At 68.5% G+C, this 57,671-nt stretch carries 47 protein-coding genes (2 of these 47 only partly in view); 24 read left to right on the top strand and 23 right to left on the bottom strand.

Translation table 11 applies throughout. The features are described from left to right. The 4 genes in view from KLK06_RS33280 to KLK06_RS33265 are tightly spaced (at most 31 nt apart) and all read left to right on the top strand, a layout consistent with a single transcriptional unit that may run on beyond the window. On the top strand, nucleotides 1–1,358 hold the 3' portion of the coding sequence (locus KLK06_RS33280) for an acyl-CoA carboxylase subunit beta (protein ID WP_214639019.1). It extends 46 nt beyond the left edge of the window; only the last 1,358 of its 1,404 coding nucleotides appear in the window; its start codon lies beyond the left edge, outside the window; it ends in the stop codon at nucleotides 1,356–1,358. Nucleotides 1,359–1,372: 14 nt separating this feature from the next. Continuing rightward, the gene (ccrA, locus tag KLK06_RS33275; RefSeq protein WP_214638900.1) at nucleotides 1,373–2,737 is read left to right on the top strand and encodes a crotonyl-CoA carboxylase/reductase; all 1,365 of its coding nucleotides are present in this window, start codon (nucleotides 1,373–1,375) and stop codon (nucleotides 2,735–2,737) included. A gap of 31 nt (nucleotides 2,738–2,768) precedes the next feature. Next, entirely contained in the window at nucleotides 2,769–3,794 is a 1,026-nt protein-coding gene (locus KLK06_RS33270; RefSeq protein ID WP_214638901.1) for a 3-oxoacyl-ACP synthase III family protein, read from the top strand. Next, the gene (locus KLK06_RS33265) at nucleotides 3,791–4,651 is read left to right on the top strand and encodes a 3-hydroxybutyryl-CoA dehydrogenase (RefSeq protein ID WP_214638902.1); all 861 of its coding nucleotides are present in this window, start codon (nucleotides 3,791–3,793) and stop codon (nucleotides 4,649–4,651) included. Before KLK06_RS33270 ends, KLK06_RS33265 begins: the two co-directional genes overlap by 4 nt. On the opposite strand, the gene KLK06_RS33260 is transcribed toward KLK06_RS33265, so the two are convergent. Beyond that, entirely contained in the window at nucleotides 4,648–5,427 is a 780-nt protein-coding gene (locus KLK06_RS33260) for a thioesterase II family protein (RefSeq protein ID WP_214638903.1), read from the bottom strand. The genes KLK06_RS33265 and KLK06_RS33260 overlap by 4 nt on opposite strands. A 449-nt stretch (nucleotides 5,428–5,876) precedes the next feature. Between KLK06_RS33260 and KLK06_RS33255 the strand changes: the two genes are divergently transcribed. Continuing rightward, the gene (locus KLK06_RS33255; protein WP_214638904.1) at nucleotides 5,877–8,627 is read left to right on the top strand and encodes a LuxR family transcriptional regulator; all 2,751 of its coding nucleotides are present in this window, start codon (nucleotides 5,877–5,879) and stop codon (nucleotides 8,625–8,627) included. 1 nt (nucleotide 8,628) lies between these two features. Here KLK06_RS33255 and KLK06_RS33250 read toward each other — a convergent pair whose 3' ends face one another. Beyond that, nucleotides 8,629–10,158 (bottom strand): MFS transporter, encoded by a 1,530-nt coding sequence (locus KLK06_RS33250; protein WP_214638905.1) that lies wholly within the window; start codon nucleotides 10,156–10,158, stop codon nucleotides 8,629–8,631. A 459-nt stretch (nucleotides 10,159–10,617) separates the two neighbouring features. Between KLK06_RS33250 and KLK06_RS33245 the strand changes: the two genes are divergently transcribed. After that, a complete protein-coding gene (locus tag KLK06_RS33245; RefSeq protein ID WP_214638906.1) occupies nucleotides 10,618–11,328 on the top strand; it encodes a TetR/AcrR family transcriptional regulator in 711 nt (236 codons plus the stop codon). Nucleotides 11,329–11,341: 13 nt separating this feature from the next. Here the strand turns inward: KLK06_RS33245 and KLK06_RS33240 are convergent, their stop codons facing one another. Together KLK06_RS33240 and rfbA are read right to left on the bottom strand one after the other, a co-directional pair. Further along, nucleotides 11,342–11,599 carry a DUF5988 family protein gene (locus KLK06_RS33240; protein WP_214638907.1) on the bottom strand — a complete coding sequence of 86 codons (258 nt, stop codon included), beginning with the start codon at nucleotides 11,597–11,599 and terminating at the stop codon, nucleotides 11,342–11,344. A 62-nt stretch (nucleotides 11,600–11,661) separates the two neighbouring features. Continuing rightward, nucleotides 11,662–12,564 (bottom strand): glucose-1-phosphate thymidylyltransferase RfbA, encoded by a 903-nt coding sequence (rfbA, locus tag KLK06_RS33235; RefSeq protein WP_214639020.1) that lies wholly within the window; start codon nucleotides 12,562–12,564, stop codon nucleotides 11,662–11,664. A gap of 249 nt (nucleotides 12,565–12,813) precedes the next feature. Here rfbA and rfbB point away from each other — a divergent pair, with 249 nt between their 5' ends. Further along, nucleotides 12,814–13,788, top strand: a complete 975-nt coding sequence (gene rfbB, locus KLK06_RS33230; protein ID WP_214638908.1) for a dTDP-glucose 4,6-dehydratase — start codon at nucleotides 12,814–12,816, stop codon at nucleotides 13,786–13,788. A 19-nt stretch (nucleotides 13,789–13,807) separates the two neighbouring features. Here the strand turns inward: rfbB and KLK06_RS33225 are convergent, their stop codons facing one another. From KLK06_RS33225 to KLK06_RS33200, 6 genes are all read right to left on the bottom strand, one after another. Next, entirely contained in the window at nucleotides 13,808–14,248 is a 441-nt protein-coding gene (locus KLK06_RS33225) for a hypothetical protein (protein ID WP_250906179.1), read from the bottom strand. A gap of 109 nt (nucleotides 14,249–14,357) precedes the next feature. After that, nucleotides 14,358–14,552: a ferredoxin gene (locus KLK06_RS33220; protein ID WP_214638909.1), complete on the bottom strand. Its 195-nt coding sequence runs from the start codon at nucleotides 14,550–14,552 to the stop codon at nucleotides 14,358–14,360. Between the two features lie 36 nt (nucleotides 14,553–14,588). Next, on the bottom strand, nucleotides 14,589–15,800 hold the full coding sequence (locus KLK06_RS33215; RefSeq protein ID WP_214638910.1) for a cytochrome P450: 1,212 nt from the start codon (nucleotides 15,798–15,800) through the stop codon (nucleotides 14,589–14,591). Nucleotides 15,801–15,814: 14 nt separating this feature from the next. After that, a complete protein-coding gene (locus tag KLK06_RS33210; RefSeq protein ID WP_214638911.1) occupies nucleotides 15,815–17,002 on the bottom strand; it encodes an NAD(P)/FAD-dependent oxidoreductase in 1,188 nt (395 codons plus the stop codon). 54 nt (nucleotides 17,003–17,056) lie between these two features. Next, nucleotides 17,057–17,701: a TetR/AcrR family transcriptional regulator gene (locus KLK06_RS33205; protein ID WP_214639022.1), complete on the bottom strand. Its 645-nt coding sequence runs from the start codon at nucleotides 17,699–17,701 to the stop codon at nucleotides 17,057–17,059. 2 nt (nucleotides 17,702–17,703) lie between these two features. After that, entirely contained in the window at nucleotides 17,704–18,924 is a 1,221-nt protein-coding gene (locus KLK06_RS33200) for a cytochrome P450 (RefSeq protein WP_374197157.1), read from the bottom strand. 122 nt (nucleotides 18,925–19,046) lie between these two features. On the opposite strand from KLK06_RS33200, the gene KLK06_RS33195 reads away from it, so the two are divergent. Further along, complete coding sequence (locus KLK06_RS33195) at nucleotides 19,047–20,498, top strand: MFS transporter (RefSeq protein ID WP_214638913.1); 1,452 nt, start codon at nucleotides 19,047–19,049, stop codon at nucleotides 20,496–20,498. A 1-nt stretch (nucleotide 20,499) separates the two neighbouring features. Here the strand turns inward: KLK06_RS33195 and KLK06_RS33190 are convergent, their stop codons facing one another. From KLK06_RS33190 to KLK06_RS33175, 4 genes are read right to left on the bottom strand one after another with little or no spacing between them, the layout of a single operon-like run. Then, nucleotides 20,500–21,264 (bottom strand): carbohydrate ABC transporter permease, encoded by a 765-nt coding sequence (locus KLK06_RS33190; protein ID WP_374197161.1) that lies wholly within the window; start codon nucleotides 21,262–21,264, stop codon nucleotides 20,500–20,502. Nucleotides 21,265–21,317: 53 nt separating this feature from the next. Next, the gene (locus KLK06_RS33185; protein ID WP_214638914.1) at nucleotides 21,318–22,280 is read right to left on the bottom strand and encodes a carbohydrate ABC transporter permease; all 963 of its coding nucleotides are present in this window, start codon (nucleotides 22,278–22,280) and stop codon (nucleotides 21,318–21,320) included. Beyond that, nucleotides 22,270–23,598 carry an ABC transporter substrate-binding protein gene (locus KLK06_RS33180; RefSeq protein ID WP_214639546.1) on the bottom strand — a complete coding sequence of 443 codons (1,329 nt, stop codon included), beginning with the start codon at nucleotides 23,596–23,598 and terminating at the stop codon, nucleotides 22,270–22,272. The genes KLK06_RS33185 and KLK06_RS33180 overlap by 11 nt, the downstream gene beginning before the upstream one ends. A gap of 55 nt (nucleotides 23,599–23,653) precedes the next feature. Then, entirely contained in the window at nucleotides 23,654–24,922 is a 1,269-nt protein-coding gene (locus tag KLK06_RS33175) for an ROK family transcriptional regulator (RefSeq protein WP_214638915.1), read from the bottom strand. 87 nt (nucleotides 24,923–25,009) lie between these two features. Between KLK06_RS33175 and KLK06_RS33170 the strand changes: the two genes are divergently transcribed. The 5 genes from KLK06_RS33170 to KLK06_RS33150 all read left to right on the top strand — a co-directional run bounded on the left by KLK06_RS33170 (nucleotide 25,010) and on the right by KLK06_RS33150 (nucleotide 31,372). Beyond that, the gene (locus KLK06_RS33170; protein ID WP_214638916.1) at nucleotides 25,010–27,166 is read left to right on the top strand and encodes an alpha-N-acetylglucosaminidase; all 2,157 of its coding nucleotides are present in this window, start codon (nucleotides 25,010–25,012) and stop codon (nucleotides 27,164–27,166) included. An 8-nt stretch (nucleotides 27,167–27,174) separates the two neighbouring features. Then, complete coding sequence (locus KLK06_RS33165; RefSeq protein WP_214638917.1) at nucleotides 27,175–28,071, top strand: N-acetylmuramic acid 6-phosphate etherase; 897 nt, start codon at nucleotides 27,175–27,177, stop codon at nucleotides 28,069–28,071. Continuing rightward, the gene (locus tag KLK06_RS33160) at nucleotides 28,072–29,067 is read left to right on the top strand and encodes an N-acetylglucosamine kinase (RefSeq protein WP_214638918.1); all 996 of its coding nucleotides are present in this window, start codon (nucleotides 28,072–28,074) and stop codon (nucleotides 29,065–29,067) included. A gap of 72 nt (nucleotides 29,068–29,139) precedes the next feature. Then, on the top strand, nucleotides 29,140–29,517 hold the full coding sequence (locus KLK06_RS33155; RefSeq protein WP_214638919.1) for a hypothetical protein: 378 nt from the start codon (nucleotides 29,140–29,142) through the stop codon (nucleotides 29,515–29,517). After that, complete coding sequence (locus KLK06_RS33150; protein ID WP_214638920.1) at nucleotides 29,510–31,372, top strand: ABC transporter ATP-binding protein; 1,863 nt, start codon at nucleotides 29,510–29,512, stop codon at nucleotides 31,370–31,372. Before KLK06_RS33155 ends, KLK06_RS33150 begins: the two co-directional genes overlap by 8 nt. Before the next feature lie 217 nt (nucleotides 31,373–31,589). Here the strand turns inward: KLK06_RS33150 and KLK06_RS33145 are convergent, their stop codons facing one another. The 4 genes from KLK06_RS33145 to KLK06_RS33130 form a co-directional block, all read right to left on the bottom strand. Continuing rightward, nucleotides 31,590–32,126: a GtrA family protein gene (locus tag KLK06_RS33145; RefSeq protein ID WP_250906254.1), complete on the bottom strand. Its 537-nt coding sequence runs from the start codon at nucleotides 32,124–32,126 to the stop codon at nucleotides 31,590–31,592. Between the two features lie 425 nt (nucleotides 32,127–32,551). Next, the gene (locus tag KLK06_RS33140) at nucleotides 32,552–34,126 is read right to left on the bottom strand and encodes a hydantoinase B/oxoprolinase family protein (RefSeq protein WP_214638921.1); all 1,575 of its coding nucleotides are present in this window, start codon (nucleotides 34,124–34,126) and stop codon (nucleotides 32,552–32,554) included. Then, on the bottom strand, nucleotides 34,123–36,147 hold the full coding sequence (locus KLK06_RS33135; protein ID WP_214638922.1) for a hydantoinase/oxoprolinase family protein: 2,025 nt from the start codon (nucleotides 36,145–36,147) through the stop codon (nucleotides 34,123–34,125). Before KLK06_RS33135 ends, KLK06_RS33140 begins: the two co-directional genes overlap by 4 nt. Nucleotides 36,148–36,230: 83 nt before the next feature. Next, nucleotides 36,231–36,572 carry an antibiotic biosynthesis monooxygenase gene (locus KLK06_RS33130; RefSeq protein WP_250906181.1) on the bottom strand — a complete coding sequence of 114 codons (342 nt, stop codon included), beginning with the start codon at nucleotides 36,570–36,572 and terminating at the stop codon, nucleotides 36,231–36,233. Between the two features lie 42 nt (nucleotides 36,573–36,614). Between KLK06_RS33130 and KLK06_RS33125 the strand changes: the two genes are divergently transcribed. Beyond that, the gene (locus tag KLK06_RS33125; protein ID WP_214638923.1) at nucleotides 36,615–37,037 is read left to right on the top strand and encodes a MarR family winged helix-turn-helix transcriptional regulator; all 423 of its coding nucleotides are present in this window, start codon (nucleotides 36,615–36,617) and stop codon (nucleotides 37,035–37,037) included. Between the two features lie 557 nt (nucleotides 37,038–37,594). On the opposite strand, the gene KLK06_RS33120 is transcribed toward KLK06_RS33125, so the two are convergent. Beyond that, nucleotides 37,595–38,635 carry a LacI family DNA-binding transcriptional regulator gene (locus KLK06_RS33120; protein ID WP_214638924.1) on the bottom strand — a complete coding sequence of 347 codons (1,041 nt, stop codon included), beginning with the start codon at nucleotides 38,633–38,635 and terminating at the stop codon, nucleotides 37,595–37,597. Nucleotides 38,636–38,759: 124 nt separating this feature from the next. Between KLK06_RS33120 and KLK06_RS33115 the strand changes: the two genes are divergently transcribed. The 7 genes from KLK06_RS33115 to KLK06_RS33085 all read left to right on the top strand — a co-directional run bounded on the left by KLK06_RS33115 (nucleotide 38,760) and on the right by KLK06_RS33085 (nucleotide 48,628). After that, nucleotides 38,760–40,091, top strand: a complete 1,332-nt coding sequence (locus tag KLK06_RS33115; RefSeq protein ID WP_214638925.1) for an ABC transporter substrate-binding protein — start codon at nucleotides 38,760–38,762, stop codon at nucleotides 40,089–40,091. Further along, a complete protein-coding gene (locus KLK06_RS33110; protein WP_214638926.1) occupies nucleotides 40,091–41,002 on the top strand; it encodes a carbohydrate ABC transporter permease in 912 nt (303 codons plus the stop codon). Before KLK06_RS33115 ends, KLK06_RS33110 begins: the two co-directional genes overlap by 1 nt. Beyond that, nucleotides 40,999–41,808 (top strand): carbohydrate ABC transporter permease, encoded by an 810-nt coding sequence (locus KLK06_RS33105; protein ID WP_214638927.1) that lies wholly within the window; start codon nucleotides 40,999–41,001, stop codon nucleotides 41,806–41,808. Before KLK06_RS33110 ends, KLK06_RS33105 begins: the two co-directional genes overlap by 4 nt. Before the next feature lie 3 nt (nucleotides 41,809–41,811). Continuing rightward, nucleotides 41,812–43,935, top strand: a complete 2,124-nt coding sequence (locus KLK06_RS33100; RefSeq protein WP_214638928.1) for a family 43 glycosylhydrolase — start codon at nucleotides 41,812–41,814, stop codon at nucleotides 43,933–43,935. 3 nt (nucleotides 43,936–43,938) lie between these two features. Further along, nucleotides 43,939–45,414 carry an alpha-N-arabinofuranosidase gene (locus KLK06_RS33095; RefSeq protein WP_214638929.1) on the top strand — a complete coding sequence of 492 codons (1,476 nt, stop codon included), beginning with the start codon at nucleotides 43,939–43,941 and terminating at the stop codon, nucleotides 45,412–45,414. A 259-nt stretch (nucleotides 45,415–45,673) separates the two neighbouring features. Next, a complete protein-coding gene (locus tag KLK06_RS33090; protein WP_214638930.1) occupies nucleotides 45,674–47,575 on the top strand; it encodes a sialidase family protein in 1,902 nt (633 codons plus the stop codon). 366 nt (nucleotides 47,576–47,941) lie between these two features. Next, on the top strand, nucleotides 47,942–48,628 hold the full coding sequence (locus KLK06_RS33085; RefSeq protein ID WP_214638931.1) for a FadR/GntR family transcriptional regulator: 687 nt from the start codon (nucleotides 47,942–47,944) through the stop codon (nucleotides 48,626–48,628). Nucleotides 48,629–49,298: 670 nt separating this feature from the next. On the opposite strand, the gene KLK06_RS33080 is transcribed toward KLK06_RS33085, so the two are convergent. Next, nucleotides 49,299–49,787: a hypothetical protein gene (locus tag KLK06_RS33080; RefSeq protein ID WP_308168504.1), complete on the bottom strand. Its 489-nt coding sequence runs from the start codon at nucleotides 49,785–49,787 to the stop codon at nucleotides 49,299–49,301. Nucleotides 49,788–50,125: 338 nt separating this feature from the next. On the opposite strand from KLK06_RS33080, the gene KLK06_RS33075 reads away from it, so the two are divergent. Next, entirely contained in the window at nucleotides 50,126–50,368 is a 243-nt protein-coding gene (locus tag KLK06_RS33075) for a hypothetical protein (protein WP_214638933.1), read from the top strand. A gap of 224 nt (nucleotides 50,369–50,592) precedes the next feature. On the opposite strand, the gene KLK06_RS33070 is transcribed toward KLK06_RS33075, so the two are convergent. The 3 genes from KLK06_RS33070 to KLK06_RS33060 all read right to left on the bottom strand — a co-directional run bounded on the left by KLK06_RS33070 (nucleotide 50,593) and on the right by KLK06_RS33060 (nucleotide 53,179). Further along, entirely contained in the window at nucleotides 50,593–51,192 is a 600-nt protein-coding gene (locus tag KLK06_RS33070; protein ID WP_214638934.1) for a hypothetical protein, read from the bottom strand. 182 nt (nucleotides 51,193–51,374) lie between these two features. Beyond that, nucleotides 51,375–51,833 (bottom strand): hypothetical protein, encoded by a 459-nt coding sequence (locus KLK06_RS33065; RefSeq protein ID WP_214638935.1) that lies wholly within the window; start codon nucleotides 51,831–51,833, stop codon nucleotides 51,375–51,377. A gap of 296 nt (nucleotides 51,834–52,129) precedes the next feature. Next, nucleotides 52,130–53,179 carry an SH3-like domain-containing protein gene (locus tag KLK06_RS33060; protein WP_214638936.1) on the bottom strand — a complete coding sequence of 350 codons (1,050 nt, stop codon included), beginning with the start codon at nucleotides 53,177–53,179 and terminating at the stop codon, nucleotides 52,130–52,132. 165 nt (nucleotides 53,180–53,344) lie between these two features. On the opposite strand from KLK06_RS33060, the gene KLK06_RS33055 reads away from it, so the two are divergent. Together KLK06_RS33055 and KLK06_RS62565 are read left to right on the top strand one after the other, a co-directional pair. After that, the gene (locus KLK06_RS33055; protein ID WP_214638937.1) at nucleotides 53,345–54,274 is read left to right on the top strand and encodes a hypothetical protein; all 930 of its coding nucleotides are present in this window, start codon (nucleotides 53,345–53,347) and stop codon (nucleotides 54,272–54,274) included. A 747-nt stretch (nucleotides 54,275–55,021) separates the two neighbouring features. Then, nucleotides 55,022–57,671: the 5' portion of a WD40 repeat domain-containing protein gene (locus tag KLK06_RS62565; RefSeq protein ID WP_214638938.1), read on the top strand. 1,088 nt of this gene lie beyond the right edge of the window; the window shows 2,650 of its 3,738 coding nt (coding positions 1–2,650); it begins with the start codon at nucleotides 55,022–55,024; its stop codon lies beyond the right edge, outside the window.

Here is a 57,671-nt window from a genome sequence, read left to right as displayed (position 1 = left end):
GGCTGGCCCGGCTGCTCGACGCCGACTCGGTGACGCCACTGCATGACCCCGACGCCAGCGGCGTGTCCGCGGTCATGGGCCGCATCGCGGGCCACCAGGTGGTCACCTACTGCACCGACCCGGCCATCATGGGCGGCGCGCTCGGCTCCTCGGGCTGCGAGAAGATCGTGGCCGCCATCGACATGGCGGTGCGCGAAGGCTGCCCGGTGATCGGCCTGTGGCATTCCGGCGGCGCCCGGCTGGCGGACGGCGTCGAGTCGATGGACGGCGTCGGACGGATGTTCGCCGCGATGACCCGCGCCTCCGGGCGGGTGCCGCAGATCTCGGTCATCCTCGGCCCCGCCGCGGGAGCCGCCGCCTACGGTCCGGCGCTCACCGACGTGGTGATCATGGCCAAGGCCGGCCGGATGTTCGTGACCGGCCCCGACGTCGTGCGGTCCGTCACCGGTGAGCAGATCGACATGGAGTCGCTGGGCGGAGCCGAGACGCACAGCCGCAAGTCGGGCGTGGCGCACATCGTGGTCGACTCCGAGAGCGACGCCTACGAGTCCGCCCGGCGGGTGACCCTGCTGCTGGCCCACCGCTCCCGCGTCGACCCCCGCGCCGCGCTGGGCGGAAAGGACCTGCGATCGCTGCTGCCGGAGCGGGCGCGGCGGGCCTACGACGTGCGCCCGCTGTTACGCGAGATCCTCGACGACGGCACTCCCTTCGTGGAGCTGCAGCCGCGCTGGGCCGCCAACATCGTCGTCGGCCTCGGCCGCCTGGGCGGCGGGAGCGTCGGCGTGATCGCCAACAACCCGCTGCGCATGGGCGGCTGCCTCGACTCGCTGAGCGCCGAGAAGGCCTCGCGATTCGTCCGCATGTGTAATGCGTTCGGCATTCCGTTGATCGTGATCGTCGACGTTCCCGGTTACCTGCCCGGCGTCACCCAGGAATGGGGTGGCGTGGTCCGGCGGGGCGCCAAGTTGCTGCACGCCTTCGCCGAGGCGGCGGTCCCCCGCGTCACGCTGGTCACGCGCCAGTCGTACGGCGGGGCGTACATCGCCATGAACTCCCGCTCGCTCGGCGCGTCCGCGGTGTTCGCCTGGCCGGAGGCGAGGATCGCGGTGATGAGCGCGGAGGCGGCGGTGGGCATCCTGCACCGGAAGCGGCTCGCCGCCGCGCACGACGACGAGCGCGCGGAACTTCGGCGGCAACTCGTCGCCGAGCACACCCGCGTGGCAGGAGGCGTCGCCCGCGCCGTAGACCTGGGCGTCGTCGACGAAGTGATCGACCCCGCGCAGACCCGGCCCAAGCTCGCCATGGCGCTCGCCGCGGCGTCGGCGACCCGTGGCCGTCACGGGAACATCCCGCTTTAAGACTAAGGAGTGACATGGATCCCATGGCCGACGCCTTGCTGGGCGGAGCCACACCCGGCGAGCTGACGAAGATCCCGCTGCCCAAGGAGTATCCGGCCTCCTACCTCCGGGTGGAGGACACCGAGATGTTCACCGGCATGGACGACAAGGACGTCCGCAAATCGCTGCGCGTCGGCATGGTGCCCATGCCCGAACTCGCGCCGGACGAGGTCGTGGTGGCGGTCATGGCCAGCTCGATCAACTACAACACCGTCTGGTCGGCGACGTTCGAGCCGTTGCCCACGTTCGGCTTCCTCAAGCGGTTCGGCCGGACGAGCGCGTTCGCGGCGCGTCACGACCAGCCGTTCCACGTGCTGGGCTCCGACGGGGCAGGGGTCATCGTCGCGGTCGGCGCGGGCGTGCGACGCTGGCGCGTCGGCGATCACGTCGTGATCAGCCCGATCCAGGCCGACGACCAGGAGCCGGCCACGCACGCCGACGGCATGCTCGGCGCCGAGCAGCGGGTCTGGGGCTTCGAGACCAACTTCGGCGGCCTGGCGCACTACACCCTGGCCCGGGCCAGCCAGTTGGCGGCCAAGCCGGCCCACCTGACCTGGGAGGAGGCCGCCTGCGTCACGCTGTGCGCGGGAACGGTCTACCGCATGCTGGTCAGCCCCCGAGGTGCCCGCATGAAGCAGGGCGACGTCGTCCTCATCTGGGGCGCGGCCGGCGGTCTCGGCGCGTACGCCGTGCAGATGGTCAAGAACGGCGGCGGCATACCCGTCGGAGTCGTCGGCTCGGAGTCGAAGGCCGAGGTCCTGAGAAGTCTCGGCTGCGACGTCGTCATCAACCGCAACGAGATAGGCATGACCGACGACGTCGAGATGACGCCCGAGCAGACGATCACGCTGGGAAAGCGGCTGGGCAAGGCCATCCGCTCGGCGGTCGGGGAGGATCCGCACATCGTCATGGACTACGTGGGCAAGGCGACGTTCGGCATCTCGGTGTTCGTGGTCCGTCGCGGCGGCGCGGTCGTCACCTGCGGCTCCAGCACCGGCTACCAGCACTACTACGACAACCGGTACCTCTGGATGCACCTCAAGCGCATCATCGGCAGCCACGGGGCGAACCTGGAGGAGGTGCGGGAGTGCGTGCGGCTGTTCGACCTCGGGCAGGTGGTGCCGACCCTGTCCACCGTCTACCCGCTGGAGGAGGTCGCGGAAGCCACCCGGCTGGTGCAGACCAACGGCCACATCGGCAAGGTCGGCGTGCTCTGCATGGCGCCGGAGCCCGGAATGGGCGTCACCGATCCCGCGCGGCGCGCCGAGGTCGGCGCGGACCGCCTCAACCCGCTGCGCCACCTGGTGGACGCCACCCCCACCTCCTCGACGCCGGCATAGGCGTGGCTTCCAGGAAAAGGCGGATCTGACAGTGGCTCAGACAGCGGCCGCACACTCGACCGGGATCCTGGCGACCGGTTCGTATCTCCCCGCGGAAGAGATCGCCAACGAGGACCTGGCGAGCCAGGCGGGCGTCGACGCGGAGTGGATCCTCCGCAAGACGCAGATCGAGTCCCGCCGTCGCGCCGCGCCGCACGAGGCGACCTCGGACCTGGCCGTACAGGCCTGCCTGGACGCGTTGAAGCGGAGCGACATCGACATCGGCCGGATCGGCTACATCATCGTGGCGACCTCCACCGGCGACTCCCCCCAGCCGCCCACGTCCTATCTCGTGCAGGACGCGCTGGGCGCGCACTCCGCCGCCTGTTTCGACATCAACGTCGTCTGCAGCGGATTCGTGTACGGCCTCGCCATCGCCGACGGTCTCATCGCGCGCCGCCCGGACACCTACGCCCTGGTCGTCGGCGCCGATCTGTACTCCAGGCAGCTCGACTTCTCCGACCGCCGCACCTCCGTCCTGTTCGGGGACGGATCCGGCGTCGCCATCGTCGGCGCGGTGCCCGAGCCGTCGGGGTTCATCGACTTCGAGCTGTCGAGCCACGGCGCCGCCCACCGGCTCATCGGCATCAAGGCGGGCGGCAGCCGGCACCCGGCATCCCACCAGACCGTCGCGGACGGCGAGCACTACTTCAGAATGGACGGCCGCGGCGTCACGGAGTTCGTGCTGGAGCACGTGCCGCCCGCGATGAAAAGCCTGGTGGACCGCACCGGGTTCGGGCTGGACGAGATCGATGCGTTCTTCCCCCATCAGGCGAACGGTCGCCTGATGACGGAGCTGGTCGAGCGCTGCGGCCTCACCGGCACGCACACCCCACGCATAGTCGAGCGGTACGGCAACATGGGCAGCGCCTCGGTGGCCGTGGCGCTCGACGTGGCCAATCGGTCAGGCATCCTCAAACAGGACGATCTCGTCTTGCTCGCCGGATTCGGCGGCGGCATGTCGGTCGGCGCCTGCCTGCTCCGCTGGACGGCCAGAGCGCCACAGGAGGCGAGATGACCCAGTTCGACAGGATCGGCATCGTGGGCTGCGGGGTGATGGGCTCCGGCCTCGCCGACGTGTGCGCCCGCGCGGGCCTCGACGTGCGGATCGCGGTCTCCACAGAGGCGTCCGTGCCCCCGGGACGGCGTCGCCTGCTCAAGTCACTCGACCGCGGCCTGCGCAAAGGGACGATCACCGAGGAGGAGCGGGACGCGGCGATGGCACGCGTCGTCTTCACCGCCAACCTCAACGATCTCGGCGATCGGCAGCTCGTCTTCGAGGCCGTCCCCGAGCAGGAGTCGACCAAGCTCGACCTGTTCGGCGCGCTGGACAAGATCGTGGAACTCCCCGACGCCATCCTGGCGTCCAACACCTCGTCCATTCCGATCATCAGGCTCGCGCGCGCGACCGGCCGGCCCGGCCAGGTCATCGGTGTGCATTTCTTCAACCCCGTGCCCGTGCTCTCGCTGGTGGAGCTGACCGGGTCGCTGCTGACGACGGATCAGACGAAGGTCCGGACCGAGTCGTTCGTCACCGCGACGCTCGGCAAGCAGGTGATCCAGTCAGCCGACCGCGCGGGGTTCGTGGTGAACGCCCTGCTGATCCCCTATCTCCTGGCGGCCATGAGAATGGTGGAGTCCGGGTTCGCCTCCGCGGAGGTCGTCGACCGCGGCATGGTGCTGGGCTGCTCCCATCCCATGGGCCCGCTGAGCCTGGCCGATCTGATCGGGCTCGACACGGTGGCCTCCATCGCCGACGCGTTGTACGACGAGTTCAAGGAGCCGAGCTACTCACCGCCACCGGTCCTGCTGCGCATGGTGGAGGGCGGGCTGCTGGGCAGGAAGTCCGGCCGCGGGTTCTACGACTATTCCTAGACCCGCTGATCGAAGGCTCGCAGCGCCCCGCGCATCCGGTCGACGACGAGGGCGATGACCTCCCTCGCGTGATCCACGAGATAGAAGTGATCGCCGGGGAAGGTACGCAGCTCGAATCCCGCCGCGGTGTGGTCGCGCCATGCCCGGGCCTCATCGACACTGACCTTGGGATCCTCCTCGCCTCTGAGAGCGAAGATGGGACAGGACAGTCTCGGCCCGGGCAGGTAGCGATAGGTGTCCAGCGCCCGGTAGTCGCTCCTCAGCGCGGGCAGTATCGCGCGGACGAACTCGTCGTCGCCCAGCACCTGCGCGTGGGTGCCGCCTAACGTGCGCACCTCGCCCAGCAGCCATTCGTCCGACCGCCGCTGAGGACCGGCGGGGCGGAGCACCGATGGCGCGGGCCGCCCCGACGCGAACAGCCCCAGCAGCAGGGCCGTGTCACTCCGGTCAAGCCTGCGGGCCACCTCGAAGGCGACGGTCGCGCCCATGCTGTGCCCGAACAGCGCCACGGGCAGACCGGTCCACGGCCGCAACGTCTCCACGACGCGATCGGCCAGTTCTCCGATGCTCTCGACGCCGGGCTCACCGCGCCTGTCCTGCCTGCCGGGGAGCTGGACCGCCAGGACCTCCACCGACGGCGGCGTCATCCCCGAGACCGGGAAATAGAAGCTGGCCGCGCCGCCGGCGTGCGGCAGGCAGACGAGTACGGACGACGCCTCGGGCGAAGGATGATAACGCCGGATCCAGGCCTCATCAGTGTTTACCGCGTCACTCACGGCAATCCCTTTCTCGATCGTTTCGGACCGGGTTAAACCAAGAAAAGCTGTGGACTATATCCGCGGGAACTCGCTGATTCACCTTGGCCGAACCGGCGTGTGAAATCCCTTACCCACCGCCAACAGCCGTGCACATTCCACCCTGCTATCTTTACGATGAACAGGAGAATAACTCATTCAGTCCGGACGCGCAGGCTAGGCCACACCCCTAGGTTTTGCCCGTCGGGTAAGGGGCGCCAAGGGGGGTTTCGTTTCCGCAGGCGCATCCGTGACGAAGTGATGAAATAGCGGACCCCGACGTGATGAAATCCGCGAAACTCCCGAGTTTTGTCCGAATGTATTGACAGGCGGCGTGGCGGCGGTACGAGAATGATAAGAAAGGGTTCGTGCCAGGGCCTGAGACGAGCACGACCCCTCATACTGGCGTAAGGGGGCGAACGAGAAAGACGATGACCCTCATCGAGCGTGACCACGAAATCACAGATCTGGACGATCTGCTAAGGGACTGCATTCACGGCAAAGGCCGGGTCATGGTGATCACGGGACCCACCGGGGTCGGCAAGACCGAACTGGCCTACACCTTCAGCCAGCGCGCGGCCGCGGCCGGCATCACCTGGCTGAGCGCCACCTGCTCACGGACCGACCGCACACTTCCGCTCGGGATGGCCAGTCAGAGCTTCCACAGCGCGGCCTTGCCGATCGAGCACGCCTCGGAGGCGGCCCGGCTGATCGAGGAGGCCGCCTTCAGCGCGAAGTCGATCGGCGAGTCGCCGCACAATCCCGATTGGCTGCACACCGTACAGGGGCTGTGGTCGATAGTCCTGGAGCTCTCCACCAGCTCGCCGGTGCTCATCACCGTCGACGACGTCGAATATTCGGACGCATTGTCATGGCAGCTCCTGCTTAATTTCGTACAACGGCTCAACAATGCCAATGTATTCGTCGTGGTGACGGCGACCGAGAATCCACAGGGGATGGATCCGCTTATTGAGATAGACCTGATGCGCCATCCGCACTGCCGGCACATGAGACTGGGCACGCTTTCCCGGGAGGGCGTCACCAAGATGCTCTGCAAGTCCATGGACCAGGAGACGGCGGAGAAACTCGGCCCGGATTTCCACAAGGCCGGCGGTGGCAATCCGCTGCTCGTCGAGGCGCTGGTCGAGGACTACCTGCACGAGTCGGGCGAATCGCATTCGCTGGTCATTGGAGATGCCTTCTCCCGGTCGGTGCGCGCCCTCCTGCATCGCACCGACCCGACCTCGCTGCGCACCGCCCGCGGCCTCGCCGTACTCGGCGATCTCGCTTTTCCGAACCTGCTGGCCGAATTGCTGGAACTTCCGCCGGCGACCGTTCAGCAGACTCTCAACTATCTCGCCGCCGTCGGTATCGTCGATGGAGCGAGCTTCTGCCATCCGGAGACCCGGTCGGCCGTTCTCGACGACCTCGACCCCGAGCAGCGCAAGGACATGCACCGGCGCGCCGCCCAGCTCCTCCACACGGAGGGAGCGGCCAGCACCGCGGTCGCCGAGCACCTCATCCACGCCGCCGACGGCCTGGAGCCCTGGGCGATGATGGAGCTGCGCGAAGCCGCCGACCAGACGCTGCTCAACGACGAGCACGAGTTCGCCATCCAATGCCTGAGACTGGCGATCGACCTGTGTCACGACGACGCGCGGCGGGCGGCCCTGCGGGCCTCGCTCGCGCGGACTGAGTGGCTGGTCAATCCCGCGGCCACCGCCCAGCACCTCGACCCGCTCATGGCGATGGCGCGAGAGGGCCACCTCGGGTTCGAAGACGTCCGCATGCTGCTGAGGTTCTTCCTGTGGCACGGGCGGCTCGAGGAGGCCGCAGAGGCGCTGCGGCGGCTGAACGCCATGGCCGCCGAATCCGGCGAGAAGGAGACCCTCTTCCGGCTCGGCGTCGCTCATCAGTGGCTGGCTTCGGCCTTTCCCCCGCTTCTGCTCGATGCGGCGGACACCTCTATTGACACCGCCAAACCGGCAGCCGGCGTATGGCAGCTGCAAGGAGCCGCCCTTTTGTCCGGTTTTCTGAGAACGGAGGAGGACGAGCATAAGATTGCGACCGCCGAACGCGTCCTCCAGTCCGCCACGCTGGACGATGCGAATCTTGAAGCCGTGGAATCCTCCATTTTCACCCTGCTCTACTCCGATCAGGCGGATCGAGCGGCCCCACTCTGTGATGTCCTGCTCGAAGAAGCCGTCCAGCGACGCTCCCCCACCTGGCGGGCCGTGCTGGCCGGCCTCCGAGCGCACATCGCCATTCGCCAGGGGGATCTAGCGATTGCCCATAAATATGCCTCTATCGCACTGAATGTATTACCGAGTCGGAGTATGGGGATTCATATCGGCTTGCCGTTGGCCGCCTTGATCCGCACCAACACCGAAATGGGGAAGTTCGATGTCGCGACCCAACTGCTCAGACATCCCATCCCCGCGGCGATCTATCAGAGCCGGTTCGGGTTGCACTATCTCCAGGCACGGGCCTATTTCCACCTGGCGACGGGCCTTTCGCACGCGGCTCTCAACGACTTCCTGAGCTGCGGGAGGCTCATGCGCGCCTGGAACCTCGACACACCCGTGCTGGCGCCCTGGCGCCAGGGCGCGGCCGCCGCGCTCATGCAGATGGGCCAGCCGAACCAGGCGCGAGCCCTCCTCGAGGAACCGTACGACCTGCCCGGCGCCGACTCGCTCAGAGCGAAGGGGGCCACACTCCGACTGCTGGCCGGCACCGGCGACCTCAAGAAGCGGCCGGCTCTGCTCAGGGAGGCCGTCGACATGCTCCAGAGCGCCGGAGACCGGCTGGAGATGGCCTACGCGCTCGTCGACCTGACCCATGCCTTCAACGAGATCGGCGAGCTCCACAAGGCCCGGATGATCGGCTACTGGGCCGACCGGGTGGCCGACGAGTGCCAGGCGGAACCGCTGCGCTGGGCGGTACGGCAGGACGATCCGGCCGAGCAGGAGACGGAGGACACCGAGAGCATGGGCCTGCTGAGCGACGCCGAGCAGCGCGTGGCCTCCCTCGCGGCGCTGGGCTACACCAACCGGGAGATCTCCCGGAAGATCTACATCACGGTCAGCACCGTCGAGCAGCATCTGACCCGGATCTACCGCAAGCTCAACGTCCGTGGCCGAAGGGACCTGCCCGCGCAGTTCTCCTATGTGGAACTACGCTGACTCAGCTCGCCTGATCGGCGTTCTCCTCGATGGTCACGTGCCGGAGCTGGATCGCGGCCATGACGGCCGTGGCCACCAGGACGACCGCACCCGAGATCGCGGCCACCCGCATGCCCTCGGTGAAGGCCGTACGCGCTGTATGGAGCAGGGCCGCCCGCGCCTGTTCCGGAAGCTGGGCGGCCACCTCGACCGCCCCGCCGAGCGTTTCGCGCGCCGTCTGGGCGGCCTCAGGGGGCAGCCCGGCCGGAACGTCGAACGACCAGCGGTAGATCGCCAGCCCGAGGCTGCCCAGGACCGCGACGCCGAGGGCGGCGCCGAACTCGGTACCGGCCTCAAGCACCGCCGACGCCGAGCCGGCCCGCTCCTCCGGCGCCACCGTGACGACCAGATCGGAGGCCACCGCCTGAACGGCGCCGAGTCCGGCGCCCAGCAGCCCCAGGCCGATCACCAGTATCTGGATGCCCGGTTCCCCTTCGAGCTGTGAGAGCACCGCGAACCCCGCACCCGCGAGCAGCATGCCGCCGCCGATGACGAACCCGGGGCGCGCCCATCGCACCACCACCACAGCCAGCATCGATCCGACGAGGGCCATGCCCGCGGCGGGCAACGTCAGTATCCCCGCGACGAACGGGCGCAGCCCCAGCACCAGTTGCAGGTATTGCGCGATGAAGTAGAACAGCCCCATGAGGGCGAAGATGGCGAGCGTGCTGGTGATCAGCGAGATGCCGAACCCCTTGTCCGCGAACAGGCGCAGATCGAGCATCGGGTCGGTCAGCGTGCGCTGCCTCCAGACGAACGAGGCGCCGGCGGCCAGGCCCACGACGACGCCGAGCACGGCGGTCGAGCTCAGGCCCTGTTCGGCGATGTCCTTCACTCCGTAGACGATCGGGAGCACGGCTACCAGCGTCAGTGCGGCGCTCACCATGTCGAGCCGGCCGGCCTGCGGATCGCGATATTCCGGCAGCAGGATCGGCCCGAGCACCAACAGCAGGAGCATGATCGGCACGTTGATCAGGAACACCGAGCCCCACCAGAATCTCTCCAGCATCCACCCGCCCACGATCGGGCCGAGCACGCTGCCCCCGGAGAAGCCGGCGGCCCAGATCGCGATGGCCAGCCGGCGCTGCCGAGGCTGGTGGAACATGTTGCGGATCAACGCCAGGGTGGACGGCATGAGGGTCGCGGCCGCCGCCCCTTGCAGGGCACGCAGGACGATGAGCATCTCGGCGCTGGGCGCGTAGGCGGCCGCGGCGGACGTGATCCCGAAGACGGCGGCGCCGATGAGCAACAGGCGCCGGCGGCCGATCCTGTCGCCGAGCGTGCCCATGACGATCAGCAGCCCCGCCAGCCAGAAGGCGTAGATGTCGACGATCCAGAGCTGCTCGGCCCCGCTCGGCTGGAGATCCGCGCTGAGGAACGGCAGCGCGAAGTAGAGGACCGTGACGGTGATGGAGATCAGCAGGACGGGCAGGACAAGAACTGACAGTCCTATCCACTCTCGTCGTCCGGCGATCTTTGACTCCGTTTCCATCCCACACTCCTCAGATACCGTGTATGAGTGCATACGACGTACTCATCTCCGCCTCCGGCCGGACTTAGGACACGAACCGGGCAATAAATTCCGGCAAAGCGGCATTGGCGGATATATATCACGCCTTTTCGGCGGAGCCTCCGCGCGTTCCATCACGCTTAGCGGTCAATTTCATCACGAACTCATGTGATAGAATTTCACCAGATATCAAGATGCGCGTGACAAAATCTGTGAGGCCAGATGCTCACCTGCGCAGAATGCGGCAGCCCGCTGTGTGCCGCACCTCGGGGGCGACGACCGCGATATTGTTCGCGGTCGTGCCAGGCTCGGGCATATAGAGCGCGTGTGGCCGCGCGCGCACGGCCCTGTTCCGAAGCGCCTCTCCCCGAGCCCGTCAGAGAAGACAACCGGCCACCCAAGCCCGAACCCGCTCCGCGAGCACCTCGCGAAGGGCTCACGTTGGAACGGATCGTGGGCACCGGCATCGAGATCGCCGATACCGAGGGTCTGGAGACGCTGTCCATGCGCCGGGTGGCGACCGAGCTCGGCGTGGGCACGATGTCCCTGTACCGATACGTGACGAGCAAGGACGCGCTGATCGAATTGATGGTCGATCGCGTACACGGCGAGGACAAGAATCTGACGCCCGCCCCGGCCGACTGGCGGTCCCGGCTCGAACTGTCCGCGCTGCGGGAGTGGCGGCTCTATTCCCGGCATCCGTGGGTGCTGCAGGTCATCGCGACCCCGCAGCCGCCGCTCGGGCCGAACGTTCTGGCCGACCTCGAACGGGCCATGGACGCCCTGGACGGTCTCGGTCTCGATCCGGTGATGATGCACTGGGTGACCATCGCGGTAAGCGCTCAGGTACAAGGGGCCGCCCTGCTTCGTGTCAGCGAATGGGAGGCCGAACGGCGGACCGGAGTCACCACGCGGCAGTGGCGCGCGGCCAAGATGCCGATGCTGTCGGAGATTCTCGAATCCGGCCACTTCCCCATGCTGTCGAGCCTGGTGGAGAGGCAGGAGGAAGTGGCCCACATCGACGAATGGCTCTGGTTCAGCATTCGCCGCCTGCTCGACGGGGTCGCCGTCTTCATCGAGGAGGGGGACGTTGAGGAGAGGGAGAAGGCCGGCCGGGCTGGACAGGAGCCGGATCTGCGAAAGGCGCTGTGAGACACGGCCATACTCATTCGGCCACTTTGGTGCGGGTGGTCCACCGGAAGATCGGCGGGTCGGCGGAATCCACGGATACGCTGACCCGCTCGAAATGCTCGTATCCACCATTGCGCGGAATCTTTATCTTTCCCGCTGAGACCACGTCGTGCATGACGTGGAGGGTTCGCGGAACATCGGCGGGGCCACCCTCGAGCGCGACCTCCACGGGTTCGCGCCGGGAGCGAGGCGGCACGGCGGACGAGGAGCCGTTGAAGGAGGGAACGGTCATGTCGGGTACCTCCGATGATCGTGGCCGGCGGCCGGCCGTCGACGATCTCTGATGGACGATCTCTAGGAGAATGCGCCGGCCGGTTGCGGCGCGTGGCCGAATTCGGCGGCGAGGGCGCAGACGTACCGGCCATAGCTGGACGGGAGCAACTCCTCGCCGAGGCGGTGACAGGCCTCGGCGTCGATGTAGTTCATCCGCAGCGCGATCTCCTCGATGCAGGCGATGCGTACGCCCTGCCGCCCCTCCAGCATGTGCACGTACTGGCTGGCCTGCAGAATGGAGTCGGGCGTGCCCGCGTCGAGCCAGGCGAACCCTCGCCCGAGTTCGACGAATTTCGCCTTGCCCCGGTCGAGATAGACCCGGTTGACGTCGGTGATCTCGAGTTCCCCACGGGCGGACGGCTGGACATTCTTCGCGATGTCGATCACGTCGTTGTCGTAGAGATAAAGGCCGACGACGGCGCAGTTGGAGCGCGGATGCGCGGGTTTCTCCTCGATGGAGACGAGCCTGCCGAGCGAGTCCATCTCGGCGATGGCGTAGCGCTCGGGATCGCTGACCGGATGGCCGAACAACACGCAGCCGTCCACGTCGGCGGTGTTCTCCTGGAGGATGTCGTAGAACGAATATCCGTGGAAGATGTTGTCGCCGAGCACCAGCGCCACCGAATCGTCGCCGATATGGTCGGCGCCGAGTATGAAGGCGTCGGCCAGTCCGACGGGCTCGTCCTGGCGGGCGTAGGTGATGTCGAGTCCGAGGTGTGAGCCGTCGCGCAGCAGGCGCGCCAGATTCGGCAGGTCCTCCGGGGTGGAGATCACCAGGATCTCTCTGATATTCGCGAGCATGAGCACCGACAAGGGATAATAGATCATCGGCTTGTCGTTCACGGGCAGCAACTGTTTCGAGACCGCGAGGGTAATGGGGTACAGCCGCGTGCCGTGCCCGCCGGCCAGAATTATGCCTTTCACGAAATACCCTTCCTCAGGGGAAAACCGGGTAGCCAGAATCGATATTCGTTCCCTGAGCATCACACCGGATCACATCAGAATGGACTCCAAGACAACCCTCATTTGCCCCCTACCCCGCCCCCGGTGCCCCCCTATGTCGGCCGCTAAACGGTTGCGCACGGTTTACCGGCGATATGGTTTCCATGGCGAAAGGCAGATCGTGAAGCGACGCACGGCGACTCCGCTCGGGATCAGGTAGGAGATCTTGCGATGAGGATTCTGGTCACGGGGGGCGCCGGATTCATCGGCTCCCACTACGTGCGCACCCTGCTCGAAACCGACGGCGACACACGGATCACCGTCCTCGACAAACTCACCTACGCGGGCAACCCCGCGAATCTGGACCAGGTGCGCACGAGCGACAGATTCGCCTTCGTCCAAGGCGACATATGCGACGAGCGACTGGTCGACCCGCTCGTCGCCGAACACGACCAGGTGGTCCACTTCGCCGCCGAATCCCATGTCGACCGGTCCATCATGGGTGCGACCGAGTTCGTGCGGACCAATGTGGCCGGCACCCAGACCCTGCTCGACGCGGCGGTCCGCAGCGGGCTGGGGACCTTCGTGCACGTCTCCACCGACGAGGTCTACGGCTCGATCCCGGAGGGCTCCTCGCTGGAGTCCGATCCGCTACGGCCCAGCTCCCCCTACTCAGCCTCGAAGGCGGCCTCCGACCTGCTCGCCCTCGCCTATCACCGCACCCACGAGCTCGACGTACGCGTCACCCGCTGCTCCAACAACTACGGCCACCATCACTTTCCGGAGAAGATCATCCCCCTGTTCGTCACCAACCTCCTCGACGGCCGGCCGGTTCCCCTGTACGGCGACGGCGGCAACAGCCGCGATTGGCTGCATATCGACGACCACGTGCGAGGCATCGAACTGGTCCGCGCCGGCGGCCGTCCCGGTGAGATCTACAACATCGGCGGCGGCACCGAACTCACCAACCGGGAGCTCACCGACCTGCTCCTCAAGGCATGTGCCGCCGGCTGGGACCAGGTCTCGTACGTCGAGGACCGCAAGGGCCACGATCTGCGCTACTCGGTCGACTGCACCAAGATCCGCACCGAGCTGGGCTACCGGCCCCGCAAGGATTTCGAGACCGGTTTGGCCGAGACCGTCGCCTGGTACCGCGACAACCGCGCCTGGTGGCAGCCGCTCAAGGCCGAGAGCCTGACCCCGTAGTCCGGATGCTCGCGCGCGGTCAGTGGTCGCGGTGCGGCCAGGGAGAGGCGGCCACCACGATCCCGTACAGCAGGTGGTCGCCGAGCAGCCACAGGCGTTCGGTGAGACGGGCCCTGTCCTTGTGCGGCAGGCCGAGCATGGGCGCGATGGCGGCCTGGAAGACCGCCCAGAACAACAGGCCGTAGGCGGGCCCGGCCCACCGCCGGCGGCGTACGGACTCGGGCAGCGCCCCGAAGATCGCGCCGCCCGCCGCCCCGTACGACCAGTGCATGAGCTCGACGACCGCGGGGCGCCGATCGGGCGGGACGCGGCGGAACAGCCGGGGCGTGGTGCGTTCCAGCACGGCCTCCGGCGGCACCTTCTCCACCAGGCCGAGCGCGGTGGAGAACTGCCTGAGACCGGACATCGCCATGGCACCGATCGCGCCTCGAGCCCCGGCGCGCAGGATTGGCTGGTTCATGACGAGTCGGCCCCCGTTCTTCACAGGGTCGTCTACCGAACGGCGAACCGGATAAACCTGCTGGTCAGGGGAGGCCACCTCGGTCGGTCGAGGTGGCCTCAGGTGGACGTCAGTCCTCGATGTGGATGGCCAGCGCCGGGCAGACCACCGCGGCGTGCCGGACGTCGGCGGCCTGCTCGGCCGGCGGGTCGGGGTTCAGCAGCACCACGATGCCGTCCTCGTCGCGCTGGTCGAACACGTCCGCGGCGGCGACCACACACTGTCCGGAAGCGACACACTTGTCCTGGTCGATGGTCACCTTCATGAGATCCTCTTGCCTGTCGTCGTAGTGGGGGGAAAGTCACCAGGTCACGGGGAGCGAGTAGACCCCGTACACGGACCCGTCGTGCTTGAACGGGATCTCTTCCAGATCCGCGGCCAGTCGCAGGGTGGGGATGCGCTTGTAGAGCGTGCTGTAGACGACCTGCAGTTCCATCCGGGCCAGCGGCTGGCCCAGGCACTGGTGGACGCCGAAGCCGAACGCCACGTGGTGGCGGGCATCGCGCTGGATGTCCAGCCGGTCGGGGTCGGGGAAGGCGTCGGGGTCGCGGTTGCCGATGTCGTTGGCCATGATCAGCCCGTCGCCGGCGCGGATGATCTGCCCGTCGAGCTCGATGTCCTCCAGCGCCAGCCGGCGCCGCCCGTTGTGCGTGATGTGCAGGTAGCGCAGCAGCTCCTCGACCGCCGAGGAGACCAGCTTCGGATCCTCGGTGTCACGCAGGAGGGCCAGTTGGCCGGGGTTCTCCAGCAGGGCGAGCGTGCCAAGCGCGATCATGTTCGCGGTGGTCTCGTGCCCGGCGATCAGCAGCAGCACCCCGATCCCGGCCGCGTCCCGCTGGGACAGCTCCCCGGTCTTGATCCGCTCGGTCAGCCCGGACAGCAGGTCGTCACCGGGGTTGGCGAGCTTCTCGTCCAGCAGGTTGTGCAGGTAGCCGCCCAGATGGCCGAGGGCGGCCGCCCGCTGCTCGGTGCTCGCCTCCCGGTTGATGATGGTCTTGCTGTTCTCCTGGAAGAAGTCGTGGTCGGCGTACGGCACACCGAGCAGCTCGCAGATCACCAGCGAGGGCACCGGCAAGGCGAACGCCGTCACCAGGTCGACCGGCTTCGGGCCGGCCAGCAGATCGTCGATCAGGTCGTCCACGATCTTCTGTACGGCCGGCCGCATCGCCTCCACCCGCTTGATGGTGAACGGCGCCGTCACCATCCGCCGCAGCCGCGCATGCTCGGGATCGTCCATCAGGATGAAGCTGATGGGCGACGAGCCGTTGAGAGGGGCCGGGCTCGGGTAACCGGGCCGGGTGATGTCGGAGCTGACCCGCGGGTCGGCCAGCAGTGCCCGCTGCTCGGCATAACGGGTCACCACCCACGGGGTGCTGCCGTCCCACAGGCGGACCTTGGAGAGCGGGCCCTCCGCCTGCTTGGCCTGCAGAGCCGGCGGCGGATCGAAGGGGCAACCCTTCGCCCTGGCCATCGGATACTCCGGAATCTCAGCCGGATTCAAGGTACTTGTCATGAATTCCTCCAAAGTCAGGGAGCCGGTACGAGGTCGGAGAGCGCGTCGACGACGTCCTGCCGGCGCAGGCGGGTCTGTTTGGGCATGTTCCAGCCCAGTACGCCGGTGACTCTGCCGTCGCGGCGGTAGAGCGCGACGAAGCGGCGGGCCGCCTGGTCGCCGTCCACCACGGTCACCTCGGCGTCGACGGGCAGCACTCCATGTACCTGGATCTTGGCGTCGAACTGGTCGGTCCAGAAGTAGGGCACGGGACAGTAGGGCTGGTCATCGCCGAGGACGTTCGCCGCGACGATGCCGGCCTGTTCGGAGGCGTTGGTCCGGTTCTCCAGCCGCAGCAGCGCGCCGAGTTTGTCGTGGTGCCACCGGGCCACGTCGCCGACCGCGTAGATTCCCTCGGCGGCGCGGCAGCGGGAGTCGCACACCAGCCCGTTGTCCAGCCGCAGGCCGCTGCCGGTGAGCCATTCGGTCGCCGGGTCGGCCCCGATCGCCACTACGACCACGTCGGCGGGCAGCACTTCGCCGGTGTCCAGGCGCACACCCGTGACCCGCCCCTGGTGGCCGGTCAGCCCGCTGACCCCGGCGCCGAGGCGCAGGCGGACCCCGCGCTCGGTGTGCAGGTCGGCGAGCATCCCCGCGACCGAAGGCCCGATCTGGCCGGCCAGTGGGGCCGGCCGGGGACCGGCCATCGTGACCTCAAGGCCCATGCCGTGCGCCGTGGCGGCGATCTCGGCGCCGAGCACGCCCTCCCCCACGACCACGAGCCGCGAGGAGGCCAGCAGATCCGCCCGCAGCGCCACCGCGTCGTCGAGCGTACGCAGCACGTGGACCCCGGCCAGCTCCGCCTGCCCGGCGAACGTCCGGGGCCGCAGTCCGGTGGCCACCACGACGGCGTCGGCCCGCAGGGCACGCCCGGACGCGGTGTGGACGGTGCGTCCGGCCGCGTCCAGGCCGACGGCCGGGTCGGCGAGGATGAACTCGGCGTCCAAGGTGGACAGAGCCGTCTGCGGCCGTAGCTGAACCCGTTCGGGGTCCCAGGCGCCGGAGAGGACCTGTTTGGACAGCGGTGGCCGATCGTAGGGCAGGTGCGGCTCGGCACCGAGGACGGTCAGGCCGCCCTGGTACCCCTTGCGCCGCAACGCCTCCGCGGTGGCCAGCCCGGCGGCGGAGGCGCCGACCACCAGGACGCTGGAGGGAGCGTTCACGCGGTCTCGCCCGGCGTGAGTGCGCGGTTGACCTTCATCGAGACTTCCTCCTCTTCACGGCGTGACCGGTGCCAGCCACAGCCCGACGATGGCGTCGATCAACCCGGTCGCGGCGTCGTGCCAGCTCGATCGGGGTGTGGGGGTGCCCTCGGCCAGGGCGCGCTCGCGCTCGGCGCACACGTGCACCATGAGCTGACGGGCCATGTCATGGCGCTCGACCCGCACGGCGACCGGCAGCTCGGGCAGGCACCGGTTGAGCCCGTCGAGGATCTGGAGCAGCGCGCGCGAGCTGAGAGCCTCCTCGATCATGATCTCGCGGAAGGCGGGGTCGGTCATCACCTGGGCGCCGAACCGGGCGAACCAGGTGGGGTTGCCCAGGGCGGCCAGGTGCTCGGCGCTCGGGCGTACCAGGCAGGCCACCCAGTCCCGTACGTCCGAGCTGTCGCCGATCTCGGCCAGCATCCGCGTACGCACCCGCTCGATCCGCTCGGCGTGTTTGCGCACGATGGCGCGGACGAGATCGGTCTTCGTGCCGAAGTGATAGCCGACCGCGGTGTTGTTCCCCTGCCCCGCGGCCTCGCTGACCTGACGGTTGGACACCGCCATCACCCCGTGCTCGGCGAACAGCCGCTCCGCCGCCGTCAGGATCGACTCCCGGGTCGCGCCGGCCCGATCGGCCCGGACGGTCCGGCCGGCCACGCTCACCACCGCACCGGGACTTCGCTCAACCCGCCGACGGCGAGTCCTTCGACCCGCCGCAGGTCCGCCACCGGGACGGCGAGTTCCAGGGAGGGGAGCCGGCGCAGCAGCACCTCGAGCACCGCCTGCAACTCGGTGCGGGCCAGCGCCTGTCCCAGACACGAGTGCGCCCCGGCGCCGAAGGCCAGGTGGAGGTTCGGGCTGCGGCCGAGGTCCATGTCGTCGGCGCCCTCGAACGCGTTCTCGTCGCGGTTGGCCGCGGCCATGCTGCACACCACGGTCGTCCCGCCCGGCAGCACGGTCCCGGCGACCTCCATGTCCTCACCGAGGTAGCGCGGCATGCCGAACCCCGCGTTGGCGTCGAACCGCAGCGCCTCTTCCACCGCCGTGCGCACGAGCGACCGGTCCGCCAGCACTCGCTCCCAGCGGCTCCGGTCGGCCAGCAGCATCGCCACCATCTTGCCGATCATGTTCGCCGTGGTCTCGTGCCCGGCGACCAGCAGACCCATGCCGGTGGCCACCAGGGTCGCGTCGGACAGCCGCCCGCCGTCGGCGTCGGTGTTCGTGATGAGCTCGCTGAGCAGGTCCTCGCCCGGTTCGGCGCGCTTGGCGATGATGTGGGCGGCCATGTACTGGACGAACTCGGCCTGCGCCGTGTCGATCTGCGCCTGCGTGTAGCGGGTCAAGTTGAGCAGCGTGTCAGACCAGTACGCGAACTGGTCGCGGTCCGAGTCCGGCACCCCGAGCAGATCGCAGATCACCCACACCGGCAGCGGGAAGCCCAGGCTCGCCTTGAGATCCGCCGGCTGACCCCGCTCGAGCATGTCGTCGATGAGCCGCTCGGCCATCGCCTCCATCCCCGGCCGCAGCGCGGCCATGCGCTTGACGGTGAACCACTTGCTGATCATCCGCCGCCAGCGCTGGTGCGCCTCACCGGACTGCGGTATCGCCGTCGCCATCTCGCTGTTGAAGACGCCACCCGACTCGCTGTCGGAGATCCGGGCCGCGTCGTCCATGTGCGTCGGCCGGGTGAACCGCGGGTCGGACAGCACCCGCTTGACGTCCTCGTAGCGCGTCACCAGCGACGCCTCGTCGCCGCTGGGCAGCGTCACCCGCGCCACGGGGCACTTCTGCTGGAGCCGCGCCCATTCCGCCGGCGGCTCCAGCGCCGCGTCACTGGGAATCGGGTAGATCAGGACTTGCTCGCCGTCACCTTGGCTCACCACGACCTCCTCCGAACCGACGGTCAGTTCGTGGTCAGTAAACCCGTACTGTTAGATTAAGTCAAGCGACTGATTTAAGTCCTGTCGAGTCGTCCCCAACTCTTCTGACGGAGGCTTCACCCATGCCCGCTGTCCCCGCTCACGCCCGGGCATCCGGCCCGCCGCAGGCGAACACCGTCGTGGTGGTGCTCGCCCTCGCCGGGATCGTGGTCTCGCTGATGCAGACCCTGGTGATCCCGCTGATCCCCCAGCTCCCGAGGCTCTTGAGCGCCCCGGCCGCTGACACAACCTGGGCGATCACCGCCACGCTGCTCGCCGGCGCCGTCGCGACGCCGACGGTGGGACGGCTGGGCGACATGTACGGCAAGCGACGCATGCTGCTGATCAGCCTGGTCCTGCTGGTGACCGGCTCGGTCGTCTGCGCTCTCGCCGGCACGTTGACGCCCATGGTCGTCGGACGGACGCTGCAGGGCCTGGCCGCCGGTGTCATTCCGCTCGGCATCAGCATCATGCGCGACGAACTACCCGCCGAGCGCCTCGGCTCGGCGACCGCGCTGATGAGCGCCTCGCTGGGCGTGGGCGGCGCGCTCGGCCTGCCCGCGGCCGCCTTCCTGGCCGAACGCACCGACTGGCACGTGCTGTTCTGGACGGCGGCGGCCCTCGGCGCCCTCGCCACCGTGCTCGTGCTGACTCTCGTGCCGGAGTCCAGCGTGCGTACCGGAGGCCGCTTCGACCTGGTGGGCGCGGCGGGACTGTCGATCGCGCTGGTGTGCCTGCTGCTGGCGATCTCCCAGGGCGCCGGCTGGGGCTGGACCAGCGCCCTGACCATCGGCCTGTTCGGCGCGGCGGTCGTCGCGCTGGCGCTGTGGGGCTGGTGGGAGCTCCGGAACAGGCAGCCGCTGGTGGACCTGCGCACCACCGCGCGCCGTCAGGTGCTGCTCACCAACCTCGCCTCCGCCGTGTTCGGCTTCGCGATGTTCGCGATGTCCCTGGTGCTCCCGCAACTCCTGCAGATCCCGAAGGCCACCGGCTACGGGCTGGGAGAGTCGATGCTGACCGTGGGCCTGGTGATGGGCCCCTCCGGCCTGGTGATGATGGCCATGGCCCCGCTGTCCGCGCGGATCTCGAAGGCCAGGGGCCCCAAGGTGACCTTGATGTGCGGTGCGCTCGTGGTCGCCGCCGGCTATGGCCTGAGCATCGCGCTGATGTCCGCCATCTGGCACCTGGTGCTCGTCTCCGCGGTGATCGGGGCCGGGATCGGACTCGCGTACGGCGCCATGCCCGCGCTCGTCATGGCGGCCGTGCCCGTGTCGGAGACGGCCGCCGCCAACAGCCTCAACACGCTGATGCGGGCCATCGGCACCTCGATCTCCAGCGCGGTCTCCGGCGTGGTCCTGGCCCAGATGACCATCACGCTCGGCTCGGTCACCCTCCCGTCCCAGAACGGCTTCCGCCTGGTCATGGCCATCGGCGCGGGCGCCGCGCTCGTCGCTCTCGCCTTCGCGGCCTTCCTGCCCGGCCGGCGCCCGGCTTCCGCCACACCGACCACGCACCCCGCCGCCGCGCGGGTCTGATCTAGCCCTTGATCGCGCCCTGGGTGATGCCGTTGACGAAGCTGCGCTGGAAGATGAGGTAGACGACCACGATCGGGGTGATGACGATCAGGCCGGCCGCCGACAGCAACGGGATGTCGGTCGAGTACTGGCCGACGAAGAGTCCCAGACCGCCCGGGGCGGTGCGCCGCTCCGGGTCCTGCATCATGACCAGCACCAGCAGGAACTGGTTCCACGACCACATGAAGTACAGGACCGACAGGGTGGTGATCGCCGGCCACGAGATCGGCAGCAGCACCCGCGCCAGCACGACGATGTCCCGGGCGCCGTCGATGCGCGCCGCCTCGACGAGCTCGTCGGGGATGTTGGAGAAGTGCGAGCGCATCCAGTACACGCCGAACGGCATGAACAGCGCCACCTCGGCGAGGATGATGCCGAGGTAGGAGTTGGTGAGGCCGACCTCACGCAGGTTGAAGTAGAGCGCCACGACGATGAGCTCGATCGGCAGCGTGAGTCCCAGCACGAAGCCGGCCGTCACCGTCTTGTGGCCCCAGACCTTCAGGACCGTCAGCCCGTATCCGGCCAGCGTGGCCAGCACCAGCGCGAGCGGCACCACGCACACCGAGATCAGCACGCTCGACCGCATGAGGGCGGTGAAGTTGCCGCGCTCCCAGGCCAGCGCCAGGGTCTGCCACGACCAGTGCTCAGGGATGCTCAGCCCGTTGAGCTGCGCGCCCGGCGGATGCAGGGCGGCCAGGATGATGCCGGCGAACGGCAGCAGTACCATGACCGCCAACAGGACAAGTACGCCATACCGGATGCTGACCCCGCCGCGCATGCTCAACTCTCATCCCTGGTGAAGTATCGGATGGCGCTGACCACGGCGATCACCAGCACGGTCAGCACGACCGCCAGCGCGCTCGCGCCGCCGATGTCGCCCTCGTTGAAGGCCAGCCGGTAGACCAGCAGGGCGGGCACGTTGGTCTGACCCGCCGGGCCGCCGTTCGTCGTGGTGAAGACGAGGTCGAAGCTGGCCAGCGCGGCGATCGTGGTGATGACGCCGGCGATCGTGATCTCCTTGCGCACCCCGGGCAGGGTGACGTGGAGGAACTGCCGCCACGAGTTCGCGCCGTCGAGCGTCGCCGCTTCGTACAGAGACGGGTCGATCTTCTGCGCGCCGGCCAGGAAGAGCATCATGCACAGCCCGCTCATCGCCCAGGTCCCGATGAACCCGAGCGCGACCAGCGCCAGTTGGTAGTCGCCCAGCCAGGCCCGGGTGATCCCGCCCAGCCCCACCAGGTCCAGGAGCTGGTTGACGACGCCGGTGTCGCTGTAGAGCCAGCGCCAGGTGATGCCGACGGCCACCAGCGGCAGCACCTGGGGAAGGAAGAAGACGATCCGGAAGAACGTCATCCCGCGCCGCACCTTGCCCATCAGCAGGGCCGTCATGAACAGCCCGACGCAGATGGGGATGAACGAAAAGAAGACGATCAGCACGAGGCTATGCAGAATGGCCTCGTACAGCGCCGAATCCCGAAAAATCTTGATGTAGTTGTCCAGGCCCGCCGAGGTCGCCGGCAGGATGCCGTCCCAGTTCAGGAAGGACAGGCGCAACGTGTTCAGCGCCGGCCAGATGGCGAAACCCAGATACACGGCGAGCGCGGGAAACACGTAGAGCCAGCCGCGGGCCCGTCCGCCGCGCCAGTGGGGGCGGCGGACGCGCCTGCTGCCGGCCGCCCGCTCCCCGCCGCGGGCCGAGGTGGCCCGCGGCGGGGAGATGGACGTGGTCAGATCACGAGCCATGGTGTCCGTCCCACGACTCCTGCAAGGAGCGCAGGAAGTCGTCAGCGGTCATCTTCTTGCTGATGAGGCCCTGGACACCAGGGGTCAGCTTGTCGATCATGCCGGGGGAGGCGTAGTCGGGGAACGGGACGATCCCGTTGTTCTGCGCCACCGGCGTGAAGGCCTTGGCGATGTCGCCGCGCAGGCCCGTCGCGCCCAGCTCGGCCTTGGTGTCGACCGGCATGAACCCGCCGTCGAACTCGATCTTCGCCGCCTCCGGCGAGCTCAGGAAGTCCAGGAACGCCGCGGCGACGTTCGGGTACTTCGACTTGGCCGAGATGGCGTACGCCACGCTCGCCCCCGAGGCGACGTTCAACGGCGTGGTCGACTCCGAGGGCATGAGGAAGAAGCCGACGTTCTCCTTCATTTCGGTCTCCAGCGTCGTGGCTGCCCAGTTGCCGGTCACCAGGAACGCGCTCTTGCCCTTGGAGAAGTTCGCCAGCGCGTCGGCGTCGGCCGTGGCGTTCGCCGACTCGGGGAAGTATCCCTTGTCCGCCCAGTCCATCAGCATCTTGGTGGCCTTCTGCGCGCCCGGGTTCTCGATCGTCCCGCCCGGCTCGCCGTACACCCAGGACCGGTAGGCCTTCACGTCACCGGTGACGTTGAGCAGCGCGTTCCACAGGTGGAACCCGCCCACCTGGAGCGCGCCGAGGCTCAGCGGGGTCTGCCCGGCGCCCTTCACCTTCGCCAGCGCGGCCTCGAACTCGCCGAGCGTCTTCGGCACGTCCTTGACACCCGCCTTGGAGAGGATCTCCTTGTTGTAGTAGACGCCCACCACCGACAGCGCGCCGGGCGCGGCGTACAGGCCGCCGGTCCCGAACCGCTTGGCCGCCTTGTCCGAGCTGAGCACCTCCAGGCTGGCCGGCGGGAACTTGCCGTCCCAGCCGTACGCCTTGGACCACGGGCCCAGGTCCAGGATCAGCCCGGCCGGCACCAGGGAGTTCATCGCGCCGGGGTTGTACTGCGCGATGTCCGGCGCCGAGTCGGACGACATCGACAGCTTGATCGACTTGACGTAGTCGTTGAACGGCGTCATCTGCGGCTTGATGGTGACGTTCGGATGGAGCTTGGTGAAGGCGTCCACCAGCGTCTTGGTGGGCGGATCATTGCTGTAGGCCAGGGTCAGCGTGACCGGGTCGCTGGGGACGGTCGTCGATACGTCGACCTTCTTCGCGGTGGCCGGAGCGGTCGTGCCGCCGGTGCCCGCGCAGGCCGTCAGGGTGAGTGTCGCCGCGGTGCCGAGCGCCACGAGCGCCTGCCACCGACCTGGTGTTGTCATGTGCATGACCTTTCGCCTATCTCTGATATCCGCGTCGCCGATATCCGGGGGGTCTTCAACGAGTCTCCTGACGGCCGCTGCGCACCAGGTCGAACCTGGTGCGCTCGAGCTCGTCCAGCGAGTGGCGCAGGGCCCCATGGACGACGGCGTCGTCCTGGAGCGTCGAGACCTCCAGGGCCGGTTGGTCCAGAGGCTGTTCGGACAGGTGCCGCCGGACCGCGGCGAGCAGCGTCTCGCCGCATCTGGCCAGGGGCCCGCCGATGACCACGAGCCGTGGATCGAGGATCGCCCGGATCGCCGCGACGCCTTTGGCGAAGCGGCGGGCGACCACGTCGATCACGTCCAGGGCGGACGGTGTGCCGTCGACGACGGCGTCCAGCACGGCGTCGAACGCCCGCTCCCCCGCGGCCTCGATCCGGGCCCGGAAGGCGTCGTCGCCGTCGCGTTCGGCCGCCACCCTGGCCAGGCGGACGATCTCCTCGCCGCCCACCCAGTCCTCGAACGGGCCGAGGCCGTGCGGATGGCGGGGCTCGGGCGGGGTGGCCGCGAACAGGTCCAGGAAGCCGACGTCGCCGGCGTCGTTGGAGGCGCCTCGATAGAGCTCGCCGTTCAGCACGATCCCGGCGCCGACGCGTTCGCCCCAGTGGACCATCACCAGTGAGTCCTCGCGCCGCTCCGCGCCTCGCCAGCGCTCGCCCTGGGTGGCCAGCTTGACGTCGTTGTCCAGGTAGATCGGGCAGCCGAGTGCGTCCTTCATCCGGCGCGCGAGGATGTCGCCGGTCAGGCCGGGCATGCTCGGGATGAGCCTGATGATCCCGGTCGCCGGGTCGACGATGCCGGGGGTGCCCACCGAGGCGAACCAGAGGTCGCCGGTCGTGATGCCCGCCGAGTCGAGCGTGCGCGCCACCGTGGACAGGAGTGTCTCCACCACCTGCTCGCCGCTCGAAACCACCTGCTCGCCGCTCGAACCGCCGCCGAGCTGCACCGCGTCGGTCGCGATGACCGTACCGGCGAGGTCCGACACCGCCATCCGCAGGTCCTGCGGGCTGATCGAGAGGCCGAGCACGTAGCCGGCCTCCGCCCGGAACCGTACGAGCTGCGCGGGCCGTCCCGCCCTGCTGGAGTCGCGATCAAGCGAGCCGAACTCGACGAGACCCTCCGCGACCAGCGCGTTGAGCGAGCGCGTGACCGCCTGCCGCGACAGCCCTACCGCCTTGGCCAGCGCGGACACGCTCATGCTGGTCTCGGTCCGCAGCCGCCGCAGGATGGCGCCGGCGTTGACCTCCCGCATGAACTGCGTGCCAACCGCGACCACCTGCTCCATGACTCTCCCCTGGTGTCGACTTGCCGGTACGGTAGCATAATAATTATGGACCGTACGGAACTAATTCGTCGAGGGGCGTGACCTGCGATGTCATCCGGTGATCCCGAGCAGGCACCACCGTGGGCGGACACCGTCCGCGGCCTGGCTCATCGTGTTCTCGGACCGGTGGCCGAGTCGATCCGGTTCGTCACGCGCGACGGCGCGGGGCGCGGCTACGAGTACGAGGCGAGGGACGGCGCGCTCACCGTCGCCGCGACGGATGGTGTGAGCGCGTCCGTCGCTCTCCATCACTATCTGCGGGAACGCTGCGGTCTGTCCGTGGGCTGGGACACCGTGCTGCCGCTGAGGCTGACGTCCCTTACGGACAGCCCGCCCCGGCGGGGCGCGGCCCGGGTCCAGGACGGCTACTACTTCAATTTCTGCACGTTCAGTTACACGATGCCCTACTGGGACTGGGCCGACTGGGAGCGCGAGATCGACTGGATGGCCCTGCACGGCATCACCATGCCGCTCGCCATCACCGGCCACGAGGCCGTGCTGCACGCCGCCTACTCCCTGCTCGATCTCGACGACCAGACCATCCGCGGCTTTCTGGGCGGCCCAGGCTACCTGCCGTTCCAGTTCATGGGCTGCCTGGACGGCTTCGCCGGTCCGCTCTCCGCGTCCTGGATCGAGCGCCATCGCGAGCTCGGGGCGCGCGTCCTCGACCGCGAGCGCGCCTTCGGCATGACGCCCATCCTTCCGGCCTTCACCGGGCACGTCCCGCCCGAGATCGCCGGGTCGGCGCGAGCGAGCCGCCGCGACTGGCAGGGCTTCGAGACCTGGGTCCTCGACCCGGCCGACCCGCTCTACGAGCGGCTGAGCGCCGAGATCACCCGTACGCAGATCAAGTTCTTCGGCACCGATCACCGGTACGCCGCCGATCCGTTCATCGAGATGATCCCGGTCGACGCCGACCCGGCCTTCCCCGGAGCCGTGGCGGCGGCGACGCTGGCCGGTCTGCGGGCCGCCGATCCGGACGCGGTCTGGGTCATGCAGGCCTGGCCGTTCTCCTACCAGCGGGACTTCTGGACCGACGACCGCGTCACCGCCTTTCTCGACGCGATTCCGGATGACCGGATGCTCATCGCGGACCTGTGGGCGGAGTACGACCCGCTGTGGCAGCGCTTCGAGCAGTTCGCCGGCAAGCCCTGGCTCTGGTGCGCGCTGCTCAACTTCGGCGGCCGCACCGATCCGGTCGCCGACCTGCGCGGAGTCCCGGCCTCGGTCGACACCGCCCTGGCGGCGCCGAACCCGCCCGCCGGCCTCGGCCTGTCGATGGAGGCCACCCGCAACAACCCCGTCTTCTTCGAGCTGGTGGCCGACCAGATCTGGAACCAGGTCACCGACCTCGACGCCTGGCTCGACGCCTTCGTGACCCAGCGCTATGGCAGGGGCACGGCCGCACTGCGGACCGCCTGGCACGGGCTCCTGAACTCCGTCTACGACCCCCGAGGCCGGCGGATCTACCCCGCGCAGTTCAACGGCATCCTCACCGCCAAGCCCTCCTACACGGGGATGGAGCGGGCACGCGCCGACGTCACCCAGGCCCTCTGGTACGAGCCGGCCGTGCTGGCGGAGGCCTGGGAACGGCTGATCGAGGTGGCCGAGCACGACCGCGACCTGGCGGACGGCCCGCTGGGGCACGATCTCGCCGAGGTGGGGATCGCGTTCATGGCCAGGGTCGCCGACCGCTACTACCTCGACGCCGTGGAGCAGTCGGTGTCGCGCGGTACGCCTGACCTGCCGGAGATCGCCCGGTTCCTGCGCGTCTTCGAAGACCTCGACCGGATGCTGGCCACCCGGCCCGAGTACACCTTCCAGCACTGGGAGTCCAAGGCCCTGTCGTGGGCCGCCGACCCGGCCGACCGAGACGTCCTGCTGGACAACGCCCGCCGCATCATCACGGTGTGGGGCTCCACGGACAGTCCCCTGCTCGACGACTACGCGGGACGCCATTGGAGCGGGCTCGTCGGCGGCTACTACCGCGATCGCTGGGAGTTGTGGGCGCGCGGCCTCGACCGCGCGCTCGCCACGCCCGGCGCCGCCCCCGAGGCGGATCTCCAGGAACAGCTCCGTGAACGGGCCGAGACCTTCCTGCGGGAAGGGCCGGCGCCCGCGCCGGCGGACCTGGGCGACCTCGCCACCGAGTCACGCCGGCTGTTCACCGCCTACGCGGCCCAGACTTCAGAAAACGATCGATGAGGAGAACGATGCCCCAGGTGGTACCGCCGACCGAGCGCCGGAATCCACGCACCGCCGACATCGACACCCTGGAGTCCCGTGAGGTGCTCCGGCTGCTCCAGGAGGAGGACGCCCGGGCGGTCGAGGCCGTCGGCGCGGCCATCGACCCGCTCGCCCGGGCGGTGGACGAAGCACATCTCCGCCTGAGCCGGGGCGGAACGGTGCACTACTTCGGCGCCGGCGCGTCGGGGCGGCTGGCGGTGCTGGACGCCACCGAGATCACCCCGACCTTCGGGGTGGCGCGTGAGCTGTTCACCGCCCACTTCGCCGGTGGGCCCGCCGCCGTCGCCGACTCGTCCGTCGATCGCGAGGACTCCGAGGCGCTGGGCGCCGCCGACGCCGCGATCCTCGACGAGACCAGCGTGGCGATCGGGATCACGGCGTCCGGGTCGACTCCGTACGTGGCCGGCGCGCTCCGCGTGGCCCGGTCCGCCGGCGCTCTCACGGTGCTGGTCACCTGCGACCCGGACGCCCCGCTCCGCGAGCTGGCCGAGATCACCGTCGTCGCCGCCACCGGGCCGGAGGCGCTGACCGGCTCCACCCGGCTCAAGGCGGGCACGGCGACGAAGGTGATCCTCAACTCGTTCTCGACGGCTCTCATGATCAAGGCCGGCCGGACGTACGGGAACCTCATGGTCGGGCTGGTCGCCACCAACGGCAAGCTCGGCGAGCGCGCGGTGCGGCTGCTCGTCGAGGCGACAGGCGAGGACGAGGCGAGCTGCCGCGCGGTCCTGACCGACGCGGGCGGGAACATCCCGCAGGCTCTCGTACGGCTGCTCACCGGCTGCTCCCCCGAACAGGCGCGGACCGCGCTGGAACAGCACCCGGGCGTCCGGGCGGCCGTCGCCGCACTGGGCGGGCGCTAGATGAGCTTCGCGGGCGTCGACGTCGGCGGTGGCGGGATCAGGGTACGGATCGAGGCCGGCGGGTCGAGCGCGGCCGGGGACGACGCGTCTCCGGTACCGCGTGAGGAGGGCAGGGTCGACCTCGATCGGCTCGCGATACGGATCACCCGGGTCATCGAGGAGGCCGTACGCGACCTGGAGATCGACCGGTTCGCCGGCATGGCGATCGGCACGACCGGGCTGCCCGGCCTGGTCCGGGACCCGAGCACGCTCTGGCACGCGCTGCGCGATCGGTTCGGCCTGGGCGCGCTCGTGGTCACCGGCGACATGGTGACCACGCACGTCGGCGCGCTCGGCTTCCAGCCCGGAGTCGTCGTCGCCGCGGGCACGGGCGTCATCACCCTCGGCACCGACCTGGCCGGCGTCTGGAACCAGTCCGACGGGTGGGGATACCTGCTCGGCGACCACGGCGGCGGCGCCTGGATCGGAATGCGGGGCCTGCACGCGGCGCTGCGCGCGCATGACGGCCGGGTCGGCGGATCGGCCGCTCTTCTCAAGCACCTGACGGCCCGCTTCGGGCACCCCTCGGAGCTGGTGGCGCTGGTCTACGCCTCGGGGTCGGCGGCCCACCACTTCGCCTCGTTCGCGCCGTACGTCGGCGAGGCGGCACGCGACGGGGACCCGGTGGCCCGGCAGATCTGGACCGAGGCCGGCCGGCAGCTCGGCCAGACCGCGGTGGCCGCCGCGTCCGGACTCGAACCGGTCTTCTCCTGGGGCGGCCGCCTCTTCGACGCCGCGGACCTGCTGATGGAGCCCTTCCAGAACACGGTCCGGACCCTGCTCCCCGACGCTCGCTTCAGGCCACCGCGAGGGACCTCGGCCGATGGCGCGCTCGCCCTGGCCCGAGCCGCCGCCGACGGATCGGTACGGCCGCACCACCCCTACGTCTACGTCTTCACCGAGGCGGAGACGGGCAGCCCTCAGCCGATCGGTGGATCGGCTCAGCCGTCCGGCTGATCGGGCGGTTCAGCCGTCGAGTCATGAGAACGGCCGATGCGCGGGCGGGCGGGGCGTTGCGACGCTGAAGGCATGCGCCATCCCACGAACTCCCCGCCTTCGCGCGCGACAGCCGATGAGGACCTGAACCATCCGCGCAGCCTGACGGCGTTCCGCGGCATGAAGGTCCTCGTCGGCTGCTATTTCGTCCTCAGCGTGCTCACCCTCGTGGCCGCCTACCTGCTGCGCGACGACCCCGGGATGGTGAACGACACGGTCTGGGTCCGCGGCGTGATCGTCACCGTCACCTCGTCGCTGATGTTCGCCTTCGTGGTCGGCACGGCCCGCAGCCGTCGCCGCCGGCGGAGGAACCACCACCCCACTAGGAGTCCTGCTACTGCGCCGATTCCCCCAGGCCGCCTCGCGCACGGAAACTGTCAGTGTCCGAGCGCACACTGTGCGTATGTCTGATGAGCCTCTCGAACTCGGCGAGATCTCCGTCGCCGACTGGCATGCCCACACCGACAAGATGGCGGAGGTCAGCTTCCTGACCATCGCCCGCCGACTGCCCTCGCTCGTGCGCCAGGCGATGCGCATGGCGTGGGGAGCCAGCCCGCGCGACGCCCTGGCCACCATCTCGCTCAACCTGCTCGGCGGGGTGTTCACCGCGTTCGGGCTGCTGGCCACCACCGGCGTGCTCGCCGCCCTGTTCAGCCAGGGGCCCACACCCGACCGCGTGACGGCCGCGCTGCCCAGCCTCGCCCTGGTCGCCACCGCCGCCGCGCTGCGCACCGCCATGCAGGCAGGCGCCGGCTGGGCGCAATCCCGCCTCACCCCCCAGATCTCCCGGCTCACCGAGGAGCGGCTCTACGGCCTGACCAGCCGCGTCGACCTGGTCGCCTACGACGACCCCGACTTCCACGACTCCCTCGAACGCGCCAACATGCGGGGCGTGGCGGTGGCCGACTCGGTGGTGACCTCGGCCATCGACGTGGTGACCGCCGCGGTCGGCATCACGGCCGTGGCCGGCGTCCTCGGCGTACTCCACCCGGTGCTGCTGCCGCTGCTCCTGCTGGCCGTGCTGCCCGACGCCTGGGCCGCGATCCGTAGCGCGCGGATGCGCTACATGACGATGCACGCGCTCATCCCGGCCCGCCGCCGTAAGTGGATCATCGCCGAGCTGCTGGCCGATCGCGAGTCCGCCGCGGAGGTCCGCTCGTTCACGATGCGCGGCTTCCTGCTGCGCATGTACGACGCGGTGGCCAAGGCCGAGCAGGACGTCCTGCTGCGGCTGGCAAGACGGGAGACGGTGGCGCGGCTCGTGGGCGAGTCCTTCGGCGGCCTGGGCACCGGCCTGGTCTATGTCGCGCTCGGCATCCTGCTGGCCATCGCCGCGATCCCGCTCGCCGTGGCGGGCACCGCCGTCCTGGCGATCAGATCCGCCCAGCAGTCCCTGAGCAACCTGATGTACGCCACCAACCGCCTCTACGAGCAGGGCCTCTACTTCACCGACTTCCTGGAGTTCTGTGCCGACGCCGAACGCCGCCTCCCCGGCCCCCGCCCGCTCACGGCCCCCGAAGCCTTCCAACGCATCATCGCCGACGCCGTGACCTTCACCTACCCGGGCGCCGACGAGCCCGCCCTCTGCGACGTGTCCATCGAGATCAAACGCGGGGAGATCGTCGCCTTCGTCGGCGAGAACGGCTCGGGCAAGACCACCCTCGCCAAGATCCTGGCCGGCCTGTACGAGCCCGACAGCGGCACCGTCTCCTGGGACGAGACCAACCTCAAAGAGGTCAGCCCCGATGACCTCCGCCTGCGCACCGCGGTCATCGCGCAGGACCACACCCGCTGGCCGCTCACCGCCCGCTACAACATCACCATGGGCACCGACAAAGGCGATGCCGCCCTGCACTCGGCCGCCGAGGTGGCCGGTGCCGACGAGGTCGTCGCCGACCTCCCGCTCGGCTACCGCACCCTGCTCGACCGGCGCTTCAAGGACGGCCACGAGCTGTCGGGCGGCCAGTGGCAGCGCATCGCGGTCGCCCGTGGCTTCCACCGCGACGCGGCCCTGCTCATCTGCGACGAACCCACGGCCGCCCTCGACGCCCGCGCCGAACACGCCCTGTTCGAACGCATCCGCGGCCACTCCGACGGACGCACGGTCCTGCTGATCACCCACCGGCTGGCCAGCGTCCGCTACGCCGACCGCATCTACGTCCTGGAGCACGGCAAGGTGACAGAGCAGGGCAACCACGCCACCCTCATGTCCTTGGACGGCCTGTACGCCGACCTCTACACCCTCCAAGCCAGCGCATACCAATAGCCGCCTCCCCTACCGCCGGGCTCGGTCGATACCCCGGGCCCGCGCGGCTGATCATGAGCTTTGATAACGTTCCGCGATGTCGGACTTACGGGACTTTTGCGAGCCGTGGAGTGGGACATGCCGTAGATCCGTACGCTCCGGATACGGCAGGACAGGGCGAGGCGCTTGGCGAACGGCCGGAGGCGTCAGCAAGCCAGAGTGGGCGGATTCGCTGCCATCAAGCCGCCTCGTCCGCGGGATCGGGAGTGGGAGCCAGCCGCACACGGCCGGACTGGGCCTTCTCATCGGGAAAGACCCACTTCCGGAGCGCCCAGAAGCGGAAGACCATGGCGATCAGCGTGCCGATGATCTGCGCGCTCACGAAATCGGCGATCTCCTGGGCCACCAGGCTCACGTCCGGGATCTCCAGGCGGAATGCGTACCGGGAGATCCATAGCGGCGCGGAGCTGAGCACCAGACCGACGCCACTGACCAGGAAGAACAGCGCCGCCTCGTGACGGCGCTCGCGGCCGCCCCTGGTCCGGAACGACCATTCGCGATTCAACACGTAGGACACGATCGTCGCCACGAGCACCGCGATGACCTTCGCGGTCACCGGCTTCGGTTCCAAAATGGTCAGCTTCAGCCCATAGAACACCGTGTTGTCCACTAAGAACGTTGTTCCACCCACCACCGCGAACTTCAGCAGTTCACGGTGCTTCAGCGCAAGCGCGTGCAGCGGTTCCGGTAATCTCGCGAGTACTGCGTTTGCCATTCGGAGCACCCCCGATCTTCTCACCAGCCACACACACTCATGGCCAGATGGTGAGGCTGCTGAGGGACCGTGACGCTACGTATCCAGAACCCGAAAACCCGGTGCGCATCAATCCCGGATTTCGGGTGTTTCCGCAGCAGTGAATGCTCACGCAAGCGCGAACCCTGCATCCCCTACCGCCGGGCTCGGTCGATACCCCGGGCCCGCGCGGCTTCCGGCGCCCTTGCCGTAGGCGAGGCGATGCGGACTGCCGCGAAAACACCCTCTGATCTGCTCATACACTGACGGCCAGTGCGTGGTGCACAGGCAGCACCGCGCGTCGATGCGCGGTGCACAGCCGAACAGGAAGGGGGCGGTCCTATGGTGCGCGGCACTGAGCCGCCCACGCCTGATCAAGCGGCCGTCCCGCGCCCCGGAGACCGGACTCAACCAGGCATGCCGTACCCGCCGCCACCCCCGGACTCGCACCGCAGCACGTCACCGGCCCGCACCGGCAGGGCGTTGACCTTCAGTACCTCCCGCTCGCCCGCCGTACCCGGGTTCAACGTCACCCGTGGCGGCACACCCGCGTGGCCACCGGCCAGCCCCCACGCCGGAGTGACCGAGCGTTCGAACCACAACGACAGCGAGGTCGGGCCGAGGAACTCGTACTCGCGCACCACCCCGTCGCCGCCACGCCAGCGACCGGCGCCGCCGGAGCCGGGGCGGAGCTCATACCGGTGCACCCGCACCGGGAAGAGCGTCTCCAGCACCTCGATCGGCATGTCACGCAGGTCGCCGTTGACGCTGTTGATCAGCGCGCTCTCGCCGTCGCCACCGTCCCAGGCACCCCACCCACCGACGGTGGCCTCCTGGGAGACGTACAGCTTGCCGGTACGCGGGTCGGTGCCGGAGAACTGCACGATCATCGAGTCGCCGTACGAGGCGGCGGCCGCCTTGCCCGGCAGCACCCCGGCCAGGGCCTTGACCACCAGATCGATCAGCAGCCCCAGATGGGAGTAGTAGTACTGGCAGGCGGCCGGGGACCGGGCGGCCAGCATCGACCCCGGCCGGGTGATCACCCGCAGCGGACGGAAGGAGCCGCCGTTCAGCGGCACCTCGCCGGAGACCAGCAGCTTGAAGGCCACGCGGGCGGCCGCCACCGCCTGCGCAGCGCCGCAGTTGACCGGCCCCTCCGCCTGATCAGCACAGTCGCTCAGATCAACCGACATATCCGACCCGGCGACGGTCACCGTGACGTTCACCGGCAGCGGCACATCCAGCGAAATGCCGTCGTTGTCGAGGAATCCTCCGGCGCTGTAGACGCCGTCGGGAATGGCGGTGATGGCCTCCCGCTCCAGCCGCTCGGTCTGCACGAAGATCTCATCCCGCGCCGCCATGACCGTCTCCAGCCCCCAGCGCAACACGATCTCGGCCAGCCGCCGCTGCCCGGTCATCGCGCACGCCACCTGCGCCCGCATGTCGCCCAGCGTGGCGTGCGGGAAACGCGTGTTACGCGCGATCACCTCGTGCAGGTCACGGCACGGCCGGCCACCGGCGTAGATCTTCACCGGACCCAGCCTGAGCCCCTCCTGGAAGATGGAGGTGGAGTCCATCGACCCGCCCGGATCCTTCGACCCCACATCCAGCCAGTGCGCCCGCGACGCCGCGAAACCCGCCAACGCGCCGTCAACGAAGATCGGCCCGTACACCGTGACGTCGTTGAGATGGGTGCCGCCGATATAGGAGTCGTTGAGCACCCACACGTCTCCTTCCTGCCACACCTGCCTGCCGTACAGCGCCTCCGTCTCGCGCGTGCACACCTCCAGGTTGCCCAGGAAGATCGGCAACCCCGACGACTGGCCCAGCACGTTGTGGTCGCGGTCCAGCAACGCCACCGCGCAGTCCTTGGCCTCGTAGATCACCGGCGTGTACGACGAGCGGATCAACGTCGCGTTCATGTCCTCGGCCGCCTGCAGCAACGCGCAGCGAATGATCTCTGTCGTGACCGGGTCGATCATGGCGCCACCTTGATGATGAGGAATCCGAACTCGTCCACCGAAGCCACGCAGCCTGGCGGGATGACCGTGGTGGCCGTCTCCTCCACCACGATCGCCGGGCCCGCCAGCTCGCCGGCCAGCGCCGACCGGCGTACCACCGGCGTCCCGTGCGTCACCCCGTCGAAAACGACCTGCCGCGTCACCGCCGCCCGCTCCTCCACCTCTGGCGACGCGGCCGCCAGGCGGGGAAAGGTGCCCAGCCCCGTCGAGCGCAGCATCACGACCTCCACCGGCGCCTCCGGCGTGGCATGCCCGTAGCGGGCGGTGTGCGCCTGGGCGAACCGCGCGGCGACGCGCGGCAGAAAGTCCGGCGCCGCGGACTCGTCGGCGCCTTCCAGTGGGATGGTGAGGGTGTAGTCCTGACCTTCGTACCGCATGTCCACGGCGTGCTCCACGCGCCGCCGTGCCGTCGGGACCCCCTGGGCCGCCAGTTCCGCCAGCGCGGAGGCCTCCAGCGCGGCGAGCGCCGTCGCCATCGCCGGTCCGTCCAGCGACTCCTGGCCGCGGAAATGCGGCTCGGTCAGATCCCGCCGCACGTCGGCCTCCAGCATGCCCCAGGCGGAGAACGCGCCGGGGAAGCGTGGCACGACCACCTCGCCGATGCCCAGCTCCCGCGCGATGAACACCGCGTGCATCGCGCCCGCTCCGCCGAAGGCCAGCAGCGCGAACTCGCGCGGCTCGATCCCGTGGTCCACGGTGATCGTCCGGATCGCCTGCGCCATCTTGGCATTGGCCACCTGGCAGATGCCCTCGGCCAGCCGCACCGGCTCCATCCCCAGTTGCCCGGCCAGCGCGGCCACGGCCCGGTGCGCCGCCTCCACGTCCAGGCTCATCAGCCCGCCGGCGAACCACTCCGGATCCACCCGCCCCAGCACCACGTTGGCGTCGGTCACCGTCGGCTGGGTACCGCCGCGCCCGTAGCAGGCCGGGCCGGGCACCGCGCCGGCTGACTGCGGGCCTACCCGCAGCGCCCCCGCCTCGGCATAGGCCAGCGATCCGCCGCCCGCGCCGATCGTGTGCAGGTTCACCAGCGGCATCAGCACCGGGAAACCCTCGATCGAGGCCTCGCTGGTGATGTCGGGCCGGCCGTCCATCACCAGGGAGACGTCGAACGAGGTGCCGCCCATGTCCACGCAGATCGCATTGCGGCGACCACCCAGCAGCCGGGCCAGCGCCACCCCGCCCATCGTGCCACCGACCGGCCCAGACAGCAGCGTCTGCAACGGCCGGCGCATCGCGTGCGAAGCGTTGACCAGCCCACCGGAAGACTGCATGACGTGCACCGGCACGCCAAGTCCCCGCTCGGCGAACCGTCGTTCGATGCCGGCCAGATACCGGCGCACCGCCGGACCGGTGTAGGCCTCCAGCACCGCGCTGGAGGTCCGCTCGTACTCCCGCCATTCCCGGGCCGCCTCGTGGCTGAGCACTACCAGCACCCGTTCACCCAGCTCCTCGCGGAGGATCTCCGCCGCGCGCACCTCGTGCTCGGGGTTGGCGTAGGAGAACAGCAGGCACACCGCCACCGCGTCGAAGCCCTCGGCCAACGCCCGCCGCGCGGCCCCCCGTACCGCCTGCTCGTCCAGCGCGGTCAGCTCACCGCCCCGCCAGTCCAGCCGGCCGCCGACCTCCACGATGTGCTCGCGCGGCACCAGCGGCACCGGCTTGCGATACCGCAGGTCGAACATGCGCGTGCGGTTGCCACGCGCGATGTGGTAGGCGTGCCCGGCTCCCTGGCCGGCCAGCAGCAGCACCTTGGCGCCCTTGCGTTCCAGCAGCGCGTTCAGCCCTTGTGTGGTGCCGTGTACGAAAAAGGAGATCTCAGTGAGGTCGGCCACCACCGATCCCAGCGCGGCGAACACCCCCTCAGCCAGATCCCCGGGCGTGCTGGGCGCCTTCGACGCGACTACCGCGCCGGTCCGCTCGTCGTAGCAGACCACATCCGTGAAGGTGCCGCCAATGTCCATCGCGACCCGATACGTCATGGCGACCACGGTAGGCCTGGCAGCCCTCAGGAGGCTGTGCACCCCACAGCCTCCAGCCTCACATGAGGCCAACCGCCCGTCCCTTACTGGTGGTGCACCGACTCGACGGTGTACAGGTGCGGGTCGTAGTGGTCGGCGATCGCGGCCGCCTGCCTCATGTGCACCTGGGCCTCCGGGTCGGCCAGCATGGCCTCGAAGTCCGCCGCGCTCCCCCACTGGGCGTAGTTGAGCACCCTGGTGCCGTCGGTGCTGGCGTGGATGTTCGCGGCGACGAATCCCGGCCGATGCCGCATCACCTCTTCGGTGGCGGTGGTCAGGAGCTCGACGAGCTCGCGCTGCCGGCTGCTCTGGACGGTGAAGACGTTGATCAGCGTGGCGACCGGCGCGTTCAGGGTGATGGTCGTGGCCATGGAGTTCCTCCTCATGTCAGGATCCTTACATTCCTCATTATGTGTAAGGTTCCTGTCATGAGTCAACTCGATGAACGCATCGGCTACTTGGTCAAGCAGGTCCAGCAGGCGTTCCGCAGAGCCTGCGAGGAACAACTGCGCAGCGTGGGCTTGTCCATGTCCCAGTACGCGGTGCTCCGAGCGCTGGCCGACGCGCCCGGGGCGCCGGCCGCCGAGCTCGCCCGTCGTACGTTCGTCACTCGCCAGTCATTGCGGGACGTGCTCACCGGGCTGAAGGAGGCCGGGCTGGCCTCCGTCGCCGCACAGCCGTCGGCGGGCCGGGCCCTGCCGGTCACCCTCACCGACTCCGGCCGGCTCATGCTGGACCAGGCGGAAAGGATCGTGATGGAGGTGGAGAGCCGCATGCTCATCACCCTTCCGCCCGGCGACGTACGCCAACTGGCCACCCTCCTCACCACATGCGCCGAGAACCTGGCGTGAGCAGAGGCTCCTCTTCAGTCGCCGGCGGCGGGGAACACAACGAGACGCCCGGCGGGGGGTTTCCCAGCCGAGCGTCTTTCTGGGTCAGGTGTCGAGCTCAGTGGCGGTGACGGCGGCGACGGCGCGCGAGTGCCGCACTATCGCTCGTATCCCCAGACAGCCCAGGAGGCTTAGGGATCGGCGGACGGGTCAGACCGAAGAGGGACAGAATTGACATGGTGCTCTCCTAGGATTCTGGCTTCAGCGGGGACCGATGCTGACCCCGCTCCCGCTACAACACCTCGGGCTCCCCGAACCTGCCCCTCAAGAGGGCTTGTGACCTGGATTTTTACCACCCGGAGCCATGCCGAGTAGCTCCCCTGCCGGGCTTTGCGCCGCGAAAATGTCGTTTTGCCCTTCCGGCGGACATAGCCGTTATGACGCGATCCGCGCCAACGCCCCGCGCCCGCGAAACCCCGGCACCGCACCGTCACGGGCGTCTCTCTTGTGGGAACTTTTACGTTCCTGACTGGAGAGGTGAGCTGGGGCTTGTGTAGTGGTGAATATCGAGGGCTGTTCTAGTTGAGCGTTCGGGAATGCCCCTTTCCCGGCAAATCCGTACTCTCCCGAAATGCCAGTCGATGCGGCACGCACACCTCGTGTGCCTTGTCCGTCCCGCCGCTCAGCCGCTCGGCCAGCAGGTCCACCGCCGACTGCGCGATCAGCGCCTTGTCGGGCGCCACGGTCGACAGTGTGGGCGTGGCGAACCGGCCGTCCTCGATGTCGTCGAACCCCATCACCATCACGTCGCCCGGCACCTCGTACCCCCGCTTGAGCAGCGTCCGCAGGGCGCCCAGGGCGAGCACGTCGTTGAAGCAGAAGACCGCGTCCGGCGCGCCGGAGTCGAGCAGGCGGCTCATGGCCTCGGCGCCGTCGGCGCGCCCCCAGCGTGCGACCGGCGCGACCAGTGACGGATCGGCGGGGACGCCGGCCTCGGCGAGCGCCTGCTGGTAGCCCTTCAGCCGCAGGCGGCCCGTCACGGCGACGGCCGTGCGCTGCACGCCGATGGCGGCGATCCTGCGCCTGCCACGCTCGGCCAGGTGCAGGGTGGCGGCCCGCGCGGCGGCCACGTTGTCGATGCCGACGTGATCGTAGGGCGAGCGGCCCGTCCCGATGCGCTCTCCGAGCAGCACCATCGGCGTGCCCTCGTCGCGCCCGGCCAGGTCCTTGGCCGTGAGCGCGAGCGGGCTGAACAGCAGCCCGTCGATGAGGTGGTCGCGGATCCCGGAGATCACCACGCGTTCCTTGGCCCGGTCGCCCTGGGTCTGGTCGATGAGCACGGTCCAGCCTCGCCGGTCGGCCGCCTCGATGACGTTCGTGGCCAGTTCGGCGAAGTAGGGGTTGTCCAGGTCGGGCACCGCCAGCGCGACCACGCCGGAGCGGCCCGCGCGCAGGCTGCGCGCCGACAGGTTCGGCCGGTAGGAGAGCTCGGCTATCGCCGCCTCCACCCGGGCGCGTGTCTCGTCACTGACATGGGGATAGTCGTTGACCACGTTGGACACGGTCTTGATCGACACCCCGGCCAACTCGGCGACGTCCTTCAACCTCGGCCGCACCATGCCCCCTTCGCCATCGGCACCCTACCTGTTTTACAACGATGTAACGAACTGACGCCAGCCAGTTTACAACGTTGGAACCAACGATGTAGAACGTCCCTAACCTCATGGGCAGGAGTGATCTGGCATGTCCCTCGACAACCTCTCCAGGCGGCGCGCACTGGGCCTGGGCCTCGGCGCGCTGGTCATCGGCGCCGCGGGCTGCGGCGGAGGCGGCGGCGGCCCCAAGCAGGCACAGGCGCCGGCCACCACGGCGGCGGCCACCGAATACACCGGTCCCTCGGTCTCGCTGAAGTTCTGGAACGGCTTCACCGGCGGCGACGGCCCGGTCATGAAGAAGCTGGTGGACCAGTTCAACGCCGAGCACCAGAACATCAAGGTGTCGATGAACGTCTACCAGTGGGCCGACTACTACGCGAAGGTTCCCGCGGCCGTCTCCGCAGGTCAAGGCCCTGACCTCGGCATCATGCACGTCGACAGCGTCGCCACCAACGCCGCACGGCAGGTGGTCCTGCCCCTCGACGACGTGGCCAACGCGCTCAGCCTCACCGAGGCGGACTTCTCCCCGCCGGTCTGGAAGGCCGGCGCCTACAAGGGCGCGCGCTACTCGATCCCGCTCGACGTGCACCCGCTCGGCATGTTCTACAACAAGACGGTCATGAAGCAGGCCGGGCTCGACCCGGAGCAGCCGCCCAAGACCGGCGAGGAGTACATGACGGCGCTGGAGGCGCTGAAGAAGGCGGGCATCCAGGGGCACTGGGCCACGCCGTTCCCGTTCACCGGAAGCATGCAGTTCGGGACGCTGCTCTACCAGAACGGCGGCCAGCTCTTCGCCGACGACGCCGGCGTCTCGCGCTTCGCCGAGGACCCCGGCGTGCATGCCCTGACCTGGCTCGTCGACCTCGTCAACAAGGGCTACAGCCCCAAGAACGTCGGCCAGGACGCCGACTTCATCGCCCTGCAGAACGGCAAGGCCGCGTTCAACTGGAACGGCATCTGGTCCATCAACACGCTCAAGGAGATCAAGAACCTGGAGTGGGGTGTCGCGCCGCTCCCGCAGATCGGGGCGAAGCCGGCGGCGTGGGCGGGCTCGCACCAGTTCGTGGTGTTCAAGCAGCGTACGCCCGACCAGAACAAGCTGACCGCGGCCAAGGTGTTCATCAACTGGATCAGCGGCCACTCGCTGGAGTGGGCCAAGGGCGGCCAGGTGCCGGCCCGCAAGTCGATCCGCGACAGCGCGGAGTTCGCGGCGCTGAAGGAGCAGGCCACGATCGGCACCCAGATCGACTACCTGTACTTCCTGCCGTCGGTGGCGGGCATCGGGGACGCCTCCGCGGTCGTCGACCAGGCGATCAACGCGGCGATCCTGCTCAAGAAGAGCCCCAAGGACGCGCTCACGGAGGCCGCCGCCAAGGCCGACAAGATCCTTGAGGCCAACCGGAAGAAGTACGGCGCCTGATGGTCGCGATCTCGGCGAAGAAGGCGGCGGGGCGGGACGTGCGCGTTCCCCGATCGGGCAAGGCGACGCCGTACCTGTTCCTGGCGCCGTACCTGATCCTGTTCTCCGTGTTCGTGCTGGCCCCGGCCCTGTTCGGGATCTGGGTGAGTCTGCACGACTGGGACTACATGCTCGAGGGCAAGCCGTTCGTCGGCCTGGACAACTACACGGCGCTGTTCGACGACCAGTCGCCCGTCTACGGCGACTTCTGGATGTCGATGCGGGCGACCGGGATCTTCACCGTGTTCAGCGTGCCGTTCCTGGTCGTGCTGCCGCTCGGGGTGGCGTTGCTGCTCAACCGGCCCTTCCGGGGCAGGACGCTGTTCCGGGGGCTGTTCTTCGCGCCGTTCGTGCTGGGCGTGGCGGTGGTGTGCCTGATATGGCGGCTGCTGCTCGACCCGAACCTCGGCCTGGTCGACTGGATACTCGGCACGCCGATCCCCTGGACCACCGCGACGCCGTGGGCCTGGATCGCGCTGGTCGGGGTGACGGTCTGGTGGACGCTCGGGTTCAACGCGGTGATCTACCTGGCCGGGATGCAGGACATCCCGCGCGAGCTGTACGACGCGGCGAAGGTGGACGGCGCGGGGCGGTGGGGCGCGTTCGTCCACGTCACGCTGCCGGGGCTGCGGCCCGTCGCGCTGTTCGTGGTGACGACGACGATCCTGGCCTCGGCGAACATGTTCGGGCAGTCGTACCTGCTGACCCAGGGAGCGCCGGGCGGGGAAACGCGGACCGCGATCATGTACATGCTCCAGCAGGGGCTCAGAGAGTACAAGATGGGCAGCGCCTCGGCCATGAGCTACCTGCTCACGCTGCTGCTGATCCTGGTCAGCGTGGTCAACTTCCGGCTGTTCAGGACCCGGTCATGAAGCGCTACACGGGCCTGCTGGCCCTCGCCGTGCTGTTCGTGGGGCCGCTGGTGTGGGCCCTGGGCGTGTCGTTCAAGACGCAGACCGAGGCCACCCGGGTGCCGCCCACGCTGCTGCCCGCCGAGCCGACGACGTCCGCGTACGGGACGGTCTTCCAGGGCACCACGGACACACCGGTGCTGCGCTGGTTCGCCAACAGTCTCATCGCCGCCACAGGGCACATGCTGCTGGTGCTCGTGGTGTCGTCGCTGGCCGCGTACGCGCTGGCCAGGCTGGAGTTCGGCGGCAAGAAGCTGATGTTCGGGGTGATCGTCGGCACGCTGCTGGTGCCGGGGTTCGTCTTCCTCATCCCGCAGTTCCTGATCGTCGACCAGCTCGGCTGGCTGGACAGCCTGACGGCGCTCATCGTGCCGGGGGCGGCGGGCGCGTTCGGGGTGTTCTTCCTGCGGCAGTTCTTCCTCGGGCTGCCGCGTGAGCTGGACGAGGCCGCGTTCATGGAGGGCGCCAACCACTGGCACATCTTCTGGCGGATCACGCTGCCGCTGTCGCGGCCCGCGCTGGCCACGCTGGCCGTGCTGAGCTTCCTGTCCAACTGGAACGACTTCATCTGGCCGATCTACGTGATCTTCAGTCCCGAGTACTTCACGCTGCCGCCGGGCCTGTCGATCCTGCAGGGCGCGTACACGATCCACTATCCGGTGATCATGGCGGGCGCGGTGCTGGCGAGCATCCCCGTCCTGATCCTCTTCAGTCTGACCCAGCGGTACGTCATCGAAGGCATCTCTCGTAGTGGCTTGAAAGGCTGACCCATGCACTTGGCTGTCATCGCCACGCTGATCCTCTCCCTCTTCACCAATCCGGTGTCCAACTCCTTCTCCGACACCTTCGCCGACCCGTCGGTGATCCGCGGGCAGGACGGCTACTGGTACTCCTACGGCACGTCGGACCCGCTGCGCGAGGGCGAGAAGGTCCTGCACAGGCTGCCGATCGCCCGCTCCAGCGACCTGGTCAACTGGACCTACGTGGGCGACGCGTTCGGGCCGGACAACCTGCCGTCGTACGCGGCGCCGGGCAGTCTGTTCTGGGCACCGGACATCCGTTACCTCGACGGCCGGTACGTCATGTACTTCACCGTCACCGACACCGCCACCACGCCCGCCAACTGGGACTACTCGATCGGCGCCGCCACGGCACCCACGCCGACCGGGCCGTGGACGCACATCGACGCCCCGGTCGTCGCTCCGCGTCCCTCGGGCAACTCGTACTGGAACACGATCGACCCCTCGCAGTTCACCGACGTGGACGGGCGCAAGTACCTGTACTTCGGCGGGTTCTTCGGCGGCCTGTGGGTGACCGAGCTGTCCGCCGACGGGCTGCACGCCACCGGGCAACCGCAGCAGGTCGCGATCGACAACAAGTTCGAGGGCGCGTACGTGGTGCGCCACGACGGCTCCTACTACCTGCTCGGCTCCTCGGCGAACTGCTGCGCCGGGCCGACCACCGGCTACTCGGTGCTGGCCGGGCGCTCGACCAGCCCGCGCGGGCCGTTCGTCGACCGCGAGGGCGTGCCGCTGCTGGCCTCGCGCGCCGGTGGCACCCCTGTCCTGGACCAGAACGGCAACCGCTTCATCGGCACCGGCCACCACGCCCAGCTCACCGACCTTTCCGGTCAGGACTGGATGCTCTACCACGCCATCGATCGAAGCGACCCGTTCCTGGACGAGCCGTACGGGATCAACGAGCGGCCCATGCTGCTGGACCGGCTGGACTGGATCGACGGCTGGCCGGCCGTGCGTGCGGGGGCCGGACCTTCCGAGCAGTCGCGGGAGACGCCGGTGACCCGCGGGGTCGTGGACGATCGGTTCGCGGGCGATCTGTCGGGCTGGCGGAACACAGCCGGCTGGACGGTACAGGAGGGATATGTCCGTGGCCAGGGCACGCTCATCAGCCGCACGTCGCTCGGCGGGGACGTCCGCGTCGAGACCGACCTCAAGACGGACAAGTCCGCCGGGATTCGCATCGACGGCACGACCGCGGTCGTTTCGCGCGACGGGTTGACGCTGACCTCGGGCGGTTCGTCCCGTACGGTGGCGCTGCCCGGAGGGGCCGCGACCTGGCACAACCTGGCCGTCACCGTCAAGGGACGGACGATCACCGCCGAGGTGACCGAAGCGCGGCTCCGTGACCCGCAGGCGAGCGTCACCGTCACGGGCAGCGCGAACGGCCCGATCGGGCTGGTCGCCGACGGGGGCGCCGACTTCGACAACGTCTCCGCCGCCCCGCTGTTCAAGGCCGTCACCAAGGCGGCGCCGACGCCGCGTACGGGCAGGCTGCTGGACGCCGACGAGTTCAACGGAACGCTCGGCTCCCGCTGGGCCTGGGTGCGGCAGGACGCCGCGGCCAAGATCGAGGAGGGCGTGCTGCGCTGGCCCGTCCAGGGCGCCGACCTGGTCGGGGCCGACAACAAGGCGTCGGTGCTGCTGCGCGAGGCCCCCAAGGGCGACTACGTCGTGGAGACCAAGGTCACGCTCGACCTGGGCGAGGACGCCGTCCGCAACTACCAGCAGGCCGGGCTGGTCGCCTACGCCTCCGACGACGACTTCGCCCGCCTGTCCCAGGTCGCCATCTGGAACACCCGCCAGGTCGAGTACGGCCGCGAGCTGACCTTCGCCGGCCGCCTGTCCTACGGCGGAAACATCGTCGGCCCGCCCGCCAAGACCACCTGGCTGCGGCTGGCGCACCACGTGGACCCGGCCAACGGGGAGCACGAGTTCCGCGCCGGATCCAGCCGCGACGGCAAGACCTGGACCTGGGGCGGCGTGTGGACCTTCCCCAAGGACACGGCCGTGCGCATCGGCCTGGTCGCCCACGGAGGGGCCCAGCCGGCCGTCAACGCCGACTTCGACTACGTACGCGTCTACCGAGGAGCCTGACCTGTGCCGCAAGCACACCTGACCCTTGACCCCTCTTTCCGCATCGCCCCCGTCGACCGGCGCCTGTTCGGCTCGTTCGTCGAGCACATGGGCCGGTGCGTCTACACCGGCATCTACGAACCGGGCCACCCGGCGGCGGACGACAACGGCTTCCGCACCGACGTGCTGGAACTGACCCGCGAGATGGGCGTGAGCGTGGTCCGTTACCCGGGAGGCAACTTCGTCTCCGGCTACCGCTGGGAGGACGGCGTCGGCCCCGACCGGCCCTCCCGGCTGGACCTGGCCTGGCGGCAGATCGAGACGAACGCGTTCGGGCTCAACGAGTTCATGACCTGGACCCGGGCCGCCGAGGTGGAGCCGATGATGGCCGTCAACCTCGGCACCCGGGGCCTCCAGGAGGCCTGTGACCTGCTCGAATACACCAACCACCCCTCGGGTACGCAGTGGTCGGACCTGCGGGTCAAACACGGAGTGACCAACCCGTACGGGATCAAGCTCTGGTGTCTCGGCAACGAGATGGACGGACCCTGGCAGATCGGCCACAAGACCGCGCACGAGTACGGACGGCTCGCGAACGAGACCGCCAAGGCCATGCGGCTCGTCGACCCCGACATCGAGCTGGTGCTGTGCGGCAGCTCCAACAGCGGGATGCCGACGTTCGGCGCGTGGGAGGCCACCGTGCTCGAACACGCCTACGACGCGGTCGACTACCTGTCGCTGCACAACTACTACGAGGAGAACGGCGACCTGCCCGGCTTCCTCTGCAGCGCCGTGGACATGGACCGCTACATCTCGGCCATCGTGGCCACGGCCGACCACATCGGGGCGAAGCTCCGGCGCAAGAAGAAGATCAACCTGTCCTTCGACGAGTGGAACGTCTGGAACCAGAGCCGGTTCACCGGACGCGAGCGCTCGCCGTTCCAGGAGGCGCCGGAGCTGATCGAGGACACCTTCAACGCCGCCGACGCCGTGGTGGTGGGGGACTTCCTGATCACGCTGCTGCGGCACGCCGACCGGGTGAGCATCGCCTGCCAGGCGCAGCTCGCCAACATCATCGCGCCGATCAGGACCGAGCCCGGCGGCCCGGCCTGGCGTCAGACGATCTTCCACCCGTTCGCGCTGACGGCCCGGCACGCGCGCGGCACCGTGCTGCGGGTGGAGCCGTCCGGGCCGCTCCTGGAGACCGAACGGTACGGCGAGGCGCCCGCGCTGTCGGCGGTGGCCACCGTCGACGGGTCCCAGGTGGCGCTGTTCGCCGTCAACCGCTCGCCCGACCAGGACCTCGACCTCACCGTCCGGCTCCCGGCGGCGGTCCGGCCGGTGTCGGCCTCGGTGATCGCCGCCGGGGACGACCCGCACCGGGTGGAGGCCCTTCCGCGGCCGCTGACCGTACAGGCTGACGGTGACCGGCTGACGGCGCGGTTGCCCGCCGCCTCGTGGACGATGATTCTTGCGGAGTGCGACCAACTGGAGGCCTGACCGGGCTACGCGAACGCAAGTAGCAGGAGACCCGGGACGCTCTGTCCGAGGCCGCGGTCCAGCTCGCGCTGGGGCGCGGCCTCGACAACGTCCGGGTCGAGGACATAGCGGAGGCGGCGGGTGGCACCGGACACGCTTTTACCAGCCGGGCGACACACTCGCCCCCTGGTGAACATTCTACGTTCACCATCTATTTAACGTAGGACGTTGGACGTAGGATGTCCTCTCGTGATCTTCTCCTGCCAGAAAGGTCGAGGACATGCACGATGGTCATCCTCGCTCCCGGCTCCGCCGGGCGGGCGCCGCAGTGGTGCTTGCGGGCTTACTTGTCAGCGCGTTCGGTGTGCCGGCGAGCGCGGCGCCGGCGGAAACCTTCGAGGCCGGCGCGACCGCCGGCACCGCTCCCTTCGTGGACGAGCAGGTGCTCTACAAACAGGGCGACTTCGGATACGGCTGCTTCCGGATCCCCGCTGTGGTGCGGGCCACGAACGGCATGCTCCTGGCGTTCGCCGAGGGACGGGTGAAGGACTGCGGCGACGACGAGGACATCGACCTGGTGCTGCGGCGTTCCGCCGACGCCGGGCGGACCTGGGGACCACTGCAGGTGATTTCGGAGGGCAACGGCACGACCCACGGCAACCCGGTGCCGATCGTTGACGAACGCACCGGGCGGGTCGTGCTGGTGAGCACCCACAACGGTGGGGAGCCGTGCCCGAACGGCTGTGACCGCGACCCCTGGGTGCAGTTCAGTGACGACCACGGGGCGACCTGGTCGGCCGCCAGGGAGATGACCGAGGGCAAGCGTCCGGAGTGGAACTTCTGGTACGCCACCGGCCCGATGCACGGCATCCAGCTCAAGCTCGGCCCGCACGCCGGCCGGCTGGTCGTCGGGGCGAGTTTCGAAAGCTGGGACCGGGTCGGCAAGCACGTCTACGGCACGCACCTGCTCTACAGCGACGACAGCGGGGTGACCTGGAACATCGGCGCCGAGACCTCCCGCGACGACGGCACGGTCATCGCCCAGGAGGTCACCGTCGTCGAGCTGACCGACGGGCGGATCTACGCCTCGGCCCGCGAACGCGGCACCGACGAGGGCAGCCGGGCGTACGCGACCAGCAGCGACAGCGGCGAGACGTGGGACGCCCCGTTCCGCACCGTGCCGGCGCTGGCGACGACCGACATCCAGGCGTCGCTGCTCCGGTTCAGCGACGGGCGCATCCTCTTCTCCTCGCCGATGCACCCGGGCGCCCGGGAAGCGATGGGGATCCGGTCGTCCTACGACGAGGCGCGCCGCTTCGAGACCTGGGACGAGGGCAAGATCTTCTCCTGGGGGCCGTCGGCGTACTCGGACATGGTGCGTCTGGACGGCGACGAAGCGGCCCTGATGTACGAGGCCGGCAACATCACGCCGTACGAGCAGATCCGGTTCGCGCGGTTCAACGAGGCGTACTTGGAGACGCCGAACGGCACCCCGCCCGGCATCCCCGGTCCCCCGGCGCCCGGCCCGACGACGCCGGACAAGTCGCCCTACCGCAACCAGGCGTATGTCCGCGGTGATGCGCAGACCACCGACGGGCGGTTCGGCGACGGGCTGGCCCTGGACCGGGTGGACGACCGGGTGGAGGTGGCGTTCAACGACTCCATCGACCTCGGCGCGAAGGACTTCACGCTGACCTCCTGGATCCGCTACTCGGAGCAGGTCGGCGCGCACACGATCCTCTGGTTCCACCGGGTGAACCGGGGCACCAACCCGCCGGCGCTGTGGCTGCGGGCCGAGCCGGCCAGCAACCGCATCCGGGCGGTCCTCTCCATCGACCGGTTCAACGTGACCGTACAGTCGCCGAGCGCGTACAACGACGGGCAGTGGCACTTCGTGGTGCTCCAGCGGGTGCGTGGCGAGCTCCGGCTCCTGGTGGACGGCGTGCAGGTCTCGTCGGCGGCGGCGCCGGCCGGTTCGGTGACCCTCGGCAAGGAGTTCGGGCTCGCGGGAATCCACGTCGGACAGCGGTTGGACGGTGTGGACCGCTTCCGTGGGACGCTGGACGAGGTACGCGTCTACCGGCGCGCCGTGACCGACCCCGAGCTGGACCTGATCCGACAGTGGAACCTCCCGATCGGCGGCCGGCTTGGGTTGCGGCTGCCGTTCGATCACGTCGGCTAAGGCGACACGAGCCGCTTGGCGATGGCGCTCTCGGGCCCCGGGGCGTCATCGCCGCGCCTATCTGCTGCCTGCCATGGATCACCGGGCAGCGAAGGACGTCCTACGTCCTGTGGATGCCCTGCTACGCACCGGGGAAGAGCTCGGGCAACTGTGCCCGGGCCAGGAAGCGCATCACCTCGCCGCGTTGACCGCGGTCATACTCGTGCAGCCAAGCGCCCCCGTATGTCCCAGACCTGTGCGCGAACTGGCCATGGCCGTCCGACGGACAATCTGTGTCGTCGGCGTAAACTTTCTCGCCCTCGCTGGCCTTCCGGGACGTAGAGGTGGGATGTTTGACGTCAGGTCTTCGACGAGCTTGGGGGTGACATGCCTACACGTGACGGCGCGTCGCTTCAGGAGCGCATCGTCGCCCTGATTCACGAGCGCGGACTGGCCCCCGAGTCACCGATGCCGACCGAAGTGCAATTGATGGAGCTGCTCGGAACAAGCCGCAACAGCGTCCGCGAGGCCGTGCGGGCCCTGCAGGCGTTGGGCATCGTCGAGATCCGGCACGGTCATGGGACGTTCGTCGGGCACGCGTCGCTCGAAGCGCTGACCCCGTCGTTCGCCTTCCGGGTGCGTTCGGGGGCGGGCGGGATCCGCGCGCTGAACGATCTGGTCGAGGTCCGCGAGCTGCTCGAGACCGGGCTGATCGGCCAGGTGGCTCAGAGCACCAGCGCCCCTCGGCTCGCCGCGTTGGAGGCCCTGGCCAATGGCATGGATCGGGACCGGGAAGCCGATCGGGCGTTCCACGCGCTGCTGTACGACTCGTGCGGCAACGAACTGGTGCTGCAGCTGATCGGCCTGTTCTGGGACGTCTACCACGAGGTTGAGCCGACGCTCGGCCCGCCGGAGGAGCGGACCGCTGAGATCGCCGTCAACCACCGCCGGATCGTGGCGGCGCTTCGCGCTCGGGACCCCGAGGCCGCCCGGGAGGCGATGCGGCTGCACTTCCGCGACGTCAAGGCGCGCATCGCGCGAGCGGAGGCCCGGCCGGAACCCGCGCGGACCTGACCTCGGTCACACCAGACCGACGGCAGCGAGGTGGTCTGCTCGGGTCCGCAGTACCGAAGGTTGGGGGCAGGGCACGCGGCGCCAAGCCGCCCGAGGCCAGACGCCACTCAACGCACAGTCCAGCGCAACCGGGTCACCGTCATCGCGGTGCCCGTGTCCCGCTCGAAAAACCGGTTTCGCCCGTAATCCGTGGGCCGTGGGTTCAAGTCTCACCCGCCCTACCACGCCGACCTGCGGTTTTACGCGTACCTGTAGTCGTGTCATCTGATCGTGAGTCATGGTGAGCCACATGTGAGCCACGCCCCCGCCCGCATCTTACCGATCTCCGGTTGCTCGCGCGTACCGCCTTGAGCACCAGCCGGGCCGTCGCCCGGGCGCTGTCGTAATACAGCTGCGGCAGCACCGACACATAGGTGTCGGCGGTCAGCACGATGCTGGCATGCCCCAGCGTGCCCTGCACCACCTTCAACTCCGTCCCCGACGCCAGCGCTATCGTGGCTGCTCCATGGCGCAAATCGAGCAGCCGGATCGGCGGCAGCGCGCTATCGGCGACCAGCCTGTGGGACCGGTGGGTGAGATAGCTCGGCTGCACCGCCGCCCCGTTCCCGAGGGTGAAGACCGGACGGATCGGCGACCACCGCTCCCCCAGCAGCCGACGCTGCGCACGCTCCTACCGACGCAACAGCCGCACGCTCTCCGGATCGAGCGCCACAGTCCGCCGGCTGGCCGTACTCTTCGGCTCACACAAGACCAGCCCATCGTCGGTATGCACCAGCTGATGCGCCACAGTGGACTCACGCCGCTCCAGATCGACGTCCACCCAGCGCAGCCCGGCCACCTCGCCGTACCGGTTCCGCCGCCGCCCTAGCGCGACGAACATGCGCGTCACATCCCGCCGAGACAACTCCGTCAGCTTGATCCGGCCCAGGTACGGCACCAGGTACAGCCCCACGTGATCCCGATAGGCCCGGTGCGTGGTCGGCCGCAACCGCGGCTCCACCACCGACAACCAATACCGCAGCCACTGCCCGGCCGTGCACCCAGCGGAGAGCGGCCCATCCGCCTCCGCCGCCAGCAACTCACGCCCCGCAGATCTCGCCGCCGCAGCACTCGCGAACCCACCACGCCGAACCCGCTCCCATCGACCCGACGCTCCCACGGCTTGGACAGCGAAATACCAGCTCCCATGCCCACTTCAGCCAACTGACCACAGCGACCGCCCAGCCGCCTACCGCTCATCTCGTCGCTACACCCACACCGCCTTATAGACCACGCAGTGCTCGCGCCCGTTCTCCACCGTCACCGCGCCTCCCGTGTCCTCTGACAGAACAACGTCGGAGCCGGGGAACAGCGGAGCCACGCAAAGCCAACACCCAGGTAAACAGACCGACCGAGGGATCGTGAATGGCGTGGATGGATAAAGCCTTCTACCATCGGGATGCCACCGCACGGTCCGCTCGGCACCCGTCCGAGTTGGTTGGAGACCCTGAAGTCAGCATGATCGTGTTGGCGGAAGGGAGATTCATACGCGATGCCAACCCCAGGAAGTACGCTGGCGAGCTCCGCGCGCACGGAGTGCGCATACCCCTCAGCGGGGTCGGTGAGGTTCAGGCTGGAGGCGTGAGACCCACGATCACCGTCGCTGGTAAGGCGGTGAACGGCACCGACGAGCAGGCGTACGCGAACGCATCGGGGTACTTCGCTAAACCGGGCCAGCTCCACTTTGACCTGCACGAATGAATATTCGACACCTGCAGGGTCGGCCCGGTCGTGGGATGAACCGCCTTTACTCTTGCCCGCCGTGCTCGACGAGAGGTGTGGAGCCCACGAGGCAACCGGCCACGTCCACGGCCGCATACTTGATCAGCTCGATCAAAGAGTTCATGACCAAGTTCTTCGAACGGGCATCCACCCGCATCAACGGGACGCGTGAATCCAGGTCCAGCGCAACCCGGATTTCGTCGTCATCGAACTGAGGGCGTTCGTCTCGGTCGTTGATGACCACGACGAACGGCACTCCCCGCTGCTCGAAGTAGGGCGGGGAAGCAGTCCGCCAAATGGCGAGTGTCCGCCAGCACCATCGCGCCGCCAGCCCCCTGCACCGCATCGTCCCATACAAACAAGAACCGGCTCGGATCCGGTAGCGCGAGAAGATTAAGGGTCAACCCAGTGTGGAGGTTCACTTGGCCGCGGTCCATCGGCACCTGGGCGGCTGCTGAAGGCCGCGGTTCTTCGTTTTCGCGAACGTCGGGAGGCGTGATACGGCTGTTCCGGGAAACCGACGTCGACACGTTGCTGATGAACGTCGACTTACCGACCCCTAGCCCTCCTGCCACCAGAACCTTCAGCGCCGTGGCGGGCGCCGGCTTCGCCCTCAGCCTCTGGAGCGCCTGTTTCCTGAGCGCGAACACGATGGCGTCGTCGATGCTGAGATCGTCGGCAAGCCGATGATCGCCGGTCAGCAGAAGGAGGATCGCCTGCGTCTCCTCCAGGGTCAGCGTCTCAAAGGCGTTCGCGGAGGAGAATTCGGCCGTCCCCGCTACCTGAGCGCCAAGCTGATGCAACGCCTGCAGAAGCGCCTTGGCGGCGGGTGCGGCTTCCGGGGCACCGCACTGCTAGCGCGTTGCGGAACTCGGCAATCCTGCGGCCGACTTCGGCGTGCGCAGGTGACGTACCGCGCCGCAGACTGTAGGCGCCCGAGGCGCCAAGCGAAGAGCGCTCAAGCAATTCATCGAACCAGGCGTCGTCAGAACTCTTCGTCATCAGAGCCTCCTTTCCGATGCTTATACCTGCTCCGCCAGCGGTAAATCACGCCCTCGACGGCGCGTACGGAAGGCTCTTGGAGTAACTCGGCAATCTTGTCCTGGGTATAACCGTCGATCATCAGGGCGATGATCGCCCGGGTACGCTCATCAGTCCGCCGCAGGTCCTCCCATACGCGGGCGTTGCCTACGACGATCGCCTCAGGGCCGACAAGGGGACGATCGTCCGGCTCTACGGTACGCGCCTCATAAAGGTGTGCCTGTGTCCAGCGCTTACAGGAGGCGCGGTACTTGCGATATTCGTTGGGGAAGACACGCAGGCATGCTCCCATGAAATAGGTCGTCAAGCTCGCGCCGCCCTCGTGGCGCCAGGCGCCACCGAGCAGAGCGCGCTCGTGAAAATGCTGAAGGGCCACCGCCGGTTTGCCAGCAAGCTGAGACATTCTTATCCGCACTCGACTTCGGATCACGGGCCCACGAGCCGAGGCGAAACCTTCTCATGTTGTAAGAACCGAGGAACCGGAGTCCATCTGCCGACGAGCCAGCGGAGGCTGACCATGATCCGGGGCACGGTGCCTGCCCGAATCCTGCAGGCACCGAGCGCGCCCACCGTGGTGTTAGGCGGGGCAATAGCGTGTGGGTAGCCGATCGCGGTGCTGTACACACCTGAGCTGGTCCCTAACGCCGCGATCCCGCCCAGACTCGTGCAGTCAGGACGGGATCCGGTAAGCCCGCAAGCTTAGGCAGGATTGAGTGCGTTGCGACGCATCCAACCTGCGCCGCCGGTTCCGAGGGTGACCTGGACGTAGGTTTCGTTCTCGGTGGTGTTGCGAACCGTGGTGCAGGATTGGCCGACAATGTCCCCGGCGTGCTTAGTCTTGATCGGGGTGGTGCGAGCGGGGGTGGGGTAGACCCCCGCCGTAGGCCAGGTCACCTTCCAATGGCAGACCTGCCCGGTCGGCGGCGTCGAGGCAGTCGGCGTTGCGGAGACATGGGCGGCGTCCTTCTCGGCTGTCGTCTGAGGGGTGTTCCTGTCAGGCAGGGCACGCGTCTCGACATAGCCCCACAGGTTGAGGGCGGCGACCCTTACCTTGGTCCAGTGGCCATCCTTACGCACATCGTCCGTACGGTCGACGTGCCAGCCCTTGGGAACGTTTCCGATGACGAAGTTGGCATTGTCGCGCAGGGTGGCATTCTCGTCGGTGACAATCCCGTGTCGGGTGATCTTCACTGCGCGGGGGGCTTGATCGACGGCGCGCCACTCCATACGCCTACTGCGGCCCTGCCCAATTCTGTTCGGGACCGGGACACCGGCGGGATACCAGGTGGCCGGTTTCTTTGAGTCCTTGTATACCGTGGCGGCCTGGCGGATCGAGGTCCCCAGACAGGTGTGGCCCTCACGGCGATCGGTGAAGCCCCAATGCGGGTAGCCGTCCCCGCCGACCGAGACCACCGCCCAATCTGCGTCTGCGTTATAGCGCCACTTGATCGTGGTGATCTTGCCCGGGCGCGGAGTGAGAATCCAGGACTTGTTGCCGGTCTTCGCCCGTGAGGGATGGTTGTAGAAGATCGTGCAGGCCTTGGTGATTCGATACTTCAACTGCAACACCCTGACGGTCTCGGGCTCGCTCTTGCGCGCCTGCTCCGGAGTCAACGGGCGAGCGGCCGAAGTTGGCCAGCCCGCGTTGGCTACAGCTGGTTCGCCGGCCACGCCGCCCAGCAGGGTTGCCGAGACCGCGATACCCACCGCGAGGGAAGCGACCCCGCGCGGGCGGGAGAAATAAGTCATCGAGAACTCCGTTCCATTTCTCGGGTTTTCGTCTCCCAGGAGACGTCGATCGGTAAGGATTCAACCCTGGCCGCCTTTGCCGCCCAACCCGCAGTGGGACAGCGGAATCAATTGGGACGAAGCACCGCTGTGACATGCGGTTTTGCGACGATGAGACGGGATGGGATGACCACTGTGGGACACGGTTCCGAAGCGAAACCAATTCGGTTGATCTCCCCTGAGCGCCGACGGCTCATGGAAATGATCAAAACTCTCGCACGGCTCACGGGAAAACCCAGCATCGAAGCTCAAGCCAGCGCACTTGGTATCTCAAGGAGCACACTGCACCGGTGGATCAATGGAGATCTTCCGCAGGAGTCTAACTACGGCGACTTGCTCAAGAACGCGCGCCTGTCCACCACCGAGCAGCAGGCGTACTGGAAAGTGTTCAAAGCTGCAGCCGCAAGTCCTGCGATTACCCTGCTCGCCGAGCCGGACAGCGCCATTGTCCAGGCTCCACCTGCTCCCGACCTGAATCACCATGCGGTGAGCAGCACCCCTTTGGAAGAGCAGCCACTCATGAAAACCGCGCTCCCCAATCCGGAACCGCTCCCTTGCGGCGCATCCCCGGCACAGCCATTTTCCCTGCACGGCTACTCTCATCCGATGCCCGGTCCACCCACCCCTGCCCCTACAGCCCAGCCCGCACCACCGCGACGACGACGCATGGTCGTCGTCGTCGCGGTGGCAAGCGTAGCTGGGGCTATGGTCGTGGCCGCTTGCATCAGACTCGTCTACGACGGCTTTCCAGGCACGGCTCACTTGTCCTCACCACCCGTTGCCTCGTCGCTTCCGTCCCTCGGTCGTGCGCCGGATAGCGTCGAGCCCACACCGGACGCCGATCATTGCGACCGTTACCAGGTGACCGCTCGTGACATGTCCTTGCGCAATCAAGATAACGTCCGTACCGGGGACGTTCTCAAGACCGGCGAGATCGCCACAGTGACGCGACGCGGCACACCCACTGGACGCACCCAGCTTTGGTACGTCATCACCGACCGAGACCACCAGGGCTGGGTCTACGCCGACCACCGCTACTGGTCGCCCCACTGCTGAACCTTGACGTGTCTACAGAACCGGGCGACTTCACATAGCTGCTGGTTTCCGGGTTGCGGAAGCCGCACGCGTCACGGACAACGGTATTGATCAAGCGGCTGTGCTGAAGCTTCCGGGATCCTGGATAAGCAGCCGATCCCCAGTTCGATCTGCATGGTCCGACGTTGAATAGCTGGCGCACCGCTCGAACAAGACGAGGACTCGGTAGATCTGTAACTCGTCCCACAGCTCAGACTTGGGCGGACTTGGAGGTCAACCGCCGTTCTTTCTCTCGCTCAGCTTCGACCTGACCAGCCGATATATCTAAAGAGTAGTAAAGCCCTCATTCTGGACCGTCGATCAGATCCCAGCGCCATGATGTGGGCATGGGGTGGAGACTTGTCATCTGGGGCGCGATTGTTCTCGGGACGGCCGTGGCAGTAGCGCTTGGGATATACCTCGTCACGGCGGGCCCGGCCCAGGCGATCGGCCCCGCCAGCTTGGTCGCGGCGTTTTGTGAGCTGGGCGCCCTGATGCTCGGCATCGTTGGATGGGCGGGTCAGCAGCGGGCGGCCAGCCCTCGGGATGACGGTGTGAAGCAGCTGAAGGTTCCGCCCAGAAGCGCTCCCGAGGTACGGCAAACACACCATGGTCAGACGTACACGGTCTACGCTCCGGGGAGCCAAGGGACGCAGATCGGCAACGGCAACGTCCAGGAGAACCATTTCCCAGGCCCTCCCCCCGGACGTGGGGGCCGCGAGGCGTCGAGTGGACAATGACGAGGACGCGACACCAGGAGGCGACCGCTACAACGTCGTCGCGCCCGGAGCGCAGGGGCTTCAGGTCGGGACGGGCAACGTCCAATACGTCTTCGTCTACCAGAACAGGCTGACCTGGAGCGACAAGGTCGCGCCCCCGCCCTTGATGAATATGTCAGGCGAGGTGGACTCGCCGTACCGAGGGTTGGCCGCGTTCGAGGAGGTGGACGCGCCTTTCTTCTTCGGACGGGACAAGGCGATCGCGCACATGCTGGAGCGGATGTCGCGAATGCCGGATCATTCGGGGATCCTGGTGGTCTCCGGGGTGTCGGGGGCAGGCAAATCGTCGCTTTTGCGAGCTGGGGTGTTGCCTCGTATTCGAGGTATGGGCCTGGAGGGCGCGCGAGAAGCTGCGGACTGGCCATGCGTGGTGTTCACGCCGACCGGTTCACCGCTGGACAAATTGGCCGTGGGCGTGGCACTGCGGGCTGGCGTCGACGCCGGTGCGGTGCGGCGAGCGCTGGACGACGATCCGGCGGGCTTCGCACTCACGGCCTCCCAAGCGGCGGCCTCGTATGGGGACGGGGCGCGGCTTCTGCTCATCGTCGACCAGTTCGAGCAGGTCTTCACGCAGTGCGATGAGTGGCAGCGACGCGCGTTCGTCACCGCTCTGCATGCCGCCACCATGCAGGCAAAGGTGCCGCGAGCGTTGGCGGTGCTCTTGGTGCGCGCCGATTTCGAGGCGCGCCTGGCCGACATGCCCGAGCTTGAGGAAGCGGTGCAAGACCGGTATCTGGTGACATCGATGACACGACGGCAGCTGCAGCTGGCCATCACCGAACCGGCCAAGAAGGCACGAGCGCAGGTCGAGCCTGAATTGGTGGAGGAACTGCTGCGGAACGCCGACTCCCACGTCGTTCAACCCGCCGGTCCGCTGTCCACGGCTGTGTCCGGCGCGGGGGTGCTTCCGCTGTTCTCCCACGCCCTGGACCAGGCGTGGCGGGGACGCGCCGACGAGGAAGCGCTGACGCTGGCCGATTACGAGCGTACGGGAGGCATCGAAGGCGCGGTCGAGGCGAGTGCGCAGCGGGCGTACGACGGCTTGTCCTTGTCCCAGCAAGCCACCGCCCGGCGGATCTTCATGCGCTTGACGGCGACCAGCAGCGATGGCATGGACACGGCCGCCCGGGTGACGCGGAGCGCTCTCACGGCAGGGATGAGCGCAGGCGAGGAGGCGGATACGGAAAGAGTGCTGGAGGCGTTCACGGGCGAGCGGCTGATCATGCTTGCGGCGGACACGGTGGAGATCAGCCACGAGGTGCTCCTCACCGCCTGGCCGCTGCTGCGCGATACCTGGCTCGCCGAAACCCACGCCGACCGAATCGTCCGTACTCGCCTAGCCGCCAGCGCTGGGGAATGGGCTGAACACGGGAAAGACATCTCCTACCTCTATGGTGGAAGTCTCCTGGAGACCGCCGGCGCCGCGGCTCACCGCGTCACCTCCGATCCCGCCCGTCACGCACCGCTGAACGAGGTGGAACGCGCGTTCCTAGAGGCCAGCAGCGCCGCGCAGGACAGACGTACGCGAGCTCGGCGCCGACGCAACACCCTGTTGATGGCCCTATGCGCCGGGCTGGCCGCGGCGTCCATGGCCGCCGTGATTGCCAATTTCAACGCGACGAGCCAGCACACGATGGCGTTGTCCCGACAGTTTGGGGCGCAGAGCGAGGCCGCCGCGGATGGTGACCCGATCGCGTCGGCTCGCCTGGCCGCCGCAGCCTGGCACACCGGCGACACCTCGGAGGCCCGCCACAGTTTGCTCGCCGTATTGCGCTCTCCCTACCGGAGCAGCCTCACAGCTCACACGGGTCCTATCTACGGAGTGGCGTTCAACAAAGATGGCGTCTTGGCCGCTGCTGGCGCCGACGGAACCGTCCGGCTGTGGGATGCGGCTCACCACCGCCTGCTCGGCACTCTCGTGGGACATCAAGGGATCGTGTTTCGCGTGGCGTTCAGTTCCGACGGTGGCACTCTGGCCAGCACCGGTCGGGATGGCACTGTGCGTCTGTGGGACGTGGCGTCCCGTACGCAGATCGGGAAGCCCTTAACGGGGCACGAGGAGACGGTCTACGGAGTGGCGTTCAGCCCGGACGGCGAGACCTTGGCCACCGGCGGGTACGACAGGACCGTGCGGCTGTGGAGCGTGAACAGCCATCGCCTGTTCCACACCCTTAAAGGACATACCGGGACAGTCGTCGGTGTGGCCTTCAGCCCTGACGGGAAGACCCTGGCGAGCACCAGCAACGACGGGACGGTGCGGCTATGGACAACGAGTACCGGCTGGCCGCTGCGGACACTTCGAGGCCACAAGGGCGCTGTCAACCCGGTGGCCTTTAACCGCGATGGCACCCTGCTCACCGGCGGATGGGATCACTTGGCGCGCGCATGGGACGTGCGGACGGGCGAGCAATTGGGCGTGCCCTTCACCGCGCACACCAACACGGTCTATGGCCTTGAGCCGAGCCCGGACGGCACGCTGCTGGCGACGGCCGGAATCGACAACACGGTGTGGATATGGGATATGCGGACGCATCGCCCGCTCCGTGCCCTTCCTGGGCACAAGGGCCCGGTCTACGGCGTGGCGTTCAGCCCAGACGGAG

Source organism: Nonomuraea sp. NEAU-A123, from assembly GCF_018603905.1.
In the GTDB taxonomy this organism is placed as follows: domain Bacteria; phylum Actinomycetota; class Actinomycetes; order Streptosporangiales; family Streptosporangiaceae; genus Nonomuraea.
Note: the sequence above shows the minus strand (reverse complement) of the source record. Positions and strands in the feature narration are given on the sequence as shown.

Excerpts from the sequence above, each read along its gene's own strand:
- KLK06_RS33215 (WP_214638910.1), bottom strand. The coding sequence starts at position 15,800 with ATGACAAGTACCTTGAATCCGGCTGAGATTCCGGAGTATCCGATGGCC.
- ccrA (WP_214638900.1), top strand. The coding sequence starts at position 1,373 with ATGGATCCCATGGCCGACGCCTTGCTGGGCGGAGCCACACCCGGCGAG.
- KLK06_RS33225 (WP_250906179.1), bottom strand. The coding sequence starts at position 14,248 with ATGAACCAGCCAATCCTGCGCGCCGGGGCTCGAGGCGCGATCGGTGCC.
- KLK06_RS33055 (WP_214638937.1), top strand. The coding sequence starts at position 53,345 with ATGACCACTGTGGGACACGGTTCCGAAGCGAAACCAATTCGGTTGATC.
- KLK06_RS33220 (WP_214638909.1), bottom strand. The coding sequence starts at position 14,552 with ATGAAGGTGACCATCGACCAGGACAAGTGTGTCGCTTCCGGACAGTGT.
- KLK06_RS33090 (WP_214638930.1), top strand. The coding sequence starts at position 45,674 with ATGCACGATGGTCATCCTCGCTCCCGGCTCCGCCGGGCGGGCGCCGCA.
- KLK06_RS33135 (WP_214638922.1), bottom strand. The coding sequence starts at position 36,147 with ATGACGTATCGGGTCGCGATGGACATTGGCGGCACCTTCACGGATGTG.
- KLK06_RS33185 (WP_214638914.1), bottom strand. The coding sequence starts at position 22,280 with ATGGCTCGTGATCTGACCACGTCCATCTCCCCGCCGCGGGCCACCTCG.
- KLK06_RS33125 (WP_214638923.1), top strand. The coding sequence starts at position 36,615 with ATGAGTCAACTCGATGAACGCATCGGCTACTTGGTCAAGCAGGTCCAG.
- KLK06_RS33175 (WP_214638915.1), bottom strand. The coding sequence starts at position 24,922 with ATGGAGCAGGTGGTCGCGGTTGGCACGCAGTTCATGCGGGAGGTCAAC.
- KLK06_RS33075 (WP_214638933.1), top strand. The coding sequence starts at position 50,126 with ATGATCGTGTTGGCGGAAGGGAGATTCATACGCGATGCCAACCCCAGG.
- KLK06_RS33150 (WP_214638920.1), top strand. The coding sequence starts at position 29,510 with ATGTCTGATGAGCCTCTCGAACTCGGCGAGATCTCCGTCGCCGACTGG.
- KLK06_RS33265 (WP_214638902.1), top strand. The coding sequence starts at position 3,791 with ATGACCCAGTTCGACAGGATCGGCATCGTGGGCTGCGGGGTGATGGGC.
- rfbB (WP_214638908.1), top strand. The coding sequence starts at position 12,814 with ATGAGGATTCTGGTCACGGGGGGCGCCGGATTCATCGGCTCCCACTAC.
- KLK06_RS33145 (WP_250906254.1), bottom strand. The coding sequence starts at position 32,126 with ATGGCAAACGCAGTACTCGCGAGATTACCGGAACCGCTGCACGCGCTT.
- KLK06_RS33085 (WP_214638931.1), top strand. The coding sequence starts at position 47,942 with ATGCCTACACGTGACGGCGCGTCGCTTCAGGAGCGCATCGTCGCCCTG.
- KLK06_RS33130 (WP_250906181.1), bottom strand. The coding sequence starts at position 36,572 with ATGAGGAGGAACTCCATGGCCACGACCATCACCCTGAACGCGCCGGTC.
- KLK06_RS33120 (WP_214638924.1), bottom strand. The coding sequence starts at position 38,635 with ATGGTGCGGCCGAGGTTGAAGGACGTCGCCGAGTTGGCCGGGGTGTCG.
- KLK06_RS33170 (WP_214638916.1), top strand. The coding sequence starts at position 25,010 with ATGTCATCCGGTGATCCCGAGCAGGCACCACCGTGGGCGGACACCGTC.
- KLK06_RS33155 (WP_214638919.1), top strand. The coding sequence starts at position 29,140 with ATGCGCCATCCCACGAACTCCCCGCCTTCGCGCGCGACAGCCGATGAG.
- KLK06_RS33060 (WP_214638936.1), bottom strand. The coding sequence starts at position 53,179 with ATGACTTATTTCTCCCGCCCGCGCGGGGTCGCTTCCCTCGCGGTGGGT.
- KLK06_RS33160 (WP_214638918.1), top strand. The coding sequence starts at position 28,072 with ATGAGCTTCGCGGGCGTCGACGTCGGCGGTGGCGGGATCAGGGTACGG.
- KLK06_RS33250 (WP_214638905.1), bottom strand. The coding sequence starts at position 10,158 with ATGGAAACGGAGTCAAAGATCGCCGGACGACGAGAGTGGATAGGACTG.
- KLK06_RS33115 (WP_214638925.1), top strand. The coding sequence starts at position 38,760 with ATGTCCCTCGACAACCTCTCCAGGCGGCGCGCACTGGGCCTGGGCCTC.
- KLK06_RS33100 (WP_214638928.1), top strand. The coding sequence starts at position 41,812 with ATGCACTTGGCTGTCATCGCCACGCTGATCCTCTCCCTCTTCACCAAT.
- KLK06_RS33110 (WP_214638926.1), top strand. The coding sequence starts at position 40,091 with ATGGTCGCGATCTCGGCGAAGAAGGCGGCGGGGCGGGACGTGCGCGTT.
- KLK06_RS33190 (WP_374197161.1), bottom strand. The coding sequence starts at position 21,264 with ATGGTACTGCTGCCGTTCGCCGGCATCATCCTGGCCGCCCTGCATCCG.
- KLK06_RS33165 (WP_214638917.1), top strand. The coding sequence starts at position 27,175 with ATGCCCCAGGTGGTACCGCCGACCGAGCGCCGGAATCCACGCACCGCC.
- KLK06_RS33195 (WP_214638913.1), top strand. The coding sequence starts at position 19,047 with ATGCCCGCTGTCCCCGCTCACGCCCGGGCATCCGGCCCGCCGCAGGCG.
- KLK06_RS33105 (WP_214638927.1), top strand. The coding sequence starts at position 40,999 with ATGAAGCGCTACACGGGCCTGCTGGCCCTCGCCGTGCTGTTCGTGGGG.
- KLK06_RS33240 (WP_214638907.1), bottom strand. The coding sequence starts at position 11,599 with ATGACCGTTCCCTCCTTCAACGGCTCCTCGTCCGCCGTGCCGCCTCGC.
- KLK06_RS33255 (WP_214638904.1), top strand. The coding sequence starts at position 5,877 with ATGACCCTCATCGAGCGTGACCACGAAATCACAGATCTGGACGATCTG.
- KLK06_RS33140 (WP_214638921.1), bottom strand. The coding sequence starts at position 34,126 with ATGATCGACCCGGTCACGACAGAGATCATTCGCTGCGCGTTGCTGCAG.
- KLK06_RS33065 (WP_214638935.1), bottom strand. The coding sequence starts at position 51,833 with ATGTCTCAGCTTGCTGGCAAACCGGCGGTGGCCCTTCAGCATTTTCAC.
- KLK06_RS33180 (WP_214639546.1), bottom strand. The coding sequence starts at position 23,598 with ATGACAACACCAGGTCGGTGGCAGGCGCTCGTGGCGCTCGGCACCGCG.